This is a genomic window from Parabacteroides sp. MSK.9.14, from assembly GCF_019041495.1.
In the GTDB taxonomy this organism is placed as follows: domain Bacteria; phylum Bacteroidota; class Bacteroidia; order Bacteroidales; family Tannerellaceae; genus Parabacteroides; species Parabacteroides merdae.
Genome location: NZ_JAHPXO010000022.1, coordinates 1 through 57,671 on the forward strand (window position 1 = coordinate 1; position 57,671 = coordinate 57,671).

The 57,671-nt window shown below is 50.5% G+C and carries 36 protein-coding genes and 2 pseudogenes (1 of these 38 running past the window's edge); 26 read left to right on the forward strand and 12 right to left on the reverse strand.

Annotated features, from left to right (window positions below; all coding sequences use genetic code 11):
* Positions 1-278: 278 nt before the first annotated feature.
* Positions 279-452, reverse strand: a complete 174-nt coding sequence (locus tag KTG12_RS12520) for a hypothetical protein (protein ID WP_005633684.1) — start codon at positions 450-452, stop codon at positions 279-281.
* Between the two features lie 313 nt (positions 453-765).
* Here KTG12_RS12520 and KTG12_RS12525 point away from each other — a divergent pair, with 313 nt between their 5' ends.
* From KTG12_RS12525 to KTG12_RS12545, 5 genes are all read left to right on the forward strand, one after another.
* On the forward strand, positions 766-2,361 hold the full coding sequence (locus KTG12_RS12525) for a lipopolysaccharide assembly protein LapB (protein WP_227225902.1): 1,596 nt from the start codon (positions 766-768) through the stop codon (positions 2,359-2,361).
* A 466-nt stretch (positions 2,362-2,827) separates the two neighbouring features.
* Complete coding sequence (locus KTG12_RS12530; protein ID WP_155144436.1) at positions 2,828-4,015, forward strand: glycosyltransferase family 87 protein; 1,188 nt, start codon at positions 2,828-2,830, stop codon at positions 4,013-4,015.
* Between the two features lie 88 nt (positions 4,016-4,103).
* Positions 4,104-4,712: an outer membrane beta-barrel protein gene (locus KTG12_RS12535; protein ID WP_022322526.1), complete on the forward strand. Its 609-nt coding sequence runs from the start codon at positions 4,104-4,106 to the stop codon at positions 4,710-4,712.
* Positions 4,713-4,768: 56 nt separating this feature from the next.
* A complete protein-coding gene (gene ruvB, locus KTG12_RS12540) occupies positions 4,769-5,794 on the forward strand; it encodes a Holliday junction branch migration DNA helicase RuvB (protein WP_005645102.1) in 1,026 nt (341 codons plus the stop codon).
* A 34-nt stretch (positions 5,795-5,828) separates the two neighbouring features.
* The gene (locus tag KTG12_RS12545) at positions 5,829-7,337 is read left to right on the forward strand and encodes a lipopolysaccharide biosynthesis protein (protein ID WP_122204081.1); all 1,509 of its coding nucleotides are present in this window, start codon (positions 5,829-5,831) and stop codon (positions 7,335-7,337) included.
* Positions 7,338-7,389: 52 nt separating this feature from the next.
* Here KTG12_RS12545 and KTG12_RS12550 read toward each other — a convergent pair whose 3' ends face one another.
* On the reverse strand, positions 7,390-9,459 hold the full coding sequence (locus tag KTG12_RS12550; RefSeq protein ID WP_138272571.1) for a HAMP domain-containing sensor histidine kinase: 2,070 nt from the start codon (positions 9,457-9,459) through the stop codon (positions 7,390-7,392).
* Between the two features lie 254 nt (positions 9,460-9,713).
* Between KTG12_RS12550 and KTG12_RS12555 the strand changes: the two genes are divergently transcribed.
* From KTG12_RS12555 to KTG12_RS22285, 3 genes are all read left to right on the forward strand, one after another.
* Positions 9,714-11,072, forward strand: coding sequence for a TIGR00341 family protein (locus tag KTG12_RS12555; RefSeq protein WP_005633661.1), 1,359 nt, complete (start codon positions 9,714-9,716; stop codon positions 11,070-11,072).
* A 19-nt stretch (positions 11,073-11,091) separates the two neighbouring features.
* Entirely contained in the window at positions 11,092-13,224 is a 2,133-nt protein-coding gene (locus tag KTG12_RS12560) for a S46 family peptidase (RefSeq protein WP_349186538.1), read from the forward strand.
* Between the two features lie 647 nt (positions 13,225-13,871).
* Positions 13,872-14,081 (forward strand): hypothetical protein, encoded by a 210-nt coding sequence (locus KTG12_RS22285; RefSeq protein ID WP_022322522.1) that lies wholly within the window; start codon positions 13,872-13,874, stop codon positions 14,079-14,081.
* On the opposite strand, the pseudogene KTG12_RS22290 reads toward KTG12_RS22285, so the two are convergent.
* Positions 14,073-14,141 (reverse strand): annotated as a pseudogene (locus tag KTG12_RS22290) (hypothetical protein); the annotation flags it as partial. The gene KTG12_RS22285 and the pseudogene KTG12_RS22290 sit on opposite strands and share 9 nt — an antisense overlap.
* An 877-nt stretch (positions 14,142-15,018) precedes the next feature.
* Between KTG12_RS22290 and KTG12_RS12575 the strand changes: the two are divergent.
* The 4 genes from KTG12_RS12575 (at position 15,019) to KTG12_RS12590 (ending at position 21,797) form a co-directional block, all read left to right on the forward strand.
* Entirely contained in the window at positions 15,019-16,593 is a 1,575-nt protein-coding gene (locus tag KTG12_RS12575) for a sulfatase (protein WP_138272570.1), read from the forward strand.
* 137 nt (positions 16,594-16,730) lie between these two features.
* Positions 16,731-17,114 carry a hypothetical protein gene (locus KTG12_RS12580; protein ID WP_227225905.1) on the forward strand — a complete coding sequence of 128 codons (384 nt, stop codon included), beginning with the start codon at positions 16,731-16,733 and terminating at the stop codon, positions 17,112-17,114.
* Between the two features lie 49 nt (positions 17,115-17,163).
* Positions 17,164-19,449: a glycoside hydrolase family 95-like protein gene (locus KTG12_RS12585; protein ID WP_138272569.1), complete on the forward strand. Its 2,286-nt coding sequence runs from the start codon at positions 17,164-17,166 to the stop codon at positions 19,447-19,449.
* A gap of 5 nt (positions 19,450-19,454) precedes the next feature.
* Complete coding sequence (locus KTG12_RS12590) at positions 19,455-21,797, forward strand: beta-galactosidase (protein WP_138272568.1); 2,343 nt, start codon at positions 19,455-19,457, stop codon at positions 21,795-21,797.
* A gap of 148 nt (positions 21,798-21,945) precedes the next feature.
* Here the strand turns inward: KTG12_RS12590 and KTG12_RS12595 are convergent, their stop codons facing one another.
* Together KTG12_RS12595 and KTG12_RS12600 are read right to left on the reverse strand one after the other, a co-directional pair.
* Complete coding sequence (locus KTG12_RS12595; protein WP_138272567.1) at positions 21,946-24,087, reverse strand: alpha-L-fucosidase; 2,142 nt, start codon at positions 24,085-24,087, stop codon at positions 21,946-21,948.
* Positions 24,088-24,099: 12 nt separating this feature from the next.
* A complete protein-coding gene (locus tag KTG12_RS12600) occupies positions 24,100-25,731 on the reverse strand; it encodes a glycoside hydrolase family protein (protein WP_138272566.1) in 1,632 nt (543 codons plus the stop codon).
* Positions 25,732-26,889: 1,158 nt separating this feature from the next.
* Here KTG12_RS12600 and KTG12_RS12605 point away from each other — a divergent pair.
* The 7 genes and pseudogenes from KTG12_RS12605 to KTG12_RS12635 all read left to right on the forward strand — a co-directional run bounded on the left by KTG12_RS12605 (position 26,890) and on the right by KTG12_RS12635 (position 38,734).
* Positions 26,890-30,303, forward strand: a complete 3,414-nt coding sequence (locus tag KTG12_RS12605) for a glycoside hydrolase family 2 TIM barrel-domain containing protein (protein ID WP_138272565.1) — start codon at positions 26,890-26,892, stop codon at positions 30,301-30,303.
* A 145-nt stretch (positions 30,304-30,448) separates the two neighbouring features.
* Positions 30,449-31,313, forward strand: a pseudogene (locus KTG12_RS12610) (AraC family transcriptional regulator).
* A gap of 136 nt (positions 31,314-31,449) precedes the next feature.
* Positions 31,450-32,142 (forward strand): RraA family protein, encoded by a 693-nt coding sequence (locus KTG12_RS12615; RefSeq protein WP_022322791.1) that lies wholly within the window; start codon positions 31,450-31,452, stop codon positions 32,140-32,142.
* Between the two features lie 29 nt (positions 32,143-32,171).
* Complete coding sequence (locus KTG12_RS12620; protein ID WP_138272564.1) at positions 32,172-33,341, forward strand: mandelate racemase/muconate lactonizing enzyme family protein; 1,170 nt, start codon at positions 32,172-32,174, stop codon at positions 33,339-33,341.
* Positions 33,342-33,346: 5 nt separating this feature from the next.
* Positions 33,347-34,138, forward strand: coding sequence for an SDR family NAD(P)-dependent oxidoreductase (locus KTG12_RS12625; protein WP_022322793.1), 792 nt, complete (start codon positions 33,347-33,349; stop codon positions 34,136-34,138).
* Between the two features lie 12 nt (positions 34,139-34,150).
* A complete protein-coding gene (locus tag KTG12_RS12630; RefSeq protein WP_155144176.1) occupies positions 34,151-35,704 on the forward strand; it encodes a sodium/sugar symporter in 1,554 nt (517 codons plus the stop codon).
* Between the two features lie 30 nt (positions 35,705-35,734).
* Positions 35,735-38,734, forward strand: a complete 3,000-nt coding sequence (locus KTG12_RS12635; protein WP_138272562.1) for a glycoside hydrolase family 2 protein — start codon at positions 35,735-35,737, stop codon at positions 38,732-38,734.
* 175 nt (positions 38,735-38,909) lie between these two features.
* Here KTG12_RS12635 and KTG12_RS12640 read toward each other — a convergent pair whose 3' ends face one another.
* Positions 38,910-40,079, reverse strand: coding sequence for an aminopeptidase C (locus KTG12_RS12640; protein ID WP_122121676.1), 1,170 nt, complete (start codon positions 40,077-40,079; stop codon positions 38,910-38,912).
* Positions 40,080-40,163: 84 nt separating this feature from the next.
* Positions 40,164-41,774, reverse strand: coding sequence for a dipeptidase (locus KTG12_RS12645; protein ID WP_005633602.1), 1,611 nt, complete (start codon positions 41,772-41,774; stop codon positions 40,164-40,166).
* 127 nt (positions 41,775-41,901) lie between these two features.
* Between KTG12_RS12645 and KTG12_RS12650 the strand changes: the two genes are divergently transcribed.
* Entirely contained in the window at positions 41,902-43,476 is a 1,575-nt protein-coding gene (locus tag KTG12_RS12650) for a beta-N-acetylhexosaminidase (RefSeq protein ID WP_005633600.1), read from the forward strand.
* A gap of 571 nt (positions 43,477-44,047) precedes the next feature.
* Entirely contained in the window at positions 44,048-44,386 is a 339-nt protein-coding gene (locus KTG12_RS12655; protein WP_005633594.1) for a hypothetical protein, read from the forward strand.
* 44 nt (positions 44,387-44,430) lie between these two features.
* Here KTG12_RS12655 and KTG12_RS12660 read toward each other — a convergent pair whose 3' ends face one another.
* From KTG12_RS12660 to KTG12_RS12675, 4 genes are all read right to left on the reverse strand, one after another.
* Positions 44,431-46,197, reverse strand: a complete 1,767-nt coding sequence (locus KTG12_RS12660) for a DEAD/DEAH box helicase (protein WP_005645027.1) — start codon at positions 46,195-46,197, stop codon at positions 44,431-44,433.
* 125 nt (positions 46,198-46,322) lie between these two features.
* On the reverse strand, positions 46,323-47,387 hold the full coding sequence (locus tag KTG12_RS12665) for a tyrosine-protein phosphatase (protein ID WP_022322798.1): 1,065 nt from the start codon (positions 47,385-47,387) through the stop codon (positions 46,323-46,325).
* 78 nt (positions 47,388-47,465) lie between these two features.
* Complete coding sequence (locus tag KTG12_RS12670) at positions 47,466-48,395, reverse strand: carbohydrate kinase (RefSeq protein WP_022322799.1); 930 nt, start codon at positions 48,393-48,395, stop codon at positions 47,466-47,468.
* A gap of 5 nt (positions 48,396-48,400) precedes the next feature.
* Positions 48,401-49,018, reverse strand: a complete 618-nt coding sequence (locus KTG12_RS12675) for an SIS domain-containing protein (protein WP_005633581.1) — start codon at positions 49,016-49,018, stop codon at positions 48,401-48,403.
* 124 nt (positions 49,019-49,142) lie between these two features.
* On the opposite strand from KTG12_RS12675, the gene KTG12_RS12680 reads away from it, so the two are divergent.
* The gene (locus KTG12_RS12680; protein ID WP_155144175.1) at positions 49,143-50,369 is read left to right on the forward strand and encodes a pitrilysin family protein; all 1,227 of its coding nucleotides are present in this window, start codon (positions 49,143-49,145) and stop codon (positions 50,367-50,369) included.
* 7 nt (positions 50,370-50,376) lie between these two features.
* On the opposite strand, the gene KTG12_RS12685 is transcribed toward KTG12_RS12680, so the two are convergent.
* Positions 50,377-51,777: a sodium:alanine symporter family protein gene (locus KTG12_RS12685; protein ID WP_155144173.1), complete on the reverse strand. Its 1,401-nt coding sequence runs from the start codon at positions 51,775-51,777 to the stop codon at positions 50,377-50,379.
* 145 nt (positions 51,778-51,922) lie between these two features.
* Between KTG12_RS12685 and KTG12_RS12690 the strand changes: the two genes are divergently transcribed.
* The 4 genes from KTG12_RS12690 to KTG12_RS12705 form a co-directional block, all read left to right on the forward strand.
* Positions 51,923-52,429 (forward strand): flavin reductase family protein, encoded by a 507-nt coding sequence (locus KTG12_RS12690; RefSeq protein WP_005633574.1) that lies wholly within the window; start codon positions 51,923-51,925, stop codon positions 52,427-52,429.
* 419 nt (positions 52,430-52,848) lie between these two features.
* Positions 52,849-54,210 carry a TolC family protein gene (locus KTG12_RS12695; RefSeq protein ID WP_022322845.1) on the forward strand — a complete coding sequence of 454 codons (1,362 nt, stop codon included), beginning with the start codon at positions 52,849-52,851 and terminating at the stop codon, positions 54,208-54,210.
* 26 nt (positions 54,211-54,236) lie between these two features.
* The gene (locus tag KTG12_RS12700) at positions 54,237-55,484 is read left to right on the forward strand and encodes an efflux RND transporter periplasmic adaptor subunit (RefSeq protein ID WP_173022559.1); all 1,248 of its coding nucleotides are present in this window, start codon (positions 54,237-54,239) and stop codon (positions 55,482-55,484) included.
* Positions 55,484-57,671: the 5' portion of an ABC transporter permease gene (locus tag KTG12_RS12705; protein WP_155144170.1), read on the forward strand. Its footprint extends 218 nt past the window's final position; only the first 2,188 of its 2,406 coding nucleotides appear in the window; its start codon is at positions 55,484-55,486; its stop codon lies off the right edge, out of view. The genes KTG12_RS12700 and KTG12_RS12705 overlap by 1 nt, the downstream gene beginning before the upstream one ends.

The window sequence follows — 57,671 nt, forward strand, 5'->3', positions numbered from 1 at the left end:
TAAGAAATTTACTCCCCCATAAATGGCAAAGGTAGCATCGCGGAGACGATTACATGGTTATGATAGATGAATGATAGTTCAAAATGGCAACTATCATGCCATAACATATTGGTTTAAAACAATATACAAACGGATATGATAGTATGATGGTTGTTTTTGCAAAAACATTAGTTTTTCGTCACTTTCGGGGTAGGCCATGTGTTAAAGCTAATAAGTTTATTGCATAGCAAGGTAATGCTTGCCCTGTTGAATATTTCTGATCTCAAAGGCCAGTTCATCTACATGCTTGAGGATGCTTTTTGCTGTGGTGACATATAGTCCCTGCCTGTATGACCACGCATCAACTTGCATATGACGAACGGATGTACATTCAGACCTTTCAGATATTTCTTCAGGTTCTCTTCACCCGGCCCTGGAAAGAGTGTGATGGGCTTATGGGTGATGTTTCGCATTGTTCGGGAAAATCATTCGGATGATTTGGAAAAAGAGTTTCAAAAACGGTTGCTCTTTAAGCTAAGAAGCCTGAAAACAGGAATGTTAATATCGTCAGAAATCTTAAAAACAAATCAAATTGACAGCAACGAACCTGTTTTTATGATAAATCGAGTAGTTAAAAGGGTTGTCCTGATTATAAAAATGCGTACCTTTCCCTCCTGAAAACAACCGGTCTAACAATATATCCGTATGAAAAAAATATTCTTGCTTATCTTGTTGCCCGTCAGTCTCTTCTTTTCGTGTGTAGGAGACCGGATCGCATCGGAAACGATGGACCGGGCAGAAATACTTTTAGAAGCAAATCCGGATAGCGCTTATATCTTATTGAATGAGGTAAAAACTCCCGATAGGTTGAATGAACGGCAGTTTGCACGTTGGTGCATGCTGTATTGCCGGGCGGCGGATAAACTCTTCAAAGATATGCTATATACCGAACAACTCGACCGGGCGTTGGCTTGGTGTAAAAATCATGGGACCGCGGAACAGCGGGCTTGGATGGGACTTTATTTAGGACGTTCGTATGTGAAAGATAAGCTTTTTATCCCGGCAATGAAGGCTTATTCTGATGCGTTGTCGTTGGCAAAAGAGAAGTATTTATATGATGTAGCAGGGTATATCTGTAGCTATATGGCAGACTTGTACACTTATACGGGCCAAAGAAGCGAAGAGCGGAGGAAGTTTGAAGAAGCGGCAGAATTTTTTAAGCAGGCCGGTAACGAGCGGAGTTATGCCTTTGCCCTGCGAGATGTGGCTAAAACATGGGCATTTGACGATTCTTTGTCGTTGGCGCTTCACTATATGTTAATAGCGGATTCTGTTATTACAAGGTTTCAAGATTTAAGGGGGATTAGTTCGATTTCTAATGGTTTGGGAAATATTTATGACTTAATGGGCGATGTGGAAAAAGCGAGAGCCTATTATAGTAGAAGTTTAAGTTCTGATACGATGGATCAAGTTCCCTCTTATCTGGCTTTGAGTGATCTCTATTATAATGAAAGCCTCCTTGATTCAGCCCGCTATTATTTAGCATTAGCCACAGGTCCGTCATTGAACCCTTATACATCGATCGATTGCTTCTATTTAGGTTACCTTATCGAAAAAGAAGCTGGTGATACAGAAAAAGCGCTTTCTCTTTTGGAACAATATCAGGCAAAGAAAGATTCTTTATATGATCAACAAAAACAGGTAGATATTATTGATGCAGAGAAACGGCATGATGTGGTCACTGTCGTTCAAGACAATAAAAAACTTGTTGCAGAGAAACAGTTTTTGTTTGCTTTGGCTGTTATCATTTGCCTTTTGTTGATTGTGGGTTATCAGTTGAGGGATAGGAAAAGACGGCTTGAAATAAATCGGCAGCAACAGTTTTTAGAAGAGGAAAAAAATCGGCATGAGAAGCAAGAAACGGAACAGGAAGGTCGCCTTCGGGAGTTAACGGCAGAGATGGAAAGGAAAGCTGCTGCGCATGAGGATACAAGTGAATATAAGAAAGAAATCACCGTATTAAGGGTGGAAAAATTGAAGCAATCCTCTTTATTTGAAACAATGAAAGAGCGCTGTCGGAAAGTAAAACCTGATATCGAACAAAAACTAAACGAAGAGGAATGGAGAAGCCTGATTCGTCTGATTGATTCCCTTTTTCCGAATGTCAGCGTTTTTATGAAAGAAAATACGTTGGGTCTGACAAAAACAGAAACCAAGATCTGTTATCTCAGTTTCTTGGATTTGCACTTAAACGAGGAGGCTGTTCTTTTGGGAGTCAGTTCCGATTCGGCCAATAAGTTCCGAAGTCGTACTCGGCGGAAGCTGTGTCCGAATCAAAAAGGAAGCGATATAAATGGGTGTATCCTACAAAAAGGATGGTAATAGAGTAGATATGGGTATAAAAATAGGGACAGTTTTGTCTTCGGAAGTGTGGAATATACAGGTAAAGAGCATTAAAAAAGGATTTTGGAAGGATTTAGATCGTTTGCGTAAGCTATATGAAGTAAGTTTATGTATTTTATTATCAGTTTTATAGCAGCTGAGAAATAATTTTGTCCATATAAAAAGAAGGTTGTCCATATACCGATTTGTTGCATCCAATAATTCCCTCTATGTTTACATTTGAAAATATTAAACATAATATGAAGACATTTAGAAAAATTGGATGTTTACTGTTAATAGCGACATTTTCGTTTCCTTGCTTTGCCAAGAAACGAATATATCTGAAAGGGAAGTGGGATACTGCTCCTAAGTCTATTATCCCTAAACGACCTATTCAAGCATAGGTTGAAGACAACAACAAAGACTTGCTGTTGGAGTTTTTCGCTTAAGCGATATTGGTTTTGACATGAAAGCTGTAAAAGAGATCAACTTTTTATCACATATATTTCAAAAGACTGTTTTTCATAGAGAAAGAACGGTCTTTTGGATATGGATGTCCTCTGGACTAATTTATGCAATAGTCAAATTGCTGATAGGTAAATATAATAACTATAAAATATTTGAAAATGTTTTTCCTCACGTAATTAACGGATTACCTTTATATGTGGAGTATCCTACCGAATATTATGATGTAAACCATTATGGTCCGATCTTTGCGCTTGTGATTGCTCCATTTTCTATCTTGCCTGAATGGTTGGGGATGATTTTTTGGATTTTAATGAATACATATTTTCTTTTTTATGCTATTCGTCAGTTACCTTTCAATGAGAGTCAGAGGATTATAGTTTATTGGTATTCTTTGTGTGAGTTAATGACGGCGCAGGGGGTACAACAATTTAATATCTCTGTGGCAGCATTTATTATTCTCTCTTTTGTTTTAATTGAGAAAGAAAAAGAATTTTGGGCTTCTTGCTTGATTTTATTGGGAACATTAATAAAAATATATCCGATTGTAGGATTAGCTTTTTTCTTTTTTTCAAAACACAAATTGCGTCTTGTATTTTCCTGCGTTTTTTGGGGATGTTTGTTTTTGGTTTTGCCGATATTCTTCTCTCCGGGGACAGATTATATTTCTTCGCAATATATTGCGTGGTTGGAACGGTTGGAAATCAAAAATGGCCTCAATATGTTCGCCATATCTCAAAATATTTCTTTATTAGGAATCGTACGTAAGCTCACAGGCTGTTCTTTATATAGTGATTTGTGGCTGATTATACCGGGACTGATCCTATTCTTTATCCCTTATTTCAGAATTCAGCAATATAAATATCTCCGTTTTCGGCTCATGCTATTAGCTAATGTATTGTTGTATGTCGTGTTGTTTAGTACAGGAAGTGAAGCAAGTGGTTATATCACGTTGATGATTGGTGTCGCTATTTGGTATATTTGCAGCCCTTCTGTCCATAAAAGATATAATCGTTATCTCTTTTTTACGACCTTGATTTTTGTTGCTTTATGTTCTACCGAATTAGTTCCTCCCGGCATTCGGCATCATATTATCGGACCATACGCATTAAAAGCTTGGCCTTGCACAATCGTTTGCTTTACGATATGCTATGAAATGATTTTTTTAGATTTCAAAGACAGGGTTTGAAAGGAAATATTTTTAGTAATATTTGATAGGGGTTTTTCTCATTTTCCCGGTCATGTCAACAAAGTCAAACCAATAAAAGAGAGTTGATATGAAAAAGAGTGTGATGTTTTTATTGTTGAGTTTAGTGTGTTTATCTGTTTCCGCACAAAATGGGAAAGTGAAAAGTGGGGTAATAGGTGGTGTTTCGATGGATTGGTATAAGGATGAGGCGATGTCTAAAGGCAAAGTCGGGTTTAATATACCGGATATGAAGCCTTCTTTTCATGTGGGATATCAGTTGCAGTTCGAATTGAAACACCGTTTATCGGTGGATGCAGCCTTATTATATGGGCAGAAGCGGGGAGAAATTGCCTCGGTTGGCAATAAAGCGACTCCCGTTAAAGGTTACAAAAGTAAGTTTGCAAGGAATTACATGGCTTTGAACGGAGTTTTGAATTATAATCTGATCGGGAGGCTGAAGGTAGGAGTAGGAGTTGAGCCTACTCTCCATTTTAAGGATAATATTATGATTGGGAAGACAATCAAATCTGCCTTTGACGTGCCGGTCGTCGTCAAAGCCGCCTATGCTTTCAAATACTTCGATCTGGCCCTGACATACAAACAGGGTACTTGCAATGTAATGAAAGGAGTCCCTTATATGAAATCGGGACGGACACGTGATCTGCAAGTTTCTATCTTTGTCCCGATATTCCGGTGACACAAGTTCAGAACCCGGTAATTCTTATTATCTTTGCCAGTCAAAGTAATAAGAGTATGGAAGATGAATTTGATATAAGGGATGCACGGGTTCCGGAGAGCGAACGGGAGTATGAGAATGCGCTTCGTCCGCTTTCGTTTCATGACTTCAGCGGACAGGCCAAAGTGGTCGAGAATCTGAAGATTTTCGTGATGGCGGCCCGGATGCGTAAGGAGGCGCTCGACCATGTGCTGTTGCATGGACCTCCCGGATTGGGAAAGACTACATTATCCAACATTATAGCGAATGAATTGGGAGTCGGCTTCAAGGTGACTTCCGGGCCGGTGTTGGATAAACCGGGCGATCTTGCGGGAGTGCTGACTTCGCTGGAGAAGAACGATGTCCTTTTTATCGACGAGATCCACCGGTTGAGTCCGATTGTGGAGGAATATCTGTATTCGGCGATGGAAGATTACCGGATCGATATCATGATCGATAAAGGGCCGAGCGCCCGTTCCATCCAGATCGACCTGGCTCCGTTTACGCTGGTGGGGGCGACGACTCGCAGCGGTTTGCTGACAAGTCCGCTCAGGGCGCGTTTCGGGATCAATATGCACCTCGAATATTACGAGATGGAGACGCTGACGAAGATCGTGTTGCGTAGTGCCGATATCCTGAATGTGAAATGCGAGTTGAGTGCTGCACGCGAGATAGCTTCCCGTAGTCGTGGTACACCCCGTATAGCGAACGCGTTGCTGCGTCGTGTGCGTGATTTTGCACAGGTGAAAGGATCCGGAGAGATCGATAAGGCGATTTCCTGCTATGCTCTGGAGGCATTGAACATCGACCGTTACGGCCTGGATCAGATCGACAATAAGTTGCTGACGACTATCATCGACAAGTTTAACGGCGGACCGGTAGGATTGACGACTATCGCGACTGCCCTGGGAGAAGATCCCGGAACGCTGGAAGAGGTTTACGAGCCTTTCCTTATCAAAGAAGGCTTTATCAAACGTACGCCCCGCGGCCGCGAGGTGACGGAGTTGGCTTATACCCATTTGGGACGGCTTCGCCCCGATGGAATACAAAGTTCGTTATTTTAATTGTCAATTATCAATTGTCAATTGTTTTTAAGTTATGGCAGGAGGAATGAAGCGTCTCGCAGGAGAGACCGCAATTTATGGTGTCAGCAGCATTGTCGGGAAATTCCTGAACTGGATGCTGGTTCCGATGTACACGCGTGTATTGGCTACCGAGAGCGATTTCGGGATTGTGACGAATCTGTATGCCTGGACAGCCTTGTTGATGGTGATATTGACGTATGGGATGGAGACCGGCTTTTTCCGGTTTATGAACAAGAAGGAGATCAAGCTCCCGATGCGGGTATATGCGACGACGTTGTTCAGTCTGGCATTCACTTCCGTCCTGTTTATGGTGTTTGTGTTCAGTGCGCTGACGCCGGTCAGTAACTTTCTGGGATATGGTGCACATCCTGAATATATCGGGATGATGGCGGGGATTGTGGCGGTGGATGCCTTCTGTTGTATTCCGTTTGCTTTCCTCCGGTATCAGGGGAAGGCGGTTCGCTTTGCGGCGATCAAGCTGCTGAATATATTCCTGAATATCGTATTGGTAATATTCTTCCTGATCGCTTGCCCGTGGCTGTATGAATGTGCGCCGAGGTTGATAGGCTGGTTTTATGTGCCCGGCTATCAGGTGGAGTATATCTTTGTCAGCAATGTGGTTACTTCGGTGGTGACATTCTTGCTTTTGGTGCCGGATATGATACCCGGGTTGCGCGAGAAAGCCAGTTTCGTGTTGTTGAAACAGATGTTGAGATACTCGTTCCCGATCTTGGTCTTAGGGATTGCCGGGATTTTCAATCAGACGGCGGATAAGATTCTGTTCCCTTTCCTGTTCGAAGATAAGGATTATGCAGCTACCCAGTTGGGGATTTATGGAGCCTGCTTCAAGGTGGCGGTGGTGATGGTGATGTTTATCCAGGCATTCCGGTATGCCTACGAACCTTTTATTTTTGCCAAGAATAAGGATGACGATAATACGAAAGCATATTCGGAGGCAATGAAGTATTTCATTATCTTTTCGTTGATTATCTTCTTGGGCGTGATGTATTATCTGGATATTCTGAAATATTTTGTGGACGCCAAGTATTATCCGGGATTGCGTGTCGTGCCGATCGTGATGCTGGGCGAACTGTTCTTCGGGATCTATTTTAACCTGTCGTTCTGGTATAAGTTGATCGACCAGACGCAATGGGGAGCCTACTTCTCGACGATCGGCTGTGTGGTGACCGTGTTGATGATCGTGTTGCTGGCGCCGGTTTACGGTTATATGGCGTGTGCTTGGGCTTCGTTTGCCAGCAACCTGTTGATGATGATTCTTTCTTATGCGATCGGGCAGAAGAAGTTCCCGATTCAATACGATATAAGATCAGCCGTTATTTACGGCATATTGGCGGTTTTATTCTATGCAGCTGGGATGTTGCCCCGGATCGATTCGGAAATCCTTCGCTTGGGCTATCGCACGGTTCTACTCCTGATTTTCCTGGCAATCATCATTAGACGCGATCTTCCGTTAAGCGAATTGCCTTATATCGGGAAAAGGTTTGTATCTAAGAAAAACTGAACTAATTAAATGATGATTTATGGGGCACGTCTGCCAAAAGAAAACCTGTTGGCTATTTGTAGGGATTAATCGGAAGCCGTAAAATGAACCGGGCTCCCCCGGTGTAACAGGTATCCAGTTTGAGGGAACCGTTGAGGCGTTGGGTGATGAGGCGGCAGAGGTAGAGGCCGAGGCCCGAACCGGGGATAAAGTCGTCGTTTTTGGTGAAACGTTCGAAAATCCATTCGCTCTTGTCTGCCGGAATTCCGCATCCTGTGTCGGTAACGCAGATACACATAATCCTTCCTTCTTCTTCGGGCCGGTAGGAGAGCGTGATGCTTCCCTGATTCGTGAACTTGTTCGCGTTGTTCAGCAGATGGGAGATGATAATGCCGAAATGATTCGGGTCCGAATAGATCAGGTCGTTGCTTTTGTCACCTTCGACCTGGTAATGGATATCCGGCTTCTGCTGTAACTTTTTCAATTTGTTCATCTCGTGGTGACAGAGCAGACTGATGTGGACCGGTTCCAGCGGGAGGACCTCGTTGCTGCTGTCCAGTTGGGCGATTACCAGCACATCGTTCATCATGGAGGTGATGTTGTGGCAGTTCGTATAGATGATCTTGCTGAATTCTTTTTTCTCTTCCGGGCTTATACCGTCGCTGGTGATCAGTTCGGCAAAGCCATTGATCGCATTTAGCGGCGTGCGCACTTCGTGGCACATATTCTTGATAAAGGCGTTCTTCATCCGTTCGCTTTCCTGTGCCTTTTCACTGGCGATAATGACCAGCCGGTTCGATTCCTGCAATTCCTTGTATAACGATTTGATCTTTCCAAGGCGGAAGAATATGAAGATTCCGAAGCTGATCGAAAGAATGAGCAACGCGAGGAATAGATATAACTGGCTCCGGCTCTTTTGCAGATCTATTTCCAGTGCCTTTTTCTCGACCACCAGCTCGTCCACATGCTTTTTGATCTCCAGGTCTTCGACTTTGTTTTCCATGCTTCGTGTGCGTGCGGAATCCAGGAGTACGGAATATTCCTTGTAGGCTTCGTAGGCATCTTTATATCTGTGCAGACTGTCGAGACAGTCGATTTTGTCTTTTAGTGTCAGGACGATGTTTTCGGTCAGGTCGAACTGGAAATTGCCGTGGCGGAAATAATAGATGACCGAATCGTTGTAATCTGCGGCTTTCTGGAAATCCCGTATTGACTTATAATAGTTGAGCGAAGTGAAATAACGGTCATATTCAGCGGAGAATGCAGCATCTTCAGGATATTTCCTGTTCAAGTCGATGAAGTAGTTGAAATAGTAGGTTGCCATATCTTTCCCGACTGTTTCTGCTGCGGTAGCCAAAGTAGAGTAGGCGTTCAGCAGATGCCGTTTGCTTGTGTACGGGCGCTTCTTCATCTCTTTTGTGTCAGCATATTCCTTTTGCATGTTCAAGTAGCGGAGGGAGGCTTTCACCCGATTTTCGGGAGTCGCTTCCATAAGGCTTAGTATGTTGAGCGTATTCAGGCGGAACAGATACGAATAGCGGAGCGGGATGTTGTCCGACAGTTCGATCAGGTTGTTCATGTAATAACATACCTCTTTATAGATAGCATCCTGGTTTTTCGGATCGACCCGGTTGCTGTTCGCCATACCGAGGAGATAATAGTTCGATATTTTGTCAAGAACCGGCATGTCTTTTTCCGTTTCGAGGCGGAGTTTGTATTTTTCAATCAGTTTCATCCGGTCTTCGCCTTTGGTGTAATAGACAACACGGACATCCATGATCGTTTTCATATACGTGACGAGGAAATCGCGTGCTTTCCCTTTCAGCTCCCTTTCGGCTTCGGCGAGATACACCTTTGCGCTGTCTTTGGCATCGGTATTCACGTAAAAGCGCAAGATTTCGGTCAGGGCCGCTTCCTTATAATAGTCTTCGTCTTCTTCAAGTGCGAGCCAATAGAGCTGTTTGGCATATTCCACCTGTTCTTCCTGTCGGGAAAGATCCATCAGATTAGTCATGATTTCCAGTTTTTGCAGAGGAGAAGAGGCTGACGGCAAGGCTTCCGACAGTGAATCTTTTACTGCTGTATTTCCCTCCGTAGCGAGGGAAAAAGCGAGTAAGTATATCAAGAGAATGTAGTATTTCATCTTGTTTACCGGGATTTATTGAGAGTGTTCGTTGTCGTTTTTGTGTTGTGCGTTTGCAAAGTTACGTGAAAATCAATAATTATCAGGATATATACTTCGCTTATTTTATGTTCACAGCTCTTATTTTTTATTTCGAGATACTATTTCTATCTTTGTGCGGTTTAGGCGATGTGTTAAAACGGTTGTGAGAGAGTGTTAGCCATTATAAAGGCCGTTTTACGGGATGTTCGTATACAAACGTTGATTTTAATAGGATGGAAAAAGGATTGTTGCACAAGCAGATTAGGGACTTCTTTGTCCGTAATTTCGATGTCCGTCAGGAAAAAGAGGATGAACTCGAAACGATCGAGTCTATCCGGAAAGGCATAGAGTTTAAAGGGACGAACCTTTGGGTTCTGATCTTTGCGACCTTTGTCGCCTCGCTGGGTTTGAATACGAACTCGACGGCGGTGATTATCGGTGCGATGTTGATCTCCCCGCTGATGGGGCCTATCATGGGGTTCGGCCTGGGACTGGGAATCTCCGATTTCGACCTGATCAAGCGTTCCTTCCGTAATTTTGCCACGGCGACGGTATTCAGCGTCATCACTTCGACGCTCTTTTTCCTGATTTCCCCGATCAGCGAGGCGCAGAGCGAGTTGCTGGCCCGTACGCAGCCTACCGTTTATGACGTCTTGATTGCCTTCTTTGGCGGCCTGGCGGGGATCGTGGCGAGCTCGACCAAGAGCAAGGGGAATGTGATTCCCGGCGTGGCGATCGCTACGGCTTTGATGCCGCCGCTTTGTACGGCCGGATTCGGATTGGCGAGCGGTAACCTGTATTATTTCTTCGGTGCTTTCTATCTCTATTTTATCAATACGGTGTTTATCAGTCTGGCTACCTACGTGGTGGTCCGCCTGCTGAAATACCCGAAGAAGGTCTTTTTAAACAAACAGCGCGAGAAGATCGTGACGAGATATGTCGGGGTGATCGTTTTCTTTACCATCGTGCCGAGCCTTTTCCTGAGCTACAACCTGATCCGGGCCAGTTACTTCAATGACCGGGTGCGGACGTTTGTCGCGGATGAGTTGAGTTTCCCGAACACGCAGATATTGAGCAAGACGGTGACCGATACCAGCGACAAGAAAGAGGTGAAAGTAGTCCTGATCGGCGAGACCGTGCCGGAGACGATGATTGCGAACGCCCGTGCCAAGATGCCGAAATACGGCTTGAAAAACGTGGGCCTTGTCGTGCAGCAGGGTTTCGGGCAGGAAGCCACCGACATTAACGAGTTGAAAAGCCTGCTGATGCAGGACTTGTATAAGAATAGCGAAGAGGTTCTTCGGGCGCAGTCCCTCCAGATCGATTCGCTGAAACGCGACCTGAACAAATATCACAGTTACAATCATCTTACGTCCGAGCTGATGCCGGAAATGAAAGTCCTTTTCCCTTATATCAAGGAAGTCTCTTGTGCGCATACCTATCTGATGGATATGGATAGCATTAAACCCGATACCGTCCTGTTAGTCTACCTGAAAAGCAAAGAAAAAGTACGTGAGGCGGAACAGGAAAAGATCAAGAAATGGCTTGCCGCGCGTGTAGAACAAAAGAAAATCAAATTAATTATTGAATAACGAACAAAGAATGAATCGTATGAAGAAGTTGTGGGCAGTGTTACTGCTTCTCGTTGCTTCAGGCCAAGTGTTTGCCGATGAGGGCATGTGGGTACTGAAAGAGTTGAATAAACAAAACCTGGAGAGGATGAAGGAGTTGGGATTTACTCCGTCTTACGAACAATTGTACAGTGAAACTGACCCGTGTGTAGCCAATGCCGTGGTGATCTTCGGAGGAGGATGTAGCGGTATCACCGTCTCTAATGAAGGACTGATTTTCACCAACCACCATTGTGGTTTCGGTTCGATCCAGCAGTTAAGCAGTGTGGAACACGACTACCTGAAAGACGGTTTTGTTTCCCAGAGTAAGGAAGAAGAGTTGCCGGTTCCGGGCCTGACGGTCCGCTACCTGCGTGAGACGGTGGATGTGAGCGATCGCATTAATTCACAGATAGCTTCGATCAAGGAAGAGCACCTGCGTCTGGCCGCAGCCGACTCGATCGGGCAGGCGATGGCCGATTCTGTAGGAAACACGGAGTTCCAGGCTGCCGATGTCGTGCCTTTCTACAATAATAACAAGTATTTCCTGATCGTCTATGATGTCTTCAATGATGTCCGCATGGTATTCGCTCCGCCCAGTTCGGTCGGAAAATTCGGCGGCGATACGGACAACTGGATGTGGCCGCGCCATACGGGCGACTTCTCCGTGTTCCGCGTATATGCCGGAGCCGACAACAAGCCGGCTGCCTACAGCAAGGATAATAAGCCATACCAGCCTAAATACGTGGCTGAAGTGTCATTGCAAGGTTATCAGGACAAGGATTATGCGATGACGATCGGTTTCCCCGGCAGCACGGACCGCTACCTCTGTTCATGGGGTGTGCAGCAGCGTATCGAGGATAGCAACAAGCCTCGCATCGAAGTGCGTGGCATCAAGCAGGCGATTTGGAAAGACGCGATGTTGAAGAGCGACGAGGTGCGCATCAAATATGCTTCCAAATATGCCGGCAGCTCCAACTACTGGAAAAACTCGATCGGCATGAACAAGGGGCTGGCCAACCTGAAAGTGATCGACCGTAAACGCGAAGAGGAAGCCGCTTTTGCCGCCTGGGTGGCACAGGATGCAAAGCGTAAAGAGGTGTACGGCGACGTGTTGAGTCTTCTGGAAAAGGGATATACTTCTTCCAGTGAATATAAGAAGATCTCCACCTACCTGGGCGAAGCGTTCCTGAGCGGCGCCGAGATCGTGAAGCTGGCGCGCATGATCCAGAGCGTGGATGTGAAAGGTTCTACCCCTGAAGAAATCGATATCTTCCTCGAAGACAATATCAAGTCTTTCTTCAAGGATTATGACGCAAGCCTTGACCGGAAGGTGCTGGCGGCTATGATGAAGATCGTAAAGGAACGGGTTCCGGCAGAGAATCTTCCGGATATCTACAAGAAGGTGGACAAAAAGTATAAAGGCGATTATGAAAAGTATGCCGCCGATGTATTCAAGAAGACATCCATCCTGTCTTACGACAATATCGCCTCCATGCTGAAGGACCCGAAGAAATATGCGAAGCTGAAGAAGGACCCGGCTGCCGAGTTGAGCCTGTCCGTCCTCATCTCCCTTTTCGAATTGCAACAGCTCACGGGTGATTCTTATTACGATATCGCTAAGGGCGAACGCCTCTATTTTGCCGGCCTGAAAGAGATGCACCCGGAGAAGGCTTTCGCTTCGGACGCCAACTTTACGATGCGTGTGAGCTACGGTTCCATCGGCGGCTACCGTCCGTACGATGCTGCCTGGTATGATTACTATACGACCCAGAAGGGGATCTTCGAAAAGGAAAACCCCGAAAGCGACGAGTTCTGGGTGCAACCCGAAATCCTCAACTTGATCCGTAGCAAGGACTTCGGCCAGTATGCCAACAAGGACGGCGAATTGCAGCTTTGCTTCCTCTCGAACAACGACATCACAGGCGGTAACTCCGGCAGCCCGGTGTTCGACAAGAACGCTCGCCTGATCGGCCTCGCCTTCGATGGTAACTGGGAAGCGATGAGCGGCGACATCGCCTTCGAACCGGATTTGCAGCGCACGATCAGCGTCGACATACGCTATGTGCTCTACATGATCGACAAGTGGGGGAAATGCCCGCGGCTGATTGAGGAATTGAAATTGGTGAAGTAATAGTGGGGGCGGATTCCTTTTGGCTTGATCAGAAAGCGACCAAAGGAAGTTTACCTGAATATATTATATTAAAAAAGTGCCGGGAAGGATGGAGTGAAACCTCCTTTCCGGCACTCTGTTTATATGACAAGTGTGCTTTTTCTGTTTAATCAATCTTGCAGACATCCACATCACAATTCAGCAATAAGAACGGCAGCAGCCATTTCATATAAATGTTTTGCAAAACTAACCATCATACTATCATATTCGTTCGTATATTGGTTTAAACCAATATGTTATGTCATGATAGTTGCCATTTTGAACTATCATTCATCTGTCATAACCATCATGGTAAAAAACGATAACTTCTTGTGTGTCAATTGTACGATAAAAACGGGGACCGTTCGGGAAGAGGTGCGAAACCTGTTAAAACAGCTTCTTTTTTCATCAAGATAGGCTTTTCTTTTGTCAAAAACAGCTTGCAAAGCCGCTTGAGACCCGGGTGTACCCATCATGGAGACCCGGGTGCGGGAGAGGTGCAGACCCGGGTCTGTGTGAGGTCTTTACGGGGATGCGTGGATGTTTATCCGCCATGTTGGAGGTACTTTTATGCCTTGTTTTGGCATCTTTTTTGCCGATGGCTGTTTTTTTGGCTGTAAACGGAAAGTATGGAAAAGCCTTTCCGCATCCATACGCTCCTTCTCACACTTACGGCGTTCATCGCCGAACAGGTCAAGATGAGGATGCCTACGTTGTTTCTCCCGCTCAATCCACTCTTTGCCCTGCATCACAAGGAATTCAATTTTGATTCATCGGAAGATTTGTTCTGCAATTTCCTGAGTACGTACAGTCCCCTTCGGGACGATCCTCGCATGTAAAGGTTGCTTCTTTCCGTCGCTTTTGGGGTTCGGGTTTTCATATAAGGTATGAATAAAAATTTGCTTATTTTTATTAGTAGTATTGTATGTTTATTTTTTCTGACTTCAGAATGGAATAACATGCTGTCCTGATTATGTGAAGGTTCTTTTATGATTAAGAGCTAAGCATGGTCAAGGCGGTTTTAAAATTTTGTAGGATACAATGAAAGCATTATTCATAATGTCCCTTATGAACGAGTATCTTATGATGAAAGCCGGAATTTGTTTATACATGATTATGCCATAGCTAAATCCGGATTTGATTTAGTGACAGGCCCAAGAATGAAGCTAAAAGTCATACCTGGAAAATTGACATTCGATTTGGCCGATATTATCAAAAACGAGTTATACATGCATGGAGAAAATTAGATGTCAATTGTTTTTATGCTTCAGCTAAATTGTTGTTTATATATAAAAATTTCATGGCTTCCGGACAACTCATAACTCCCCAAAAGAATTATGATGATGTCGGAGTTTTCTATCGTACTCCACTTATCTACAATTTTAACGTAGGATATAATCTTAATAATTGGAATTTTGAATTAGGAACACGTAATCCATTTTCTACTTTTGTAAAAAAGAGAGAGTATACTTCGGATATCTATAGCTCATATTCCCGGAATTATGGTCCGAAAAAAACGATCATGTATTTTATGTGAATGTGAGTTATCGGTTCAACTGGGGTAAAAAGCATACATTTAAGCAAATAGAAATAGAGAAGACAAGAAACTCCGCCATATTGAAAGCAAATGAATAATTAATTATAGATATGATTTTTTCGGAAATCGATAAGGTTCCTTGTCATGTTGCATGAAACGAGGGGTTTCATTTGCAAGATAATGTTGTTGGTCTCTATTTAAATTCATTACTTTTGTAGGAAAGAAAAACAAAAAATGTCATGAAAACATTCGATCAACTAATCATCACGACCGGCTTTTTGGCGTCTGCCTCTCCTGCGATGGCAGACGAAAAGCCGGAAGCGGACTCTGGACGCCCGAACATCCTTTTCATCCTTTCCGACGATCATACCTCGCAGGCGTGGGGAATCTATGGAGGAATACTGAGCGAATACGTGAAGAACGAGAATATCCGCCGCCTGGCGGCCGAGGGGTGCGTGCTTGACAACTGCTTTTGCACGAACTCGATCTCCGTGCCCAGCCGCGCGGCTATCATGACAGGCGCCTATAGCCATCATAACGGGGTCTATACGCTTGAAGACAGGCTCGATCCGGCTTTGGACAATATTGCGAAACGCATGCAGGAGGGAGGGTATCAGACGGCCCTTTTCGGCAAATGGCATCTCAAGACGCAGCCGTCGGGTTTCGACACCTTTTCGGTTTTCCATGACCAGGGGGAATATTGGGACCCGCTTTTCAAGACCGCGGAGGGCTGGATAGACGATGATAAAGGGAAAAGCGGCAAGGTGGAGAAGGGCTTCTCGACCGACCTGGTGACCGACAAGACGATCCGGTGGATCCGTTCGCGCGACAAGGACCGACCCTTCATGATGTGTTGCCATTTCAAGGCGACGCACGAACCGTGGGATTTTCCCGAACGGTTGAAACATATTTATGACGGAGTCACGTTCCCCGAACCGGCAAACATGATGGAGTTCGGGCCGGAAGAATCCGGGCGTACGTTCCCCGGACAACCGTTGGAAGATATGGCCCGCCGATGGGGGATCGCCTCGAAAGACCCGGATTCCTGGTGGTGCAAGTATCCGGAACTGCCTTTTTCCATAGAAGGAATGGGTAAGGAAGATGCGCGCCGGAAAATCTATCAGAAGTTGATTCGCGACTACTTGCGTTGCGGAGCGGCCATCGATGACAATATCGGCCGCCTGCTGCGTTTCCTCGATGAAGAGGGGCTGTCCGAGAATACGATCGTAGTCTATGTCTCCGACCAGGGTTATTTCCTCGGCGAGCATGGCTTTTTCGACAAGCGCATGATGTACGAGGAGCCGCTTCGCATGCCGTTCGTTATCCGCTACCCGAAGGAGATCCCGGCCGGGACGCGCAATTCCGACATCATCCTCAATATTGATTTTGCCGCTACGCTGGCCGGCTATGCCGGGGTGGACGCCCCGTCGTGCAGCGAAGGCCGCAGCTTCCGCGACAATCTGAAGGGCGAGACTCCGCGCGACTGGCGGCAGTCCATGTACTACCGCTACTGGACGCACCACAAGATCCGTCCCGCCCACATGGGCATCCGCAACCATCGCTACAAACTGATGTTCCTCTACGGCGATCCGCTGAATGCGACCGGATCGGATAAGGCTCCCGTCACGCCGTCGTGGGAGTTCTACGACCTGCTCGCCGACCCCCACGAAGACCATAACGTCTACAATTCCCCCGCTTATGCCGGTGAAATCGAAAAGATGAAGCGCGAGCTGCTGAAACTGCGTCGCGAGGTTGGCGATACCGATGCCGCAACGCCCCGGATGCAGGAGATTATGGATGAGTATTATTGGTAATCATCCTTTCTTCATCTTCTTGTACTCCAGCGGCGGCATCCCCATGATCTTGCTGAAGAGGCGGGAGAAGTAGTCGGTATCTTGGATGCCTTCTGGGAAAGCAAAGGGTTGGTAACCCCTGAGAAATACCGTGAATCATGTGCTCCGATCGTCCTGCTGGCGCGCCTTCAGAAGCGTGCTTACACAAATGCGGAGACCTTTACTGCGAAGATGGCATCTATCATTTCGGTCCCGAAGCGATCCGTAAAGGGCAGTTGACTTGGCAGCTCGAAAGCGAAAGCGGAGAGATTGCGGCAAGCGGCAAGCTGTTTGTCCTTGTGGTCGATCCGGTTAAGGATATAGAGAAACGCCCGGCCATGCAACAATTGCTGACATCAGTCCGCAACTATGTCGCTTCCGACCGTTTTGCCCCGACTGTTACCCTGCAACTTTACGAACTCGATGCTTTGTTCGACTATAACAAAATCCAGGAGACGGAAACTCGTTCGGACGAAGCTATCAAGCAGTTATTAAATCAATAAACCGTATCTTTGCAGGAGACAAAGAAAGAATAATATCGATTTAATACGAATGAAAAAGGAATTTTGGCTAACTTGCATAAGCGCATGCCTATTGGCTGCCTGTTGCGAAAAGGAGTCACTGCCTGTCACACCGACAAGCAGTGACTTGCAGTTTGGTCACTTGGCCAAGACTTGGGATGAAGGAATTCCGTTGGGAAATGCCACAGTAGGAACATTAGTCTGGCAACGCGATTCTGTGCTACGTTTTTCGCTGGATCGGACGGATCTCTGGGACTTGCGCCCGATGGATAGTATTGCAGGACCGAACAATCGTTTTGCCTGGGTCTGTGAGCAGGTGAGGAAAGGGGATTATCTGCCGGTGCAGAAGAAGTTCGACCACCCTTATAACGCCTTGCCTGCCCCGTCTAAGATACCGGGGGCGGCTTTGGAGTTCCCGTTGAATATCGGGAAGGTTTCTTCCGTACATCTTTTCCTCAATAATGCCCTTTGTGAGGTGCTTTGGGAGAACGGGACGAAGTTGCAGACGTTCGTGCATGCCGACGAACCGGTCGGATGGTTTGTCTTCGAGAATCTGCCGGATACGGTTTCGCCGGAGATCATTGCACCCCGCTACAGTAACCCGGACGAGGTCGCAGGTGACAACTCGCATGCCGGTCCGGCCCTGGGACGCCTCGGATATAAACAGGGGACGATACAGAAGGAAGCCGGTACGACCACTTTCCATCAGGAAGGGTGGGGAGGCTTTTCATACGATGTGGTCGTCCGTTGGCAGCAGAAAGGCGGCACGCTCAGCGGCGTATGGAGCCTGACCTCTTCTTTGGCCGCCGACCGGGCCGACCAGGAAACGGCAGAAGCGATGGAGCGTGGCGTGGAGGCAGATTACCGCTCGCATATGAACTTCTGGAAAGGCTATTGGGCACAGTCGTCCGTCTCGCTGCCGGATACGCTCCTGCAGAAACAGTACAACAACGAGATGTACAAGTTCGGGGCGGCTACCCGCGAAGACTCCTATCCGATCTCCCTTCAGGCAGTCTGGACAGCCGATAACGGTATGTTACCGCCCTGGAAAGGAGACTACCACCATGACCTGAACACACAGTTGAGCTATTGGCCTGCCTATACCGGCAACCATTTGCAGGAGGGGATGGGCTATCTGAATACCCTCTGGAAACAGCGTGACGTGTATAAGAAATATACCCGCGAGTATTTCGGGACGGACGGGATGAATGTCCCCGGCGTCTGCACCCTGACCGGCGAGCCGATGGGCGGATGGGTACAGTACTCCATGTCGCCGACGGTCAGCGCATGGCTGGGACAGCATTTCTATCTGCATTGGAAGTATTCGGCCGACCGCATTTTCCTGAAAGAGCGGGCCTACCCGTTTCTGAAGGACGTGGCGACTTATCTCGAACAGATCTCCACAGTCGATGCTGACGGAGTACGCCGGTTGCCGCTGAGTTCCAGCCCGGAAATTTTCGACAACTCGATCAATGCGTGGTTCAAGGATATGACAAACTATGACCTTTCCTTGATGCACTTCGCTTTCAATGCCGCTTCCGAGCTGGCTTCCGAATTGGGGTTGGCAGACGAGGCCGCCCACTGGAAAGTGATCGGTGCTCAACTGCCCGATCTGAACCTGGATGAAGACGGGGCCTTGACCTTTGCAAAAGGTTTCCCTTACGACCAGTCGCACCGTCATTTCTCCCACGCCATGTCGATCCATCCGCTCGGTCTTATTGATTGGAGCCAGGGCGAGAAATCCCAGGAGATCATAAAAGCGACCTTGAAGAAGCTACAAAATTTCGGGCCTGATTACTGGTGCGGCTATTCCTATAGCTGGTTCGGGAATATGAAAGCTCGTGCCTTCGACGGGGAAGGGGCTGCCGATGCACTGCGCACCTTTGCCGAATGTTTCTGCCTCCCGAATACGTTCCATGCGAACGGCGACCAGACGAAAAGCGGAAAGTCGAAATTCACCTACCGTCCGTTTACTTTGGAAGGAAACTTCGCCTTTGCCGCCGGTATCCAGGAGATGCTGCTCCAGAGCCATACGGGCGTTATCCGGGTGTTCCCGGCTGTACCGGTTGCCTGGCAGGATGTATCTTTCGACAAACTGCGTGCCATGGGCGCTTTCCTTGTCTCGGCCGAAAAGGTGGCGGGGCAGGTGCGGCAAGTCCGTATCTTGCCCGAACAGGGCGGGACGTTGCGTCTGGCTATCCCTGAAGGATGCAAAGTCGCTTCCGTAACGGGCAACAAGGGAGATAAACTGGAGAAGGAGGGAGTCCTGATTCTGGAAACAGAGAAAGATAAAACAGTGACAGTACAATACAATTAACTTATATGAAACACGTAAACAAGATTTTAGCAGGATTGATAACCTGCTGCGTTATCCTCCTGTTCTCAGGATGCAGTCCCAGACAAGGGGAGAAGCACGATTTTTCTATCGGGAAGGGAACCTTCCTGCTGGATGGCAAACCATTTGTGATTAAGGCGGCGGAGATACATTACACCCGTATCCCCGCCGAATACTGGCAACATCGTATTCAGATGTGCAAGGCACTCGGCATGAATACGATCTGTATCTATGCGTTCTGGAATATCCATGAGCAGAAACCGGGCGAGTTCGATTTCAAGGGGCAGAACGATATTGCCGCTTTTTGCCGGCTGGCCCAGAAAGAAGGCATGTATATCATGTTGCGTCCCGGCCCTTATGTCTGCTCTGAGTGGGAGATGGGCGGACTGCCCTGGTGGCTGTTGAAGAAGGAGGATATCAAGCTCCGTACCAACGATCCCTATTTCCTCGAACGGACGAAGCTGTTCATGAACGAGATCGGCAAGCAGTTGGCCGACTTGCAGGTGACCCGGGGCGGGAATATCATCATGGTACAGGTCGAGAACGAGTATGGGGCATATGCTACCGACAAGGCGTATATCGCCAATATCCGCGATGCGGTGAAGGCAGCAGGCTTTACGGATGTCCCGTTGTTCCAGTGTGACTGGAGCTCTACTTTCCAGTTGAACGGTTTGGATGACCTGGTCTGGACGATCAACTTCGGGACAGGAGCCAATATCGATGCCCAGTTCAAGAAGTTGAAAGAGGCACGCCCCGATGCTCCGCTGATGTGCAGCGAGTTCTGGAGCGGATGGTTCGACCATTGGGGACGCAAGCACGAGACGCGCGATGCCGGGGTGATGGTTTCCGGTATCAAGGACATGCTGGACCGCCATATCTCCTTCTCGCTCTATATGGCGCACGGGGGGACGACTTTCGGACATTGGGGCGGTGCGAACAGCCCGGCCTATTCCGCCATGTGCAGCTCCTACGATTATGACGCCCCGATCAGCGAGGCGGGGTGGGCGACTCCCAAATACTACAAGTTACGTGAACTACTGACACAATATGCCGATTCCGGCCAGGTCATACCCGATGTCCCGGCAGCTTATCCTTTGATCGAGATCCCGGCGTTCACCGTCGGCGAAGTGGCTCCGCTGTTCGACAATCTGCCTGCTCCCCAGGCTTCGAAAGAGATTAAACCGATGGAGCAGTTCGACCAAGGTTGGGGAACGATCCTCTACCGGACGACTCTGCCTGCCGTAAAGGAAGGAACGACCCTGTTGATCGATGAGGTGCATGACTGGGCACAGGTCTTTGCCGATGGCAAACTATTGGGCCGTCTGGATCGTCGCAGAGGTGAAAACACGGTGGTGCTGCCGGCTTTGGCAGCAGGAACGCGCCTGGATATCCTGGTAGAGGCGATGGGACGTGTCAACTTCGATGTTGCCATCCACGACCGTAAGGGGATTACGGATAAGGTGGAACTGATTAGCGACACCGGCAGACAGGAACTGGAAGACTGGCAGGTTTACAGCTTCCCGGTCGATTACGCTTTCGTACAGGACAAGAAGTATGCAGCGGGAGACAAACTCGACGGACCGGCTTATTACCGGACTACTTTCGAGCTGGATGAAGTCGGAGACGTGTTCCTCGACATGCAGACTTGGGGAAAAGGCATGGTTTGGGTAAACGGAAAGGCGATGGGCCGCTTCTGGGAGATCGGACCTCAGCAGACTTTGTTTATGCCCGGATGCTGGTTGAAGAAGGGAAAGAACGAGATCATCATCCTCGACCTGTTAGGCCCGGAAAAGGCTGTAGTGGAAGGCCGGAAGGAACCGATCTTGGATATGTTGCGGGCTGAAGCCCCGGCTACCCACCGTGAAGAGGGGCAGACGCTGAACCTGAAAGGTGAGAAACCGGTTGCCAACGGTGCGCTGAAACCCGGAAACGGCTGGCAGGAAGTGAAGTTCGGCCGGACTGTCAAGGGCCGCTATTTCTGCCTCGAAGCATTGGATGCACAGGATGGCAAGGACAATGCCGCTATGGCCGAGTTCTATCTGTTGGACGAAGACGGCAAGCCGCTCCCCCGCCAGCATTGGAATATCTCTTATGCGGACAGCGAAAGCACGCAGTGGGGTAACTTCACTGCCGATAAGATCTATGACTTGCAGGAATCTACCTATTGGAGCACGAAGCAGGGAGACAAATATCCGCACCAGGTCGTGATCGATTTGAAGGAAGAGCAGACGATATCCGGTTTCCGCTACTTGCCCCGTGCAGAAGAAGGATTCCCCGGCATGATCAAAGGATATAAGGCGTATGTGAAAGCTACACCTTTTGCGATGTAGTTCTGTCTTTGCTCTTCCGGGCTAGCACAGGAACGAATAAAAGAAAAAAGGTTATAGGGTAAAATAAAATTCCCTATAACCTTTTTTCTTTTACTTTATAACGTATATGACTTTACCTTACAAGGTATATACTGTTTGTAGACGAGCCTTAGAAGATGTCTATTCCAGCAAGGGCGGCAGCCTCCGTATGGGCGGCGATTTCCGCTGCTTCCACTTGGACGTAGCGGGCTTTTACCGTTTGCTTGAAATGATGGTAGCGTTTGGACGGGTCGTTGATCAGGTTGCCGAATTCGAAGCGTTCCACCTCTTTCCAGTTCTTTCCGTCGTTGCTGATCCGGATGATACCGGCTACCGTGCCCTTACCGCCTTGTTTTTGCGGGGTGAAGGCAAAGCCGCTTACCGTTTGCTGGCTGCCGAGGTCGATGGCGAGGGATTGCGCGGTCTTGTCGGCTATCTTCCATCCCTTCTTGACCAGCCCGAACCGTTCCTGCAAGATAGCTCCCTTTTCTCCGTTCAGGATGGCTACCGCTTTCAGTTCGCTGTTTCCCATCAGGAAAGGTGCTTTATATTCGGTAGAGCCTGCCGATGGTTCCGTTCCGTCTGTCGTATAGTAGATCTTGAAACCTGCGTTCAGGTTCTCGGCAATGTTCTCACCGTGCGCTTTCCAGCCGAATTCTTGTGCCATCGGTTCGATGGTAACCAATCCGTCCATGCTTCTCTGTGCGCTCAACCGGGGCGGACGGGCTTTGTAGTGATGGGCGGAGATGGTGCAGATGGCGGGTGTCAGGCGGGATTCGAGTATGCGGACCCGTATCTTGTCCGTCGTGACATCCGGGAAGCGCAGGATTCGCTTGTAGCCGATGTTGGTGGCATGGGCGATCTCTTTCCATCCTCCGTCGATCCAGGCATCCACGGCGTGTCTTTCCACCCGTTCCCCGTTGGTGGCAATCGCTTCCTGGAGAACCAAACGGTTGAGGGTGACAGGTCGGGGAGTGGAGATGACGATTCCCGCCCCGTCCTTATCGGCCGTCACATAGGTGTCTGCATTTTGGTCGAGCACCTCTTTCGGGCCTTTTGCCTGACGGAACAGGTCGGTCCCGTAGGTTTCCCGGATTCGCTGGCCGGTTTCCTTCAGCACGGCTACATCTGTCGGAGAGAATTTGCCGTCCCGGTTGGGCGGGATGTTCAACAGGAAGGTGGAGTTGCCTCCTACGGCGCGTTCATAGATGTCGAACACATCGTCGGTGCTTCGTACTTTCTGGTGCGTGTCGTCCCGGTAGAACCAGCCTTCGCGGATGGAAGTGTTGGTTTCGGCCTGCTGGTAATGCAGGTATTTGGCTTTATAGAGCTGTTCACGGCTTCCGAGGTCTTTGTCCGTCATATCGGCGAAGTTCGACATCGTGTCCGGATTTGCCTGGTAGGGGATCACGTTCCATTCGGTCGACCGTGTGCCGCCGGCTTCATTGCCGCACCACCGGACATCTTCCCGTCCGAAGATAACGGCGTTGGGGGCAAGTGCCTTGATCAGTTTTTTCCAGGCGGGATAGTTGTAGGTCTGTCCGCCTTTCCGCTTGGGATGTGCCCCGTCGAACCATACTTCGTGGATCGGGCCGTATTCGGTTAGGATCTCGAAGAGTTGGTTGAGGAAGTATTCGTTGTAGTCGTCCACTACGAATTCGAAACGGGTCTTGTTGGCAAAAGGCCGTCCGGGGACTTCCCGCGGGATGGTCCGTTTGGTGTATGGGCTGAGGTTGCCGTACAACCCTTCCGGGTTTTCGATATGGTACAGGTCTGCCGGTGACAGATAGACGCCTAACTTCAATCCGTATTTGCGGCAGGATTCGGACAGGTCTTTCAGGATGTCGCCTTTGCCGTCGCGGAAACCGGTGGACATGATGCCGTGTTTTGTGTAACGGCTTTGCCACAGGACGAACCCGTCATGGTGCTTGACCGTCAGAATCACCATCTTCATGCCGGCTGCTTTCATGGCCTCGCACCACTGGTCCGTGTCGAGCTCTTTCAGGTCGAAGACTTTCGGGTCTTCCTTTCCGCTTCCCCATTCCAGGCGGGTAAAACTGTTCGGCCCGAAATGGATGAAGGCGATAAACTCGTTTTGCAATGCCGCCAACTGGTTGGGCGAAGGCACGACATGGGCGGCTTTCGCGATGATGTCCGCGTGGCTGTCGCCTGCTTCGACCTTGATCGTGTTCTGAAATGGTATCTGCTTGTCCTGGGCTTGCCCTTGTAGGGAGAGCATGGCTCCGAGCAGGAGGATAAAAGTGTGTTTCATGTTTATAAATGATTATTTGGAGATATTGAAATTGTTTGTTTCTACTATTTGCCCATCCCGGAGGAAGACTACCTGGTAATCCGCTTTATCCGTCCATTTCCCCTTTTCAGGGGTAAAGGTGAGGCTTGCTTTTTCATACGGTTGCAGGGGCTTGACCGTATGACGGCCCATTCCTGCCCCGGCTTGCTTGATTTCGACTGTCATTTCTCCTGATACCGATAGTCCGAAGTTCTGGATTTCCAGTTCGACTTCGTTCCGGCCTTCCCGGTAAACGGGACGTCGGCAGGACAATAGAGCCGGCTTGTAATCGACATAAGGCAGGTTCGCATATCCGAACAACAGTTTTCCGTTTTTATCCTTTCCGATCATCTTCGGAGCGAATTCATCCGGTGTGATGCCGCTTCCCTTACCGTCGAATGTCAGGATAAGGTCTTTTCCGGATGCTTCGGTTTTGACCACTTTACACCCTCTGCCGAAGTTCACTTCGTTGTATGAACCGAACCGCAGGGACGGCACATCGATCTCCCGGAGCGGGTCGAAGCCTTCTTCCGCCAGGACCTTGACCCGGATGGTTTCAGTGGAGGCCGTTATCGGTGTTCGGTTTAGGACGGACAATAACATCCCTTTGTTCATCGGGATACAGATATTCTTCGAACTGTGGTTGTCATTGCCATGATCATCCCATTTGACGGTGTCGATGACGGCAAAGTTCATCTGCTCTACACGTCCTTGTTTGTCTTGGAAGACTTTAGGACGTTCGTATTTGAACCAATGCTCGACATGCCCGTCCCGATGGAAGGAGATGCCGGGCACATAGGCTTCCCCTTGTTCCGTCACCCAATGGATGCCGTCTTTGGAACGTTGGTAGAAGGCGATACGTCCCAGCCAGTCATTCACGATCAGGTGATATTGCAGGGAGTCCCGCCAGATGACCGGGTCCTCGAACTCTCCTTTGACAGGCGGATAAACCCGCTTGTCCGTGATCTGTTCGTAAGGGGCGATGCCGTCTTTGCTGATCCAGATGCCTCCTCCCCGGCAAACCATCAGATAAGAACCATCCTGCCTTTTGGCAAAGCTGAGGTTGCTCAGTCCTTCGATGATCTTCCGGTCGCGGGGATTGAACGTAAACTTTCCGTATTGCCAGGGGCCGTTGACCTGGTCGGCTATATAATATCCGTCGATGACATATACGACGATCCGGCCGTCGTTGAGGACGAAAGCCTCCGGGTTATGCCCTTTCCCGATTGTGTCTTGGATGGTGAAAGGCCCATGCAGATGATCGCCGGTTGCGTGATAAACGGTTGAATTGGGCCATTCCATATGCCCTTTGGGTGCGCTTTCCGGCCATCCGCATACGAACAGATGGTATTTCCGGTCTGGCGTTTGGAGGATATTGCCTCCCCAGAAGGAGATATCGGGATGTTCGATACCGTTGTCGATATACCGGGGGCGTACGCTGTCCGCTCCCCACGTCTCTCCGGAGAGCGTGCCATCGGGCATTGCTTCGAAACGATCCATGTAGCGTCCGCCTGTAATGAGGTGTTTCCATTCTGCCGGCCGTTCTCTTTCCGTGATTTGGGCGGTGAGTGGCAGGGGAGCCAGACAGGCTGTTGCTAATAGTAATTTTAATTTTTGTATGTTCATATGCTTCTGTATATACGATAATTTGCCCAGCAACGATTGTTACAAGGCAAATATAGCAGTCTTTCTTCACATAGTTAGTAAATGGATTCGGGTTTTTCCCGCGAAGCAGGTCCATACTGCGCATGATCAATTCTCTATCACTTCTAAAACATGGTGTTTTATCATATGATTGGAAACCAGTGTATTGCCTTCTTTAGCTTTTGAAAAAGCATATAAAATAATCGAATAAACAAATGTAAAAACGAATATAATAGGTATTAAATTGGCAAAATACGGTTCTTCATTCCACAAAAGCCCTCTCTTTTTTTAGCAAAGACAAGCACATAATTTCGTAAACACCCCCATGTTGCCATCCTTAACATCCGGGTGTAGAGAACTGGTACACCCGGGTGTAAGAGGGGGCAACATGGGGGTGTCCGGCAACTAAAGTACCGTGCCGGACAATGAAAACCACCCGGTTTTACCTATTTTATAGCCGTTTTTACATAAAATAATCGAGTGATTTGCAGGGATGGAAATAGGGTGTTTATCGTTTGTTTTATTTGTAATATGTTAATATGCAGATATGTATAAGCGGAATACCTGTTTCCTATCCAAGTTGCCAGTGATAGGATTGTGATACCGTAGTGATAGAGAAAACGGGCATATATCACTAATCAAATAAGTTGAATATCAACTGGTAAAAAGAAATCAGTGATACAGTGACAGAGGAAATGGGAAACATAGTTCTTCGTCACTTTCGGGGCAGGTCATGTGCTAAAGCTAATAAGTTTATTGCATAGCAAGGTAATGCTTGCCCTGTTGTCTTTATGCATGTTTAGGATTTAGATAAACAAGTTTTGGTCGCACCTAACTATTTCCCATCAGTCTTTTGTTGGAGGAGCGGAAACTCCGAAAGTCTTGAATAGGGATTATCTGGGTAATAAAAGAAGCCGGAAAAACTCGTATCCGGGGGCAATCGAGTTTGAAAAAGGAGGCATGCAAAAGCTTAAGGTCTACTGATCGGCTGCCGCGTCTGGGAGCAGTTCCGTTTTGTGTTAGTTTTCCTGTTTTTTGTTCCTGGCAGGTGTGTACTCAATTAGAATAGAGAGGAGAAAGATGTTGGGATTGTCCGTACTTTTGCATATCAGATAATGTAAATATAAAACGAAAACCAATATGCGTATGGTCAATCTATGTAAAAACAAGCTGTTCAATACCGGGCTTATGCTCTTTTTGTGCCTTGGCTTGCAGGCCCAGAACAAGGAGATGCGGCGGGTGGCTACGAACGACTGCGGAGTAACGAATACACAAGCTTTCCTGATCAAGGGGGATGACTATACATTACCGGATTCTTTCACGGGAAGCAAAGAGGCGAAAACCTGTAATTTCGGCGGAACGGTCATCTATGCTTTCGATCAGATGGATATACAGGCCGATTACCGGATGGAAGTGGTCTATCTGGCTGACAACCGGAGGGAACAGCGTATCGTGGCTGACGGCAACGAAGTGCAGGGGCCCGTCGTACTTGAAAAAGGGAAGGAGCAACACTACATGATCGACCTGCCGAAGAAAGCCTACGCCTACGGACAATTGGTCTTGGTGTTTGAAGCCTTGAAGGGAGATAATGCGATTGTTTCGGAGCTGAACCTGTATTCGTCCAATCCGGCCCAGCTGAAACCTTTTGGGGAAGAACGTAAAAAGGAACTGGTGCATACCCAGGCTTATACGGTGGATACGACTGTTTGTGCGGAAAAAGTTTTACCTGTATATACCATCAAGCCTCATCAGGTAGCTGGTGTCTATAATCCGGTCCTGTCCTTAAACGGGACGTGGTTGTTCAATGAAAAGCCTGCTGCCCGTTTTTATGAACAGAAACAGAACGGGCGGGACTGGAAGCCGATCGTAGTTCCGGGACAGTGGTCCATGCAAGGCTTTAAAGTCGATTCTGCCGGTTTCGGAGGCTATCAGACTACATTCACATTGCCTGCGGATTGGCAGGGAAAGCAGGTGAAACTGCGTTTCGACGGTGTCTCCAGCGAGTCGGTCGTGTATCTGAATGGAAAGGAGATCGGTTCCCATATGGGAGGAATGACTGCTTTTGAACTGGATGTCACGAAAGGGCTGAAGGCGGGTGAGAACCTGTTGGCCCTGCGGGTTCGCAGCGAGTCGTTGGCAGACATGTTAGGGAGCCTGACTCAATATGCGGCACATCAGTTGGGAGGCATAACCCGTAAAGTGACGCTCTTTGCCGTTCCGGATATCCATTTGTCGGACCTTCGTATCGTGACGGAGCTGGACGATGACTATAAAGATGCAGACTTGAAAGTCTATCTGTCGGTAACGAATAGCTCGGATGAGATACAAAAAGATGTATCGGTTCGCCTTTCCCTCTCCGGACTGCCTGTTGTCCTGAGCCGGCATATTCCGGAGATTGCCGCCGGGTCTTCCTGGAGCGGTTGGTTGACTGGCAAAGTCGTTTCTCCGGATAAGTGGGATAACGAGCATCCATCTTTATATACGATGAAAATCGAAGTCGGAACCTCGGACAAGGTTGTCGAGCAGATAGAGAAACGTTTTGGCTTCCGCGAGATCCGGATACAAGGGAATCGTTTGCTGGTAAATGGCAAGGCTGTCAAGTTGAGAGGAGTTTGCCGGCATGAAATGCATCCGTTGACCGGACGTGTGATGAATCCTGCCCTGGAACGGAAGGATGTCGAGCTGTACCGGGATGCGAACTGCAATTTTATCCGTACTTCCCATTACCCTCCTTGTGAAGAGCTGCTCGAAGTCTGTGACGAACTGGGCATGTTCGTGGAAGTGGAAGCACCGGTCTGTTGGATCGGCCATCATGCGAATGAGAACTGGAAGGTGCTGAACTACCGCGATCCTAAATACTATCCGTATGTATTGCAGGCGAATATGGAGATGATCCAGTTCTACCGGAACCATCCTTCCATCATCTTCTGGTCGATGGCGAACGAATCGTACTGGAATAAGGAATTTGCACAGGTAGAGGTCTATATGGAAAAAGCCGATCCTACCCGTCCGTTCACTTTTCACGACCAGGCCTATGGCGGGTTCAACAACCAAGGCAGCACGGCCCCGATCGCGAATATCCATTATCCGGGTCCCAACGGATATAAGGTCGCCGCCAAAAGCGACCGGCCGATGACGTATGGCGAATACTGCCACCTGAATGTCTATAACCGGAGCGAGCTGGTGACTGATCCCGGCATCCGTAGCGATTGGGCATTGGCGCTGGCTCCTACGTGGGACAATATGTATAAGACACCGGGCGTTTTAGGCGGTTCTATCTGGTCTGGTATCGACGATATTTTCCAGATGCCTAACGGGGATGCAGTCGGTTATGGTCCCTGGGGACCGATCGACGGCTGGCGTCGCCTGAAACCGGAGTATTGGGATATGAAAAAGATATACAGTCCGGTCCGTGTGACGACCGAGGCGCTATCTCCAGCCAACGAACTGGTCATCGATCTTGAAAACCGGTACACCTATACAAACCTGGATGAACTGCGTATCACGTGGACGTACGGAGAGGAGAAGGGAACGGCCTTCGCAGACCTGGAACCCGGTGAAAAAGGACAACTTCGCATCCGGCTTGCCCATCCCGAAAAGGCGAATGAGCTCTATCTGTCTTTTGCCGATCCCCGTGGCTTTACTGCCGATGAGTATTTGATCCCTGTCGGCAGACAGGTACAGAACGAATTGCAGGCGTTGCCAACTGCTTCTACCCGCTTGAAAGAAAAGAAAGACCGTTATGTCGTTACCGGAAAAGATTTTAGTTGTGAGATCAGCCGTGTATCCGGCCAGATACTCTCGGTGAAGAAAGGGAAAAAAGAAATATTGAACGGTGGACCGTGGCTGATGGCCTTGCCGTTGACAGGTGGCGGATGCTACCCGAATCATAATGCCAATACGCCTGTGTTCAATGACCTTTGCTCGGACTGGAAGGTAGAAAAAGTAGAGGCGGTTCGACAGGGTGATGACGTCTTGGTAAAGGTGGCAGGCGCTTATAAAGAGTTTTCCGGCTCTTATGACCTGAAAATAAATGCAGGAGGCGAACTATCGGTAACCTATTCGTTCGATGCCCTTGAAGATGTGAATCCGAGGCAGTGGGGACTGGTTTTTGAAGCTCCTGTTTCTTATGATAAGACCTTCTGGCGCCGGGATGGCATGTGGAGCGTTTATCCGGCCGACCATATCAGCCGTCCGGTAGGTGAAGCCAGCCTTTTTTATGAAGGACTCCCTGCGAAAGTCGATCCGCGTACGGAACCTGCCTGGTCTTGGAGTATGGATTATAACGAACTGGGAAGTAATGATTTCCGTTCCACCCGCCGGAACATTTGGTATGCCGGTCTGAAAGACGGAAACGGTAGTAAGATTACCGTCCCTTCCAATGGCAAACAGCACTGGCGCTCCTGGTTGGAAAAAGACAAGATCCGCTTCCTGGTTGCCGACTTTGTGACGGCAGGAAACGAGATGTTCCTCAGTAGCTATTATGCTCCTTACCGCAAGCCGTTGAAGAAAGGAGACCGGATCGGTGGAGAGATTGTGGTGAGAGTGGAATAACCTCTTAACTTACCCTATAACCTGTGTCTTTACAGGCTATAGGGTATTGCCCGACAGTCCGTAAGGTGACTAAAATACCTTACGGGCTATTGGGTATTACCGGCATTTTTGTAACTTTGTAAGCACCAATCAAATGCAGAGCCGTATGGAACAACCGTCTGAACAATCGTTATGGGGAATGTTGGAAGGCATCACCGAGAATCTGAAGCACAAGCGGCTGGCGGATGTGTTTCGCTTTGTGTCGTTCCGCCCGTTCGAGACATTCGGGCCGCATAAGCATCTGCGTATCGAGATCAACTATGTGAAGAAGGGCAATTGCATCCTGCATCTGGAGAACGAGAGTATCAGCTTCAGCGAGAACGAGATGATGGTGATCTGTTCCAATGTGGAGCATACCTTCGAGGCCGGTTCCGAAGATACGACCCTGATGCAGTTGGAGTTCCTGCCGGAAGTCTTCTCCCGCTTCAATCCGGACGGGCACGGGCAGACGAAGGAGCTGGCGCCTGTCACGATCTTTTCCGAAGAAAACCGGTTGATCAAGATTGTGAATAACGTCCGGATCATGCGCGCCGTGCAGCGTATTGTCAACGAGATGAACCAGAAGAGCAAATACTACCAATATCTGGTTGTCATGTACTATGCCGAGCTGCTGATCCTGATTTACCGTTATCTCGATGAGGCCTATCTTCCGATTTGTACAAACGATTCGTTGAAAAGGGCGATCTCCTATATCCGTTTGAACTACCAGTCCGATATCACGATCAGCGATGTCGCGTCGCAAACCGGAGTCGGAGAACGGTACTTGCGCAAACTGTTCTCCCAGTACCTGAACCTCTCCCCGCTGGACTACCTGAACCAGATCCGGATCAACAAAGCGATCGAGCTGCTGCGGAACACGGAGATGTCCGTCAAGGAGGTATGCTTTGCCTGCGGTTTCCAGTCCCCCCCAATACTTCTCCCGTATTTTCAAACAACAAATGGGCATCTCTCCGCGTGAAGTGACGAAATAGAGAGTGCCGTTTTCTCTACTTTTTCCCTTGTTCTGTTCCTCGTAGCATAAGCAACCGGGAGCTTTACTGCCGTATCTTCTTCCCTCCGGGCTCTATCTTTGCTGGTAGAAAGACGAACTGTAAAAAGGAATTCACAATGAAAGAATGGAAAGACGATAAAGCCCTGTTTGCCTTGATAAAGGAAGAGCTTTACACCGCAGTGGTCGGTGATATTATGGATAAGATGGGCTATACCCGCCAGTTTCTGCCTCCCCGCATCCGCCCGCTTCGTGACGATATGCTGGTGGCCGGACGTGCCATGACGGTATTGGAAGCCGATGTGCTGGATGCCGGAAAGGAGAAAGGGGTGAACCCGGTGCTGAAACGCTCCTTCGGCCTGATGCTCGAAGCGTTGGACGATTTGAAAGAAGACGAGGTATATGTTTGTTCCGGTTCTTCCCCTGCTTATGCCTTGTGGGGCGAGCTGATGAGTGCCCGTGCGATCCAGTGCAAGGCGGCCGGAGCGGTTGTCAACGGATATTCCCGTGACACGAAGGGGATTCTGGCGCTCGACTTCCCTTGCTTCTCCTACGGTCCCTATGCCCAGGACCAGGCGCCGCGTGGAAAGGTGATCGACTACCGTGTGCCGATCGAGATGGAAGGCGTACGGATCAATGACGGAGATATCCTGGTCGGCGACATCGACGGCGTATGTGTCGTGCCTCGTGAGATCGAGGAAGAAGTATTCACCCGTGCCTTGGAGAAAGCCCGTGGTGAACGGATGGTTTTGAAGAAGATACAGGAAGGGATGAAAGCCCGCGACGCTTTCGATACATACGGAATAATGTAAGATGATATAATAAGGAAGGAGACAATACAATGAAGATTACAGACGTAAAAGTATGGTTAGTCCAGGGCATCAAATATAACTGGACATTACTGAAAATCTATACCGACGAAGGCTATACCGGCGTAGGCGAAGCTACCAACTGGCCCGGCAGCCCGATCGTTTTCGAAGCCGCCAAGCATGTCGGACAACGCATCATCGGCCTCGACCCGATGAAGACCGATTTTATCTGGACGAAGCTCTACCGCGATCTGAACTGGATCGGCCCGTACGGAGCCAGCCTGTGTGCGATCAGCGGTATCGACATGGCGCTGCTCGACCTGAAAGCAAAGGTGTTGGGCGTTCCCTGCTACGAACTGTTGGGCGGGGCTTACCGGAAAGATATCTTGCTCTATGCCAACTACTGGTTTACGGGCGGCGGACACAACGAGGCGGACTATGCCGCCCTGGCACGCCGTGTCATGGACGCCGGTTTTACGGGGCTGAAGTTCGACCCCTTCGCCCACACGAACTATTTCTATGGCGAAGACCTTGCCTCCAACCTGACCCTGACGGCGGAACAGCAGGACCTGGCGTTCAACGTCTCCAAAGCCGTGCGCGAGGCTGTCGGCCCGGAATGCGACATCATGATCGAGACACACGCCATGCTGAACTACCGGGTTGCCGTCAAGATGGCGGAACGCTTGGCAAAGCTCGATATCACCTGGTATGAGGAACCCGCCGGCCCGGAAAGTTCGCAGACGCTCCGTGCCATGCGCGAACGCATCCCGTCGGATGTCGCCATCTGTGTAGGCGAGCGCCATTACACCCGTTTCGGCATCCGTTCGCTGTTGGAAAAGCATGTGTGCGACGTGATCATGCCCGACATCACCCGTTGCGGCGGACCGTCCGAGATGAAGCGGATGGCTACGATGGCGGAGGCCTACAACGTTCTGATCGCCCCGCATAACCCGAACGGCCCTCTCTCGACACTCGCCTCTTCGCATGTATGCGCCGCTATCCCGAACTTCTTCCGCCAGGAGTTTATGTTCAACGATGTCCCCTGGCGCGACACGGTGATCGATCATCCGATAGCCGAGATGGTCTATGACGGCCACTTGCACCTGTCCGACCGCCCCGGCTTGGGCGTGGACCTCGTTGAAGAGGAGATGGAGAAACACCCCGGCATCACGATGGATGCTCCCGATAACTTTTATATCTGATCCCTATGAGCTTTGTACTCGATTATAAAGATAAGGTAGTCCTGGTCACCGGAGTCTCCTCCGGGATCGGGCTGGGCGTCGCCAGGGAGTTCGCACGGGCGGGCGCCCATGTGGCAGGCTGTTCGCGCAAGTCTCCGGACGACGCGAGCGTGCAGGCTTTCCGCGAGGCGGTAGAGCAGGAGGGCGTACGCTCGTTCTACCGCCCCACGGATGTGACGGATGCGGAGGAGCTGAAAGGCTTCGTCGAAGATACGGTCCGTACCTTCGGACGTATAGACATGGTTGTCTCCAATGCCGGCATGAACGTGTTCGAGGGAGCCGAAGGTTGCACGGAGGAGCGTTGGCATTACAACCTCGATCTGAACCTGGCTTCCCACTGGCGTCTGGCCCGGCTCTGCAAACCCTATCTCGAAAAGAGCGGCGAAGGTGTCCTGCTCCTGATGACCTCCAACCATGCTTTCAGTTCCATCCCCGGATGCTTCCCTTATAACGTGACGAAAACGGCTATCACCGGCCTGGTGCGCAGCCTGGCGATCGAGTGGGGGCCGGCTGTCCGTACGGTGGGGGTGGCTCCCGGATTTATCGATACGGCGGGCAACGACACTTGGTTCGACTCTTTTCCCGATCCCGAAGCGGAACGCCGGCGGACGATCGACCTGCATCCTGTCAAACGGATCGGGACGGTCGAGGAGGTAGGGGCGTTATGCGTCTATCTCGTCTCCCCGTATGCCCGGTTTATCAGCGGGACGACGATCCTGATGGACGGTGGGCGCTCGGCGTTGATGCAGGATGAATAAAAAACAGATACCATGAACACGATCGACTTAATAATCTTTATAGCCTACTGCCTCCTGATCCTCAGTGTCGGCCTTTTTGTCTCACGCGGCAAGAAGGGGGACGAGCGGGATGCCGGCGATTATTTCCTCGCCGGGCGCGGGCTTGCCTGGTGGGCGATAGGCGCTTCCATCATCGCTTCCAATATCTCCGCCGAACAGTTTGTCGGCATGTCCGGCTCCGGCTATGCCATCGGGCTGGCGATGGCGACCTACGAATGGATCGCCGCCCTCGGGCTGATCCTCGTGGCGAAGTTCTTCATCCCGATCTTCTTGGAGAAGAAGATCTTCACCATGCCCCAGTTCCTCGAAGAGCGTTTCGACAAGCGCGTCAAGACGGTGATGGCGGTCTTCTGGCTGGCGGTCTTCATCTTTATCAATCTTACTTCCATCTTGTACTTGGGAGCCTTGACGATCGAGAAGGTGATGGGGATCCCGATGCTCTACGGCATAATCGGGCTGGCGGCCTTTGCCGGTATCTATTCGATCTACGGAGGATTGAAGGTGGTGGCGCTGACGGATGTGGTCCAGGTCGTGTTCCTGGTTGGCGGCGGGCTGGTCACGACCTATATCGCCCTCGACCTCCTCGGAGAAGGTGGCGGCGTGTACCAGGGAATGGTCAACCTCTATGGCGAGGCGAGCGATAAGTTCCATCTGATCCTCGACAAGTCGCATCCCGGTTATAAGGACCTGCCGGGTATCTCCGTGATCCTCGGCGGTCTCTGGGTGGCAAACCTTTATTACTGGGGATGCAACCAGTATATCATCCAACGCGCGTTGGCCGCCAAATCGGTCTGGGAGGCGCAGAACGGGATGCTTTTCTCCGGTTTCATCAAGCTGTTCATCCCGCTTTTGGTCGTGATTCCCGGCATTGCCGCCTTTGCGTTGGAGGCTCCGTTAGAGAAATCGGACGAAGCCTACCCGTGGTTGCTCGGCAACCTCCTTCCGGTAGGGGTGAAGGGGGTGGCGTTTGCTGCTTTGACAGCCGCAATCGTCAGTTCGCTCGCTTCGATGATGAACAGTATCTCCACGATCTTTACGATGGATATCTACCGTTCCTATTTCCGGAAAGAGGCCGGACAGAAAGAACTGGTCCATACCGGACGTTGGGCGAGCTTCGGCTCGTTGCTAATAGCCGTGCTGATCGCCCCGATGCTGTCGGGGTTGGACCAGGCGTTCCAGTATATCCAGGAGTTTACCGGCTTTGTCAGTCCCGGCGCCCTGTCGATCTTCCTGGCAGGCTTCTTCTATAAACGGGCGACGGCAAACGGGGCGTTGGCGGCGGCATTGGGCTCGTTCGTCTTCTCCTTCGGCCTGAAGTTCCTCTTCCCCGGATTGCCCTGGATGGACCGCATGGGGCTTGTGTTCCTGATGTGCTGCGCGCTCATCGTCCTGCTGGGGAAAAAGGACCAGCCGGCCAACGCTTATACGCGCCATGACCCGGCTTTGTTCCATACCGGCCGGATGTTCAATGTAATGTCGGTAGTCATACTGGCGATATTAATAGGCTTTTACTACTTTTGGTGGTAAATTTATACACATGTAATAATAGGCACATAAATGAAACAGATAAAGACAATCCTATTCGCTTTCGGTTGCAGCTTCCTGCTGTCAGGAACGAAAGCATTCGCACAGGTAGAGAGGCTTCCCGATGAAGCCTCCTATCCTGTCTTGCAGGAATTGGCCGGTGTCGAAACGCCTGCCGTCCTGCTGAGTGGAACCTGGCAGTTCCGGTATTCCCCGGATAGCAAGTGGGACAAGATACAGGTCCCCGGCGAGCCTGCCATGCAGGGCTATGCCATCGAGCACGACAAGCCGTTCACCTACCGGAAGTCGTTCACCGTCCCGGCCGATTACGCCGGCAAGCATACGATCCTGCGTTTCGACGGCGTCTACAGCTATGCCCGCCTGTTTGTGAACGACACGTTCGTCCGCGAACATCATGGCGGCTTTACCCGTTGGGATACGGATGTCACCCCCTTCGTCCGTCCCGGAAAGAAAAACGAGATTCGCCTCGAAGTGACGGATCGCCTGGACGATATTTCCTATGCCTCCGGCTATGCCCATCATCCGATCGGGGGAATCCTGCGCGATGTAACCTTGTTCGCATTACCCGAAACCTGCTTGTATGACTTCTACGCCGAGACACATCTGGATGCTGCTTACGAGGATGCCGTCCTGAAGATCGGCTACAGCAGCCCGGTTGTCGGAGGTGCGGAAGTCGCCTATACGCTGGCCGACCCGTCCGGCAGACGCTATCCGTTGGCGCAATCCCGGTTCCCCCTAAAAGAGGGCGGGAACATGAATGAACTGCCTGTGAAGAACCCTTTGAAGTGGGATGCCGAACATCCGAACCTCTATACGCTGACCGTAACCCTCAGCAAGGACGGAAAGGAGATCGGTCGTTTCGACCGCCGTATCGGTTTCCGTGACGTGAAGATAGAGAAAGACCGCATGTTGGTGAACGGCATGCCGGTGAAGTTGCGCGGAGCCTGCCGGCATGACATCCACCCGACACTCGGCCGCACGACGACTGCCGAACTGGACAGCCTCGATGTGATCCTCTTCAAACGTTCCAATATGAACTTTGTCCGTACCTCGCATTATCCTCCCACGGAACGTTTTCTGGAGTATTGCGATCGCTATGGCATCTATGTGGAGAGCGAGACGGCTGTCTGCTTTGTCGATACCTACCGGCAGAAGAACTATGCGCCGGGCAAGACCCAGGACAGTGCCGAGTTTACGCCCCGCTATCTCTCGCAATGCCGCGAGATGGTGAAGTCGTTCCGTTCCCATCCCTCCATTCTGTTCTGGTCGATCGGCAATGAAAGCGTGTACGGCACGAACTTCCAGCAATGCTGGGATTGGGTGAAGGCAACCGACAAGACTCGCCCGGTTATATTCAGCTATCCCGGATCGGTCGGCGAGAAGGAGCCTGTCTATGATATCCTGAGCATGCACTACCAGGATGTAAACGGAAACCTGAACCAATGGAACCGCTCTACCCATGGTTTCCAGGGAGAGGGGATACCTGCCCTGTTCGACGAATGGGCGCATCCGGCGTGCTACACCTACGCTACCTTGCAGGAAGATCCGAATATCCGCGAGTTCTGGGGGCATTCGATCGAAAGGATGTGGAGTGGCCTCTTTGATGCTCCCGGCGGCTTGGGTGGTGCGATCTGGGGATATGTGGATGAAACGTTTATGCTGCCCGAACCGAAAGTAGGGACTGCCTTCTGGAAAGAGTTTGCCCGTACCGCCAAGCCGGAGGATTATCAGGGTAAATGCGTCGGCTACGGAGAGTGGGGGATCGTCGATGTCTGGCGCCGTGAGAAACCGGAGTTCTGGGCTACCAAGAAAGCCTATTCGCCCGTCCGCCTGATGACGACCGAGGTGGCTTCCTTCCTGTCCGGACAACGTTTGTTGCTTCCGTTGTACAACTGCTTCGACCATACTGACCTGGATGAGATCAAGATACGTTATACCTACAAAGGTGTGGAGAAGGAACTTCCCGCTCCTTCCATCGCTCCTCACCAAAAAGGACTGTTGGTAATCCCTGCCGAGGCTTGGGAGGAAGGCGAACTGTTGTCAATTTGTTTCTATACAGCTACGGGTGAGTTATTGGATGCCGAACAAGTTTCATTGGGCAGCGATTACCACGTTCGCCTTGCCGATTCGGAAGCATCTCCGGTAAACGGTGTGTTGCTGGTAGAGGAAACCGCCGGTATGATGACGATTAAAGGAGACGGTTTCGAGATCCCTTTCTCCAAAGAAACCGGCCTGATCTGCAACGCGACCTCCAAGGGGCAGGTCATCATCGAGAAAGGCCCGTTCCTGCATCTCGACATCAACCTGAACCATCTGACTGGAGCCGAAGTGCGTAAGAGCGCCCGGAAGTTCCTGACCTCCGACAGCGATTGGAAGAAGCAGAGCTTGACCTATACCCGCAAAGAGGGAGCGGTGGAAGTCGCCCTCTCCGGCTTCTATCAGGATGTGCAAACGGATATCCTGATCCGGATATCTCCCGCCGGGGAAATGAATGTCAGCTATGTCGTTGCGGGACAGCCGAACGGATATCTGCGTGAGACGGGCTTGTCTTTCTACCTGCCCGAACGTCTGGACTATCTGCAATGGGAGCGTAAAGGTATGTGGAGCTGTTACCCCGAAGGCGCTTTTGCCGGAAACACGGGCGAGACTTCCCTTTATAACCCGAAGCAAGTGCGATATGGCGAGAACCCTGCTCAACCCTGGTTGGCCGATACGCACAACTATTACTATTGGGCGGATGCCGGTACAAACTGTGACCGTCCGTTGACGCAAATGGCAAAGGGTATGAAGGAGAACATCTATCGCTATACCCTTTCCGCTACAGGGGGAGGAGCAGGGCTTACGGTTTGCTCATCGGACGCATCCCTGGCTTGCCGCACCTCCAAAAGAGGAGACGGGCAGTTGATGCTTTACATTAATAATCGTTGGGATTATCCGGAGATTGCCTGGGGCAACTATTGCAAGACGTTGGAGGTGGTGCCTTGCTATGGCGAGATGAAGATTCGGTTCTGATTAAATTAATAAGAGAAGATAGCATGGAACTGTGTCAAAACTGCCTTGTCCCTGCGCTTGACGCGGGGTCGCAAAAGAACAGGCCTTATTAATCAGATATTTATAGGGTCAGTTCTAATGCGATCCCGCGTCAAGCGCGGGAACGGGGCAGTTTTGACACAGCTCCACGTATTGTTTAAAGATGGAGTTTCCCCTTGATCGCCTTCGGTATCGCGTCCTTATGGACCATCACATAGATGGTTTTGGCGCGGACGAAGCTCTCGGACATGTTCAGGTAGCCGCCGAACTTGTTGCGGTCGGTTCCCCATGAGTTCTTGGTGATGTAGTATTTCGTGCCGTTCTGGTCTTTGGCGATGCCGGTCAGGTGCATCAGGTGGTCGTCGGTGGTCACGAATGATTCGAATCCGGCCTGGCGCACTTCCGGGGTCACGTTGATTTCCGGGTAGGGACGTTCGAACTTGAAGACCTCTTCTAAGCGTTCCTTCTCCCCTAATTTCTCGAAGCGTGCGCGATCCGTATTCGACAGGTCTTCCACCTTCTTCACTTCCGGGTTGATGGCGACACCGTTCGTAAAGGAGAAACCCTTCTCGCTCACATCTCCGTCCCAGCAGACCGTATAACCGTTGTTCAGGGCATAATCCACCGTTTGCATCATCTCGTCGAGCGGCAGGTTATACATCAGGGAATGTTCCCAGTTGTCCGGCACTTCCACGTCGAACTTCACATAATACGGATGGTGCGTGAAGCTGGTCAGTTCGATATAGTCGTCCATATTCAGTCCTAAGGATTCGGCGAATGACTTCGGCGTATATTCCTTTCCTTTATACGTGAACTTCTCCGGCAGCTTTCCCAGGTAGGTGTCGAACAGGTTAGCAATCAGCTTGTCATATTCCGGACTGCGTTGTTTCGCCTTCACTGCCACATCGGCGATGGCGTGCATGTAGCGAACCATCTCGCTGTGGTTATGCTTCTCGGAGTCGTAGTTGATACCCGTGTACACCTCTTCCGGGACGATCCCTACCTGGCGGTACGCATTCATGAAAGTATGCGAAAGGCTGCCCTGCCCGATATTACCGTCCCCGCGACGTAGGTAGTTGTCCTGCAACTGGTTCATATATTTCTGGCGGACGATGAACATCTCCGAAAGGTCATACGTGCCTTTCCCCATACGAAGCAGTTCGGATTCCATAAACGACGTAGTGGCAAAGCACCAGCAAGTCCCTGTTGCCGCTTGGTTCTTAACCGGGGTAGCGGGAACCGTTACCACTTCCGTAAACTGGTACCCCTGACCGAACGTTGCCGAAGCAGAGAAAGCCAGCATGCAAGATAGAATAAGTGATTTCATGTATATAAAGATTAAATTATTAATTATCGTGTCTTGGAAAGCAACTATTATCTATTATATGAATATCGGTCAATTGTCAATTGTTCAGAATCCCCTCGCGAACATCTTCCAGAACTCATCCGCCATCTCCTGCCAGCGCAGGATTGTCGCTCCTGCGAAGTCGGCCGTGTAGCCGGTCAGGAAAGCCCGTGCGGTCTCTTCCCCTTTGCTGTCCTGCAACTCTTTGTAGCGGTTTTCCACGAAAGGCATTTCGGATAAGCCCTTTTCCTCGAAATGGGCGACCGCGCCGTTGATCTTCTCTTTGGTCAATCCCCAGCGGACCGTAGCCAGTTTGTTTGCCGTCCGGTATTTCCAGACGATGGCATCTTCACGGTGGCGGTGTTGTCCGCAGATACCGAAAGCAGCCGGCAGGTCGGTCGTACCGGAGAAGATCGGGATACGCGGGCTCTGCCCCGGATTGTCGAACGACAGCCAGGCAACGCCGCCCACTGCATCCGGCAACCAGTTGCGAAGCTGTATCACGTGCGAGTAGGAACATTGCGGAACCGCCACTAAGCGATTGCGTGTCACCGTCCCTTCCTTCACGCCGTTCAGCATATTCAGCATATCTGTTCCCATCCAGGGGTTAGCCGCCGGACTTGTGATCGTATCCGTTTCCTTCGTCTCCTTGTTCTTGACAGCCACTTTCAGATTCTTCGTCATGTCCCATTCCGTCCCTTCATACGTCTGGCGTAGCAATGCCATCACATCCGTTACGGCAACCGGCTTGTCCGGCTTCACGCTGATCGGCAGTTCTTCCGAGTCGTACGACAGTTTGAGCGAAGGAGCCAATGCGTTCAGGATGAAATATTCGCGGATGCTGAATGCCTTCGGTTCGCCGAAATAGTTGCCTCCGCTATAGGCTTTCCAGAATTTAAACGGCTCTTTGCCGTCCCAGAACCCCATTTTCTTAGCAACAGAAAATACGTTTTCGGAAGCCATGTAACGATCCTTGTCCTTCAGGTCGAGCGTCGAGATACGCGAGATATTGGCCGATACCCCCACATGATCGTCCGGGATGCGGACAGCCGCCCATACACCCCCGATCTTGTCCGGCCCCTCGCCGAACACCTCGAAATGCCAGACCTCATTCGGGTCGGCGATCGTCAGGCATTCGCCCGAATCCCCGTATCCGTATTCGGCAACCAATTGTCCGATCAGCCGGATCGCTTCGCGTGCCGTCGTGCAACGCTGCAAAGCTATCTTTTCCAGTTCTTCGATCATGAACATCCCTTTCTTGTTTTGCAGCTCTTTGCGCCCGGAGATGGTCGTTTCGCCGATACCCAACTGTTTTTCGTTGAGGCAAGGATAGGAGGTGTTCAGGAACTGGTAGGTCGAGCGGGCTTCCGGTATCGTTCCTTTCAATTCCATATTCGTGCGGTCGGCAGGATATTCGGTGTGCATGCGGCCGTTATAGATGGCGACTGTCGTGTCGCGCTCGTAGCGTGCCGCCGGGACGATCTCCATCCAGGTGCGATAGTTCCCGTCGCAGGTGTGACTGGTCATGACCGAACCGTCGGCCGATGCTTTCTTGCCGACCAGGATGCTTGTACAACTTTCAGGAGTGTTGACCGGTCGGGAGTATTCGATTTCCTGGGCCCGAAGGCTGTTCCCGTAACAGATAAGTACAATAAGAAGGATAATTAGTCTATTCATGGCATTGTCTTTAATTTTGTGGCTAAAGATATGAAATTTTCATATATTTGCTACCCCTTGCCGGGGCTTAATCCCCTGGCAAAAGAGGAATATCCCTGTAAAGGGAATAATTAAATATAAATATGCCATGAGAAAACTGATTTATCTGAGCACCCTGTTGCTCCTATTTGTGTTGCCGATGATGGCACAACACCCTTTGTTCCCGACCCCCGCAAAGGTGCAGAACGGGAAAGGCTCTTTTGTCATAGGAAAGAATCTCCAGGTACAAGGCAATGGCGGATATGCCGACAAGTTAGCCGCCGGACTGCAAACCGAGTTGAAAGAAGCCGGTTTGCAATCGTCACCCGCCAGTGGAACCATCCGTCTGGAACTGACAAACGATTGCAAGATGGCCGATGAAGCCTATACGCTTGTCGTCGAACCGAACAGCATCCTGCTGCAAGCCTCTTCCGAAGCCGGCCTGTTCTATGCGAAGGAAGCCCTTCTGCAACTTTCCCGTTTCGGCAAAGGTAACGTGCGTGCCTGTAAGATACAAGATCAGCCCCGCTACGGCTGGCGCGGTTTCATGCTCGACGAGAGCCGCCACTTCTTCGGTAAAGAGAAGGTAAAACAATATCTGGATATCATGGCGTCCCTTCGCCTGAACGTCTTCCACTGGCACCTGACCGACGAACCGGGCTGGCGCATCGAGATCAAGCGTTATCCGAAGCTGACCACCGAAGGAGCTGTCGGCAACTGGCACGACCCGAAAGCACCCGCTACGTTCTACACCCAGGAAGAGATCAAGGAGATCGTTGCCTATGCAGCCGATCGCCACATCATGGTCGTTCCCGAATTCGACATGCCGGGCCATGCTACTGCTGTCTGCCGTTCCTATCCTGAAATCTCCGGCGGAGGCGAGGGCAAATGGCAGCATTTCACGTTCCATCCCTGCAAGGAAGAGACGTTCGAGTTTATCAGCAACGTGCTCGACGAGATCGTCGCCCTGTTCCCGTCTCCCTATATCCATATCGGAGGCGACGAGGTGCACTACGGCAACCAAAGTTGGTTCACCGATCCCGAAATCCAGCAGTTTATCAAAGATAAGAACTTAGGCAACGAAACGGGCCTGGAACAGTATTTTATCCGCCGTGCTGCCGATATCGTGGCTTCCAAGGGCAAGACGATGATCGGCTGGGACGAGATGATCGATGCCGGTGTCTCTCCCGACAAGGCTGTCATCATGTGGTGGCGCCACGACCGCAAACACCAGTTGGTGAAGGCGCTCGAAAACGGCTACCGGGTGATTATGACCCCGCGCCGTCCGTTGTATGCCGACTTCGTCCAGTACGGCGGCCATAAGGTGGGCCGTGTGTGGGGCGGTTACAACACGATCGAGGACATCTACCGTTTCCCTGAACCGATCATCCATCTGACACGCGATTATGAAGACCAGGTGATGGGCCTCCAGTTCTCCCTTTGGACGGAACGGGTCGCTGATGCCAAGCGTCTGGACTATATGACTTTCCCCCGCCTGGTAGCTGTCGCCGAATCCGCCTGGACTCCTGCCAAGTCGAAGGAATGCAGCCTCTTTATGCAGAAGCTCCCTTACTTCCTGCGATTCCTCGGTGAAAAAGGCATCTACTACTTCAACCCCTTCAACCCCGAATCTACACCCGAACCCAGTGCACCGGACAAGGACGATGTGTTGAAGAATGGATAAGATATAAAGCACTGTCTTTTGCTGTCTGCTTCAGCAGACGGATGAATAAATATCCGGCTTTTCCAGTTCCTCTGTGGGGTTTACCCTCCTTTTTGGAAAAAGTGCAAAAAAGGGACAGGTCGGGGCTTGCCGGAAAATGTCTCTAAACAATTGATTACAATATATATAGTAAAGTCTTTTATCTACTGGTGGAAAGTTCATTTTCTGCCCTGTTTTTAGGGGTAGCTTTTGTCCTGCTTTTGCTTGTATATTATTGGGAATAAATAAGATAGGAGGCTTTTTCAAAATGACAAAAAAACGTACGTTTAAATTCGTCATAATTATATAACAAAGTTAGCAATAATCGGCGAGATATGGAAAAGTAGAGCAAAGTTATTGAGAAATAGGCTTTTGAGAAAATAGTTTCTGTAACCAGATGACGGGAAAAGTTAAGTCTGAACCAAGTTAAGACTTTGCTACGTTACCGATTCGTCATCCTGCATAATTGGTGGTATCGGAGCTTGGGAAGAATAGCGAAATACACTATTATATAGTGAGTTACTGACAACTTACGCAACAATTCCGGTAACGGATGATAATTGCGCCGTTCCTCTGCGATTTGCGTATTGACGAAGATGGTGGCATGAAGATACAAATGATGTCTTTCCCTTGCCGGGGCATCCCCCGGCAAGGGAAAGAAGTAATGAATCATCAAATCATCAGTCATCAGCGATTGTGCAACCCGCATTGCCTTCGCTTGTACCTGATGGTATTGGGCCTGCTGGCTTTGTGGGAGGGCCGTTCGGAGGTCGTGTTGGGGTGTTTGGGAGCCCTGTTGACACTCTCGGGGTACGGGGATACGGAGAGAGACATGACGGGAAGCGGAAACAAAAACAGCAACTCCCCGTCGTTGCCGGCTGGGGGTTGCTGATGTATGCTGCGGTCTCCTGTTTCTGTTAGCGTGAGGGAGGAGGATTAGAAACGTCTTTTCTTACGAGCGTCGCGTGCGGCGGCAGTCCGTTTCCACGGGCGGTCGCTGTCGCGTTCGTCTTTGCGGAAGGTGCGGTCCGAACGGTCTCCACCCCGGCGTCCACTGTCTTTGGAACCCCGTTTGCCTTTGTAGCCGTCATCGCTGCGCCGTCCGCCGTAACTGCGTTTGCCACCGCGTCCGCCTTCTTCTTTTTTGCCCTGTGCAGGTTCGACGGAGATGCGCCGTCCGTCCACTTCGAACCCGTTCATGCTGTCCATCACGCGCTGGGCTTCACCCTCTTCCACTTCGAAGAAAGAGAAGTTTTCGCGCAGGTCGATCTTGCCGATGCGCACCTTGCCCGGCACACATTTGTTGACCAGTTCGATCAGCTGGTTCGGATATAGGCCGTCGGCCTTGCCGAAGTTGAGGAAGAAACGCGAATAGCCCTCTTCGGCCGCATGTGCACGGCGTTCGCCCCGTTCGCTGCGAGAGGAACGTTCGTCTACCTGCTGGATCTCGTCGGCATCCTTGTAGTAATCGATCATACGGTTGAATTCGAGCGAAACGACACGTTTGATGATGTCTTCCTTGTCCAGCCATTCCAACTTGCGGTAGATTTGGGGCATCAGGGAGGCGATCTCCTCCTCGTTCACCTTCACCTTTTCGATCTGGTCGACGAGGTTGAAAAGCTGCTTTTCGCAGATAGCATGTCCGGTAGGCATTTCGCCTTTCTCGAATTTCTTGTTGATGATCCTTTCGATCTCGCGGATTTTGCCTTTCTCCTTCACGTGGCAGATGGAGATGGAGATACCCGTCTTTCCCGCACGGCCCGTACGGCCACGGCGGTGCGTGTAGGATTCCACTTCATCGGGCAGGCCGTAGTTGATCACGTGTGTCAGATCGTCCACATCCAGGCCGCGGGCAGCCACATCGGTAGCAACTAAGAGTTGGATGTTTTTGACGCGGAACTTCTGCATCACGTAGTCGCGCTGCGCCTGGCTCAGTTCGCCGTGCAGCGAGTCGGCGTTGTAGCCGTCCTGTATCAGTTTGTCGGCGATCTCCTGCGTCTCTTTGCGGGTACGGCAGAAGACGATGCCGTAGATGTTCGGGTAGAAGTCGGCGATGCGTTTCAGAGCCAGGTACTTGTCGCGTGCCTGTACCATATAATAGATATCGCGGATGTTCTTGTTTCCTTCGTTCTTGTTGCCGATCACGATCTCCTTCGGATTCTTCATGTACTTCTTCGTGATGTTGGCGATCTCTTTCGGCATGGTGGCCGAGAAGAGCAGCATGTTGCGGTTCTCCGGCACTTCGGCGAGGATGGCGTTGATGCTGTCGGTGAACCCCATGTTCAGCATCTCGTCCGCCTCGTCCATGATGACGTTCTTCACCAGGCTGAGGTCTACCGTCTTGCGGTTCATCAGGTCCAGGAGGCGTCCCGGAGTGGCTACGACCACGTGCACGCCACGCTTCAGCGTCTTGATCTGACTCTCGATGCTGGAACCTCCGTACACCGGGAGGACCTTCAGGTTGTCGATATACTTGGAGTAGTCGTTCAGGTCGTCGGCGATCTGTAAACATAGCTCCCGAGTGGGACAGAGTACGAGTGCTTGGGGGTGGTATGTAGTCACATCGATTTTTTGCAGGATCGGAAGGCCGAAAGCGGCTGTCTTTCCCGTACCTGTTTGTGCTAATGCAATTACGTCGTTGTCATCTCCCAGTAGGAAAGGAATCACTTCCTCCTGTACCGGCATGGGCGATTCGTAGCCCATTTCTTGAATTGCCTTCAGTATTGGTGCGGCAACTCCTAATTCTTCAAATGTTTTCAAAATGTGATATATGTATATATAATAAATTCAGAGTGGGGACAAAGGTACGCAAATAATTTGGATACCGGTTAGTTTAGTATGATATCTTTTAATGTATCGCGCTCTTTTTCCGTGAGATGCAATCCTTTCGACAGATATTTGTCGGTCGAACCATATTCTTTCTTTATTTTATGGAAGGCCAGATCCAGCCATGTCTCGTTTGCACCGAGCAGCACGGTGATGGTTTCCTGGGCGTCCGTATTGAGGTTGCGTGCCATATAGGCAAGGCTGCGCAGGTCTATGTGGTTGTTGGAAGCCATATAGTCTTTCATGATCGTTTCTTCCGGCACATCGAGGGCTATCAGCAGCATGGCCGTCAGGAAGCCGGCACGGTCTTTTCCCATCGAGCAGTTCACGAGGATCGGGTAGTTGTCCTTGTCGAGAAAGACTTTCAGGGCTTTGCCGAATTGTTCGCTGTTGTCCGTCACATAGCTGATATAGGTGTCCTGCATATACACGAGCCCGTCGCCTTTGCGTATGCGTCCTTCTTCCAGGCGTCGGGTGATCTGTTCTTTGCCTTTTACCGGGATCGGGATGGAGATGATGTTCGCCCCTGCATATTTTTCCGGAGCGAGGGCTATTTCGTCTTCTCCCCGTAGGTCGATGACAGTTTTGATCTTCAGGTTATCCAGCCGGATCGTGTCGTTGCGGCTAAGTGCCTTGAGCTCGCCCGAGCGGAATATCTTGCCCCAGCCGGTCATACGGTTCCCGTGTTCGCTGAAGTAGCCTCCTATGTCGCGCAGGTTCTGGACGCTGTCCATCTGTACCGAGCGGGCGCCGACAGTGCGGTAATATTTGTCGTTGAAAGACAGTAGGAAATATTTGCGGGTGATGTTGTCGTTCGTGATGTAGGTCACTCTCCCGTCATTGATGTCGGCATAGCTGCACGGTCGCGACATGTCGAAGGAGTTGGGGGTGTCGGATACATAAAGTTTCATCGTCCCGTCGGTATGGGGGTCTGTTTCCCATTTGATAATATAGTTGCCGATGTCGTCACGCAGGCATATGGCACGAATTTCAGGTGCTCTGCCGGAGCTGCATCCTGCCAATAAGGCCACACTGGTGAACAAGAAAAGAATCCGTTTCAATATCATACTTCTACTACTCATGCAAAGCAAAGATAGTGAAAAACACGTGTCTTTATACCCCTTTATCTTCCTGGTTAATGATATTTAAGACTGGGAGAGGTAGGAGGTTGCGAATTCTTTAGAAATGTAATTGTCGTAGCTGCGGCAAACCTCGGTTGCCAGATCGATCCCGCACCGGATGATATTCGCCCATGTCTCTTTCGGGAGGGTGGCGAGGTCACGGTGACGGACATTATTTTTTAACAGACCGTAGAGGATGCCAGCATTGAAGTTGTCGCCGGCTCCGATCGTACTGACCGGGCGGATGGAGGGCGAGTCAAAATGAAGGCGCAGGTCGCCGTGGTAGAGGTTCACGCCTCCGGCTCCGTGAGTGGTGATGAAACGGTCGCAGTAGAAACGGATATGGTCGGTGTAGACTTTTTCACTGTCGGCCTCCCCGAAGATATTGAGGAAGTCCTCGTCCGAGCCGCGTATGATATTGGCATATTCGAAGTTTTCGAGCAATGTAGGGGCGAGGTGTATCGCTTCATGGGCGTGCGCCTTGCGGAAATTCGGGTCGTAGTAGAGGATCGCCTTGCGCTGGCGTGCATAGTCGAGAAATTCCACCATCCGTTCCCTAAGCGCCGGGTTCAGTGAGTAATAGGAGCCGTAGATGAAGATGTCGTCTTCGTTGATCTCCGGCAGGGGCACGTCGAGGCGTTGCTTCGGATAATCCTTGTAGAAAGTGTAGTCGGCATTGCTGTCGTTGTCCAGGAACGCGAGCGAAATCGGGCTTTTGCCATCCGGGAAACGGTCGACGTAGCGGGTGGAAATGTTGTTTTCCTTCATGAAGTCGCGTATGATGTCGCCGACATGGTCGTTTCCCACTTCGCTGATGAAAGAGACAGGTACACCCAGGCGTCCTAACGAGATGAGGCCGTTGAAGGTCGATCCGCCGGGCACTGCCGTATGGGGTCGGTTGTTCCTGAAGATGATGTCGAGAATGGTTTCCCCGATGCCGATTACCTTCCTCATGCTCTTTATTTGTTTACGGTTTTACACTGTTCGCGGCTTTTCGAACCCAGGTAACCGCCGTGATGCCGTTTGGCATAGTCGGGATAGCCGAAGTTGATGCGTTTCATGGTGCCGACTACCAACAGGTCGCCTATCACCGTCATGACCGTGGTCGATGTGGTGGGGGTGAGGCCTAAAGGACACACTTCTTTCGGCGCACCGGTCGGCAGGCAGATCGTCGCTTCGGCTGCCAGCGGGCTGTCGGGGTTGCCGGTGATAACGATAAACTGCATCTCCGGTACGAGACCGCGTGTCAGCTCCACCAGTTCGAGCAGTTCGCGTGTCTTGCCGGAGTTGGAGATGAGCAGCATGACATCGTTCTTGCGGACGATGCCGAGGTCGCCGTGTTGTGCTTCGCTGGGATGCAGGAAGTAGGCGGGCGTGCCGGTCGAACAGAAGGTGGTCGCGATGTTCATGGCGATCTGTCCTGCTTTTCCCATACCGCTGGTGATCAGATTCCCTCCGAGTTCGTGTACATGTTTCACAATGAGTGTCACAGCCTCTTCATAGCCGTCGGTTATCGGAATATTGCGTACTGCTTCAGCTTCCTGTTGCAGAATGGATGAGATTGCTTCGTTTATCATAGCCTTTAAAATGATTCTATATGGTGTTATGAACTTAACAAAGTGCAAAAGTATCTATTTTAATGATACCTGCACATGGAATGACCTATATTTTTGTACTTTTGTGCCTCCTAATGAATGGATCATGGAAAAAGATTACTTCTCACATATTTTACCAAACGGTTTGCGTATCGTACATCTTCCTTCTGCATCCCCGGTGTCGTATTGCGGGTTTGCCGTGAATGCCGGGACACGGGATGAGGAAATGGATGAATTTGGCTTGGCTCACTTTGTCGAACACATGATATTCAAGGGGACGGAAAAGCGTAAGTCCTGGCATATCCTGAATCGGATGGAGAATGTGGGAGGGGAGCTGAACGCCTATACCACAAAGGAGGAGACTTTCGTCTATTCTATTTTTATGGAAGAGCATTTCCGGAGAGCTTTCGAACTGCTGTCCGACCTGGTGTTCCATTCGCAGTTCCCGGAGCAGGAGATCGAGAAGGAGGTGGATGTGATCCTGGACGAAATCAATTCATACGAGGACAGCCCTTCGGAACTGATCTTCGATGAATTCGAGAATTTGCTGTTCGACGGACATGCGTTGGGACATAACATCTTGGGAGACGAGCAGTCGCTGCTCGGTTTCGGCAGCGAGTCCGGCAAGTCGTTTATGAGGCGGTTCTATGCCCCCGAAAACATGGTGTTCTTCTCGATGGGCCGGATTCCGTTCAAGAAGATCGTGCAGATGGCGGAAAGCACCCTGTCGGATATCGCTTTCCCGTTGGCGGCACGTAACCGGACGGCACCCGGCGAGCTCCTTCCCGTCAGCCGCCAGATACACAAGGATACCCATCAGGCGCATGTGCTGATCGGGGGACGGGCATACAGCATGCACGATGAGAAACGCCTGCCGTTGTTCTTGCTGAATAACCTCTTGGGAGGACCGGGCATGAACAACCGTTTGAATGTCTCTCTCCGGGAAAAGAACGGGCTTGTCTATAACGTCGAATCGAACGTGACTTCTTATACCGATACGGGGCTGGCAAGCATCTACTTCGGGACTGATCCGAAGAACAAGGAGAAGGCGATCAGGCTTGTTTACAAGGAACTGGCGAAGCTGCGTGAGGTGAAGCTGACCGCAACCCAGTTGGCGGCGGCCAAGAAGCAGGTGATCGGACAATTGGGCGTCTCCGGCGATAATCGGGAAGGCCTGTTTTTGGGGCTGGGTAAGAGCTTTCTCCATTATAACCGCTACGACACCCTGCCGGAAGTCTTCGCCAAGGTGGAGAAGCTGACCGCCGGAGAGATACGAGAGGTCGCCAACGAGATCTTTGCACCTGAACGGTTGTTCAGTCTGATCTACCAATAAGAAGCGCTTACCAGCATTCCGCCTTGTCCTTCAGTTCCGGCAGCTTGTTCTTGTCGAACACAGGGTTCTTGATCCCGCTACGTTTTTGAGCAATGTAATCGTGCAGCAGCAGGAAGGCCTGTTTGCTCAGCAACGAGATGGCGAACAGGTTGCAGATCGTCATGAAAGCCATCGTGATATCCGCCAGGCTCCAGGCGAGTTCCAGACTTGCTAGCGCCCCGAACATCACCATACCGCCGACCGCCAGACGGTAGATATAGAGCACACTTTTTTTCGGTGTGATGAAACGAATGTTCGCTTCCCCGTAATAGTAGTTCCCGATAATGCTGCTGAAAGCGAACAGGAAGATCGCTACGGCAACGAATATCCCTCCGGCTTTTCCCACTTCGAGCGTCAGGGCATGCTGTGTCAGTTGTACCCCGTTTACCGAACCGTCCAACGGCGCCCCGCTGAACAGGATGATAAAAGCCGTGCAGGTACAGATCAGCAGGGTGTCGGTGAAAACACCCAGAGTCTGGATCAATCCCTGTTTGACCGGATGTGTGACGGATGCCGTGGCCGCTACGTTCGGAGCCGATCCCATACCTGCCTCGTTGCTGAACAGGCCGCGCTTGATCCCTTGCATCAGAGCGGCGCCGATCGTACCGCCTGCCGCCTGTTCCCATCCGAAAGCGCTGCTTACGATCAGTTTGATGACGGCCGGCAGTTCCGTGATATTGAACAGTACGATCCCCGAGGCGAGCGCCACGTATCCCAATGCCATTACGGGGACGATCACGCTGCTGACTTTGGCTATTCGCTGGATTCCTCCGAAGATAATGGTAAGTGTCAGTACGGTCAGTACCGCACCTACGATCCTCGGATCGAAACCGAACGAGCCTTGCATGGCGGCGCAAATCGTGTTGCTTTGTACCGAGTTGAACGCGAAACCGAAGGTGACGGAGATCAAGATGGCGAACAGTATGCCCATCCAGTTCAGTCCCAATCCGTATCGCATATAGTAGGCAGGCCCCCCGATGAAGGATTCTTTTCCTTTCCGTTTGTAAAGCTGTGCGAGTGTAGATTCGACGAAAGCGCTGGCCGAACCTAACAGGGCGATGGTCCACATCCAGAACACTGCTCCCGGACCTCCTACGGCTATGGCTGTGGCTACTCCCGCCAGGTTGCCTGTCCCGACACGGCTGGCAAGCGATACAGCGAATGCCTGGAAGGATGAGATGTGCTTTTCACCTTCATGGGCTTTGTTGGTGGAGTCACCGAGCACACGTATCATCTCCCGGAACATACGGAACTGGACGAAACGGGTTTTGAAAGTGAACCGGAAGGCGCATCCTAACAGCATGATAATTAAAACATACGACCATAGGAGGTCGTTAATCCCGCTGATCCAGTTGTTCAGTATTTCCATTTGGCAGTTTATCGTCTTGATAATTACGTGAATATTGAGATGCAAACCTAAAGAAAATATTCTGTATGGACAAGAATATTAAATTTTGCACACACAAATAAATATTTTCGTATCTTTGAAAGATTATTAACTAAGGTGTGAAATTATGAAGGCAATAGAACCGAGTCTGGTCAAAGACAATTTTATAGAGATCATCGGAAAAGAGTGGATGCTGGTAAGCGCCGGCGACAAGGACAAGTTCAACATGATGACGGCGAGTTGGGGGGGCGTAGGCTTCCTGTGGAACAAGCCGGTAGTGTTCGTCTTTATCCGTCCGGAACGTTATACCCGCGAGTTTGTCGATGCGAAGGGAGCTTTCACGCTGTCCTTTTTAGGAGAAGAGCATAAGACTGCCCATAAGATTTGCGGGGCGAAATCGGGACGGGATATCGACAAGGTGGCAGCGACAGGTTTGACGCCTTATTTTACCGATCTGGGTAATCCTTGTTTCGAGGAATCGCGCCTGACGCTCGAATGCAAAACCCTTTACGTGACTAAGATGGATAAGGATCATTTTGTTGATCCTGCCTTATACGAGAAATGGTACAGCGCAATGGCAGGGAATCCGCATAACGTCTATGTGGCGGAAATCTTAAATGCTTGGGAGAGATGATCTCCCGTTCGTATGGATATCCGGATTGATTAGTTTGATTTGCTTCAGATAAACCATGGTTCTCTATTTTCAATTAAATTGTCTTTCTCTTGTCATATCTTTGCAATATGTATGCTTTTCCTTTGCCCGCGGAAAATAAAAAGAGTATACTTATAGACACAATAAATAACACTGCTTCGTTTTTTATAATAACTGATTTACGTGTTTAGGCTTTATGTCTCAGGGATGAGGGGTAAAGCTTGTTTTTGTGTGTTGCATTTGGCACTTGTCATGCTTCGATGAGCGACAGGAGGACACCTGTGTCAAAAAGTTGGACGGTTGGGCGTCAAAAAATTGGACGGTTGGCGGGAGGTGTTTTTGAAATGCTTTTGATAGTCTGAATGTTACATTTCTGGCACGTCGTTTGCTTTCTTTCTGTCATGATGAATGCACAGATAACGATCAAACGAGGTTTGTCTCTTTTTCTTCTCGTCTTCCTGGCTTCGCCGGGAAACCTGCGGGCGCAGTCCGGCTGGACGGTGGACGACTGCATGCGCTATGCCGTCGAACAGAACTACCGCGTGCGGAACAGTCGCCTGGATACACGGATTGCCGGGGAAGACCTTACCGCCGCCTATGGTGATTTCCTGCCCTCAGTAAGTGCTACCGGCGCATTGGGCAAACGTTTGGGGCGTTCGGTGGACCCGAAAACGAACCTCTATACTTCCTCTTCCTTTTTAGAGAGCACGATGGGGCTGAATGTCTCGCTTCCGGTGTTCGACGGCTTTACGCGCGTCAACCGGTTGCAGTTCCGCAAACTGAACAAGCAGATCGGCGGCCTCACGGAGCAGATCGAGGAGAACCGGATTGCCTTCGAGGTGATGGATGCTTTCTATCGCCTCTGCTTCGATAAGAAGATGTACGAGCTTGCTGTCGAGCAGCGGAAGTTGAGCGAACGCTATCACGAGCAGATGCTCGAATATGTGGATCTTGGCATGCGTTCCCCTTCTGATTTGCAGGAGGTGAAGGCGCGCCTGCAATCTGATATTTACCAGGAGACGGTGAAGGCGAACGGTTGCCGCCTCTCGCTGCTTGCCTTGAAGGAACTGCTGAATATGCGGGATACCGATACGCTGGCGATCTCTCCCGACGGGGAGGGCGAATTTCCCGTGCTTCCTGTACTGGAATCCAACGAGATCTATGCCGCCTCCGAAACATCCCTGCCGGAATTCCGGGCTATGGAACTGAGGGAGAAAGCTTCCCGCAAGTCACTGGCAATAGCGTCCGGGGCTTTTTCTCCTTCCATCAGTGCGGAATTCAGCCTCTATTCCGGTTACTACGACACGGAACGGGATGACCTGGGCGAGATCATCCCGATCAAAGACCAGTTGAAGAATAACATGAACAAATATATCGGCGTGAGCGTCTCGCTGCCTCTGTTCAGCGGACTTTCCCGCCTGACAGATGTCCGGAAGGAACGTTTCCGCCTGCAAAGGATACGGAACGAGAACGAGCAGCAACGCCTCAGTCTCTACAAGGAAATAGACGACGCCTGCCTTTCACTCCGGGCTGCCGCCGAGGAACACCGTCAGGCGGTCGAACAACTCCGCACTTCCACCGTCACGCTGAAAGAGAGCGAGGAGAAATGGGAGGAGGGGATGATCTCCGTGTTCGAACTGATGGAGAAGCGGAACCTCTATATACTGGCCAAGGCAGAACTGTCGCGCACCCGTTTGCAGTATGAGTTGAAAAGCCGCACGGTAGACTTCTACCGCACAGGCTCATTTTTAGGAACCGAATAAATACAACAAGAATGGCAATCAATAGCATGGACACCCGTATTGAGCGGAAGTCCCGGTTTAAGAAGAAACACATCTATTCCTTGATAGGAATTGCCGTCGGGCTGCTTTGCCTGCTTTGGCTTCTTTTTCGTGATACTTCCTCTTCCCTGAAAGTGGAGAAAGAACGCATTACGATCGCTACCGTGCAGAAAGGAGAGTTCAACGACTACATCCGGGTTATCGGGCAGGTACTGCCGGATCGTATCATCTATCTTGACGCCATCGAGGGTGGGCGCGTCGAAGAACGCCTGATCGAGGAAGGGGCGCAGGTGCGGGCGGGCGACGTGATCCTCCGCCTCAGTAACCCGCTCCTGAACATCGGCATCCTGCAAAGCGAAGCCGACTTGGCCTATCAGGAAAACGAACTTCGCAACACCCGTCTCAGCATGGAGCAGGAACATCTCCGGCTGAAACAGGACCGCATCGGCCTGAGTAAGGAATTGGTGCAGAAGGAACGCCGTTTCAGGCAATACGAACGCCTGTATAAGAAGAACCTGCTGGCCCGCGAAGATTACTTGCAGGCTGAGGAAGATTACGAGGCCGCCCTCGGACAGTTGGCCGTTGTGGACGAACGGATCAAGCAGGACGACCTGTTCCGCAGTAGCCAGCTACAGAGCCTGGACGAGAACATCCGGAATATGAAGAAGAGTCTCTCCCTGGTTCGCGAGCGACTGGAAAACCTGAAGGTGAAGGCGCCCGTCGACGGGCAGTTAGGAAACCTGGAGGCCCAGATCGGCCAGTCCATCGCCCAGGGCGAACGTATCGGCCAGGTGATCACGCCCGAACTGAAGGTGGAAGCCAAGATCGACGAGCACTACGTGGAACGTGTCATGCCCGGACTCCCTGCGAGCTTCGAACGGGAAGGAAAGAAATACGATATGGAGGTGACGAAAGTCTATCCCGAAGTGCGGGAAGGACAGTTTCGCACCGACCTACATTTTGTCTCCGGCCGGCCGGAAAACATCCGTGCCGGGCAAACCTACCACCTGAACCTGCAACTGGGCGATCCCGTGCAGACGGTGATTGTTCCACGTGGAAGCTTCTACCAGGCAAGCGGCGGCGAGTATATGTATGTGGTGGATGAAGAAGAGAAGACGGCTCGCCGCCGCCCTGTCCGTATCGGCCGCCAGAACCCGCAGTATTACGAGGTCGTGGAAGGGTTGCAACCGGGAGAGAAGGTGATTATTTCCGGATATGACTTGTTTGGTGAGAATGAACGATTAATTTTACGCTGATGGAATATTGGTCTCAAGTAATCAAAAGCCAACGGGCGCGGAAGTCTCTTTCCGCCCTGAATGTATTCGGTCTTTCCGTTTGTGTTGGCGCGGCGCTGCTGATTATGCTCTATGTACGGTTCGAATTGAGTTTCGATTCGTTCCACGACGGGGATCGCATCTACCGTGTGGAGAGCCGTCTTTATGAAGGGGCAACCTTGACGGATAATTGGGCGACGACTTCTTTCGGGCATGCTCCCGCCATGTATCGCGAGATTCCGGGCATAGAGCAGTATGTACGTGTGACGGCACAAGATCGCGGACAAGAGGTGACGTTCGGTGATCGGCAGTTTATCGAAGAACAGTACTGTTATACCGAACCGGCTTTTTTCGATCTCTTCAATTTCCCGATCCTCAAGGGGGAGAAGGGTGGACAGTTGGTCCGTCCGAATACGATGGTGATTACCGAAAGTGCTGCACGTCGTTATTTTGCCGGTGGTGATCCTATCGGCAAAGTGCTGACTTTCCGTACATCTTCGTCCGAACAGCATTTCGAGGTGACGGGCGTGATTGCCGATATGCCTTATAATTCGCATCTGCATTATGACTTCCTGTTGTCTTATTCGACTATTCCGGAGGCAAGGCGCGATATTTGGTATATCCACGGTGTCTATACGTATGTCCGGCTTGAACCGGGAAAGAAACCGGGCGATATTGAAGTGGCTTTCCATTCCATCTCTGAAAAATATAAGACGGCGGCATTGAAACATAAGGACTGGAGGGTCGAACTGGTTCGTTTGCGGGATATTCATCTGACTCCCCGTAAGTCTTATGAGAAAGAGGCGAAAGGTAGTCGTATGGCTGTACGTATCCTTTCGGTGATGGTAGTCGCCCTTTTACTGATCGGCTGGGTGAACGCGCTGAACCTGACGGTTGCCCGTTATCTGGAACGTGGCAGGGAGTTTGGTATTCGCAAGGCGTTCGGGGCTTCCCGCCGGCAGGTGATCCTGCAAGGATTGCTGGAAGCAGGGTTGTTGAACTTGTCGGCTTTGATCTTGGCTCTCGGATGGGTCGAGGTACTGTTGCCTTTTGTCTGCCGTTGGGTAGGATTGGATTTTGCTGCCGGCGCGTTCCGTTTGCCGGAATTCTGGAGTATGGCGGCAGCGTGTTTTATAGGGGGAACTTTGTTTACCGGACTGTATCCTTCATTCCTGCTGACACGCATCCGTCCAGCGGATATCATGCGAGGGAAATTACTGCATGGCCGTAAGGGAAACCGGATGCGGAAGATGTTGATTGTGGCTCAGTTTCTTGCTTCTTTCGTTCTGGTTTCCGGTACGTTGGTGGTGATCGGACAGGTTCGTTATATGCAGCTGGAGACTTCTTCCGCTTCTTCGAACCGGGTACTGGTGGTGAAATATCCGGCTTTTACCGATGATATGTCCGTCAAAATGGAGAGTTTCAAGAAACGGTTGGGACAGATACCTTATGTTGTCCGTGTCTCTATTTCCGGTGCTGTGCCGGGCGTTGAGGTGGCGAACTACTTTACCAATCGTCCTTACGGCAGCGATCCATCCGAAGTGAAGCTGATACAGATGTTTGCTGTCGATTATGATTATCTGGCGCTTTATTCGCCGGAAATGCTTTGTGGACGTGGTTTCTCGGAAGCATACGGCAATGAACGGAATAAGGTCGTCCTGAACGAAGAGGCGGTGCGTCTGCTTGGTTATCCTTCTCCGGAAGAGGCGTTAGGAAAGCAGTTGGAGATGGAAGTGCTGGAAGATCCACTCGAAGTTGTCGGGGTTGTGAAAAATTATCATCAGCAGTCGCTTGCGGAACCGTATAAGCCGATCCTCTTTTTCCTGAAAGAACGGGTCCCGTTTATTGCGACTCCTTATATATCCGTCAAGATGGATGGTCCGGTTAATTCTGACTGCTTGGCTGAAGTGGAACAAATGTACCGGACTTATTTTCCGTCCGCCCTTTTTTCTTATTTCTATCTCGATGATTATCAGGATAGCTTGTATAAGTCGGATCGCAATTTCGGTTGGATTTTTGCCAGTGCGTCATTATTGGCAGTCTTTGTGGCCTGCTTGGGATTATGGGTCGTGACGTTTTTTTCTACTCTGGCACGAGTGAAAGAGGTTGGGATACGGAAGGTTTTGGGAGCCGGTAAAATAAGTCTTTTTGTTGTTTTGACACGTGAAT

Bases quoted from the DNA above. Each gene is read 5' to 3' on its own strand.
- KTG12_RS12520 (WP_005633684.1), bottom strand. From the start codon at position 452: ATGCGAAACATCACCCATAAGCCCATCACACTCTTTCCAGGGCCGGGT.
- KTG12_RS12525 (WP_227225902.1), top strand. From the start codon at position 766: ATGGACCGGGCAGAAATACTTTTAGAAGCAAATCCGGATAGCGCTTAT.
- KTG12_RS12530 (WP_155144436.1), top strand. From the start codon at position 2,828: ATGAAAGCTGTAAAAGAGATCAACTTTTTATCACATATATTTCAAAAG.
- KTG12_RS12535 (WP_022322526.1), top strand. From the start codon at position 4,104: ATGAAAAAGAGTGTGATGTTTTTATTGTTGAGTTTAGTGTGTTTATCT.
- ruvB (WP_005645102.1), top strand. From the start codon at position 4,769: ATGGAAGATGAATTTGATATAAGGGATGCACGGGTTCCGGAGAGCGAA.
- KTG12_RS12545 (WP_122204081.1), top strand. From the start codon at position 5,829: ATGGCAGGAGGAATGAAGCGTCTCGCAGGAGAGACCGCAATTTATGGT.
- KTG12_RS12550 (WP_138272571.1), bottom strand. From the start codon at position 9,459: ATGAAATACTACATTCTCTTGATATACTTACTCGCTTTTTCCCTCGCT.
- KTG12_RS12555 (WP_005633661.1), top strand. From the start codon at position 9,714: ATGGAAAAAGGATTGTTGCACAAGCAGATTAGGGACTTCTTTGTCCGT.
- KTG12_RS12560 (WP_349186538.1), top strand. From the start codon at position 11,092: ATGAAGAAGTTGTGGGCAGTGTTACTGCTTCTCGTTGCTTCAGGCCAA.
- KTG12_RS22285 (WP_022322522.1), top strand. From the start codon at position 13,872: ATGGAAAAGCCTTTCCGCATCCATACGCTCCTTCTCACACTTACGGCG.
- KTG12_RS12575 (WP_138272570.1), top strand. From the start codon at position 15,019: ATGAAAACATTCGATCAACTAATCATCACGACCGGCTTTTTGGCGTCT.
- KTG12_RS12580 (WP_227225905.1), top strand. From the start codon at position 16,731: ATGTGCTCCGATCGTCCTGCTGGCGCGCCTTCAGAAGCGTGCTTACAC.
- KTG12_RS12585 (WP_138272569.1), top strand. From the start codon at position 17,164: ATGAAAAAGGAATTTTGGCTAACTTGCATAAGCGCATGCCTATTGGCT.
- KTG12_RS12590 (WP_138272568.1), top strand. From the start codon at position 19,455: ATGAAACACGTAAACAAGATTTTAGCAGGATTGATAACCTGCTGCGTT.
- KTG12_RS12595 (WP_138272567.1), bottom strand. From the start codon at position 24,087: ATGAAACACACTTTTATCCTCCTGCTCGGAGCCATGCTCTCCCTACAA.
- KTG12_RS12600 (WP_138272566.1), bottom strand. From the start codon at position 25,731: ATGAACATACAAAAATTAAAATTACTATTAGCAACAGCCTGTCTGGCT.
- KTG12_RS12605 (WP_138272565.1), top strand. From the start codon at position 26,890: ATGCGTATGGTCAATCTATGTAAAAACAAGCTGTTCAATACCGGGCTT.
- KTG12_RS12615 (WP_022322791.1), top strand. From the start codon at position 31,450: ATGAAAGAATGGAAAGACGATAAAGCCCTGTTTGCCTTGATAAAGGAA.
- KTG12_RS12620 (WP_138272564.1), top strand. From the start codon at position 32,172: ATGAAGATTACAGACGTAAAAGTATGGTTAGTCCAGGGCATCAAATAT.
- KTG12_RS12625 (WP_022322793.1), top strand. From the start codon at position 33,347: ATGAGCTTTGTACTCGATTATAAAGATAAGGTAGTCCTGGTCACCGGA.
- KTG12_RS12630 (WP_155144176.1), top strand. From the start codon at position 34,151: ATGAACACGATCGACTTAATAATCTTTATAGCCTACTGCCTCCTGATC.
- KTG12_RS12635 (WP_138272562.1), top strand. From the start codon at position 35,735: ATGAAACAGATAAAGACAATCCTATTCGCTTTCGGTTGCAGCTTCCTG.
- KTG12_RS12640 (WP_122121676.1), bottom strand. From the start codon at position 40,079: ATGAAATCACTTATTCTATCTTGCATGCTGGCTTTCTCTGCTTCGGCA.
- KTG12_RS12645 (WP_005633602.1), bottom strand. From the start codon at position 41,774: ATGAATAGACTAATTATCCTTCTTATTGTACTTATCTGTTACGGGAAC.
- KTG12_RS12650 (WP_005633600.1), top strand. From the start codon at position 41,902: ATGAGAAAACTGATTTATCTGAGCACCCTGTTGCTCCTATTTGTGTTG.
- KTG12_RS12655 (WP_005633594.1), top strand. From the start codon at position 44,048: ATGATAATTGCGCCGTTCCTCTGCGATTTGCGTATTGACGAAGATGGT.
- KTG12_RS12660 (WP_005645027.1), bottom strand. From the start codon at position 46,197: ATGGGCTACGAATCGCCCATGCCGGTACAGGAGGAAGTGATTCCTTTC.
- KTG12_RS12665 (WP_022322798.1), bottom strand. From the start codon at position 47,387: ATGATATTGAAACGGATTCTTTTCTTGTTCACCAGTGTGGCCTTATTG.
- KTG12_RS12670 (WP_022322799.1), bottom strand. From the start codon at position 48,395: ATGAGGAAGGTAATCGGCATCGGGGAAACCATTCTCGACATCATCTTC.
- KTG12_RS12675 (WP_005633581.1), bottom strand. From the start codon at position 49,018: ATGATAAACGAAGCAATCTCATCCATTCTGCAACAGGAAGCTGAAGCA.
- KTG12_RS12680 (WP_155144175.1), top strand. From the start codon at position 49,143: ATGGAAAAAGATTACTTCTCACATATTTTACCAAACGGTTTGCGTATC.
- KTG12_RS12685 (WP_155144173.1), bottom strand. From the start codon at position 51,777: ATGGAAATACTGAACAACTGGATCAGCGGGATTAACGACCTCCTATGG.
- KTG12_RS12690 (WP_005633574.1), top strand. From the start codon at position 51,923: ATGAAGGCAATAGAACCGAGTCTGGTCAAAGACAATTTTATAGAGATC.
- KTG12_RS12695 (WP_022322845.1), top strand. From the start codon at position 52,849: ATGATGAATGCACAGATAACGATCAAACGAGGTTTGTCTCTTTTTCTT.
- KTG12_RS12700 (WP_173022559.1), top strand. From the start codon at position 54,237: ATGGACACCCGTATTGAGCGGAAGTCCCGGTTTAAGAAGAAACACATC.